The sequence below is a fragment of the Streptomyces sp. NPDC033177 genome (genome assembly GCF_055577715.1).
This window is the reverse complement of sequence record NZ_JBVIPS010000003.1, coordinates 517803-573690: the sequence shown is the minus strand read 5'-3', so window position 1 is coordinate 573690 and position 55888 is coordinate 517803. Positions and strand designations below refer to the sequence as shown.

50 protein-coding genes and 2 pseudogenes (2 of these 52 only partly in view) are annotated in these 55888 nt (G+C 70.5%); 19 read left to right on the top strand and 33 right to left on the bottom strand.

Annotated features, from left to right (window positions below; genetic code table 11):
* A protein-coding gene (locus tag ACZ5U5_RS13815; protein WP_469020409.1) for a LacI family DNA-binding transcriptional regulator crosses the window boundary here: on the bottom strand, positions 1–295 show its 5' end (the start). The gene continues 716 nt to the left of window position 1, outside the view; only the first 295 of its 1011 coding nucleotides appear in the window; the start codon lies at positions 293–295; its stop codon lies off the left edge, out of view.
* A gap of 264 nt (positions 296–559) precedes the next feature.
* On the opposite strand from ACZ5U5_RS13815, the gene ACZ5U5_RS13810 reads away from it, so the two are divergent.
* On the top strand, positions 560–907 hold the full coding sequence (locus ACZ5U5_RS13810) for a hypothetical protein (RefSeq protein WP_469020406.1): 348 nt from the start codon (positions 560–562) through the stop codon (positions 905–907).
* Positions 908–960: 53 nt separating this feature from the next.
* Here the strand turns inward: ACZ5U5_RS13810 and ACZ5U5_RS13805 are convergent, their stop codons facing one another.
* The 3 genes from ACZ5U5_RS13805 to ACZ5U5_RS13795 form a co-directional block, all read right to left on the bottom strand.
* Entirely contained in the window at positions 961–1746 is a 786-nt protein-coding gene (locus tag ACZ5U5_RS13805) for an SAM-dependent methyltransferase (RefSeq protein WP_469020404.1), read from the bottom strand.
* A 126-nt stretch (positions 1747–1872) separates the two neighbouring features.
* The gene (locus tag ACZ5U5_RS13800) at positions 1873–2799 is read right to left on the bottom strand and encodes a serine hydrolase (protein ID WP_469020402.1); all 927 of its coding nucleotides are present in this window, start codon (positions 2797–2799) and stop codon (positions 1873–1875) included.
* 37 nt (positions 2800–2836) lie between these two features.
* Complete coding sequence (locus tag ACZ5U5_RS13795) at positions 2837–3739, bottom strand: LysR family transcriptional regulator (RefSeq protein ID WP_469020399.1); 903 nt, start codon at positions 3737–3739, stop codon at positions 2837–2839.
* A 189-nt stretch (positions 3740–3928) separates the two neighbouring features.
* On the opposite strand from ACZ5U5_RS13795, the gene bla reads away from it, so the two are divergent.
* Complete coding sequence (bla, locus tag ACZ5U5_RS13790; RefSeq protein WP_469020876.1) at positions 3929–4891, top strand: class A beta-lactamase; 963 nt, start codon at positions 3929–3931, stop codon at positions 4889–4891.
* A 184-nt stretch (positions 4892–5075) separates the two neighbouring features.
* A complete protein-coding gene (locus ACZ5U5_RS13785) occupies positions 5076–6707 on the top strand; it encodes a penicillin-binding transpeptidase domain-containing protein (RefSeq protein ID WP_469020397.1) in 1632 nt (543 codons plus the stop codon).
* 39 nt (positions 6708–6746) lie between these two features.
* Here ACZ5U5_RS13785 and ACZ5U5_RS13780 read toward each other — a convergent pair whose 3' ends face one another.
* On the bottom strand, positions 6747–7451 hold the full coding sequence (locus ACZ5U5_RS13780; protein ID WP_469020394.1) for a ribonuclease H family protein: 705 nt from the start codon (positions 7449–7451) through the stop codon (positions 6747–6749).
* A gap of 70 nt (positions 7452–7521) precedes the next feature.
* The gene (locus ACZ5U5_RS13775; protein WP_469020874.1) at positions 7522–8130 is read right to left on the bottom strand and encodes a TetR family transcriptional regulator; all 609 of its coding nucleotides are present in this window, start codon (positions 8128–8130) and stop codon (positions 7522–7524) included.
* A 106-nt stretch (positions 8131–8236) separates the two neighbouring features.
* Between ACZ5U5_RS13775 and ACZ5U5_RS13770 the strand changes: the two genes are divergently transcribed.
* The gene (locus ACZ5U5_RS13770) at positions 8237–9175 is read left to right on the top strand and encodes an oxidoreductase (protein WP_469020392.1); all 939 of its coding nucleotides are present in this window, start codon (positions 8237–8239) and stop codon (positions 9173–9175) included.
* A gap of 129 nt (positions 9176–9304) precedes the next feature.
* Here the strand turns inward: ACZ5U5_RS13770 and ACZ5U5_RS13765 are convergent.
* The 3 genes and pseudogenes from ACZ5U5_RS13765 to ACZ5U5_RS13755 all read right to left on the bottom strand — a co-directional run.
* Positions 9305–9457 (bottom strand): annotated as a pseudogene (locus tag ACZ5U5_RS13765) (GNAT family N-acetyltransferase); the annotation flags it as partial.
* Positions 9458–9590: 133 nt separating this feature from the next.
* The gene (locus ACZ5U5_RS13760) at positions 9591–10112 is read right to left on the bottom strand and encodes a GNAT family N-acetyltransferase (protein WP_469020389.1); all 522 of its coding nucleotides are present in this window, start codon (positions 10110–10112) and stop codon (positions 9591–9593) included.
* Between the two features lie 319 nt (positions 10113–10431).
* The gene (locus ACZ5U5_RS13755) at positions 10432–10731 is read right to left on the bottom strand and encodes a DUF6506 family protein (protein WP_469020387.1); all 300 of its coding nucleotides are present in this window, start codon (positions 10729–10731) and stop codon (positions 10432–10434) included.
* A 196-nt stretch (positions 10732–10927) separates the two neighbouring features.
* On the opposite strand from ACZ5U5_RS13755, the gene ACZ5U5_RS13750 reads away from it, so the two are divergent.
* The 5 genes from ACZ5U5_RS13750 (at position 10928) to ACZ5U5_RS13730 (ending at position 16222) form a co-directional block, all read left to right on the top strand.
* Positions 10928–11599 (top strand): enoyl-CoA hydratase-related protein, encoded by a 672-nt coding sequence (locus ACZ5U5_RS13750; protein ID WP_469020384.1) that lies wholly within the window; start codon positions 10928–10930, stop codon positions 11597–11599.
* A 30-nt stretch (positions 11600–11629) separates the two neighbouring features.
* On the top strand, positions 11630–12133 hold the full coding sequence (locus tag ACZ5U5_RS13745; RefSeq protein ID WP_469020382.1) for a hypothetical protein: 504 nt from the start codon (positions 11630–11632) through the stop codon (positions 12131–12133).
* Positions 12130–12381, top strand: a complete 252-nt coding sequence (locus tag ACZ5U5_RS13740) for a hypothetical protein (protein WP_469020379.1) — start codon at positions 12130–12132, stop codon at positions 12379–12381. Before ACZ5U5_RS13745 ends, ACZ5U5_RS13740 begins: the two co-directional genes overlap by 4 nt.
* 117 nt (positions 12382–12498) lie before the next feature.
* The gene (locus ACZ5U5_RS13735; RefSeq protein WP_469020377.1) at positions 12499–12939 is read left to right on the top strand and encodes an STAS domain-containing protein; all 441 of its coding nucleotides are present in this window, start codon (positions 12499–12501) and stop codon (positions 12937–12939) included.
* Between the two features lie 154 nt (positions 12940–13093).
* Positions 13094–16222 carry a discoidin domain-containing protein gene (locus ACZ5U5_RS13730; protein WP_469020375.1) on the top strand — a complete coding sequence of 1043 codons (3129 nt, stop codon included), beginning with the start codon at positions 13094–13096 and terminating at the stop codon, positions 16220–16222.
* An 18-nt stretch (positions 16223–16240) separates the two neighbouring features.
* On the opposite strand, the gene ACZ5U5_RS13725 is transcribed toward ACZ5U5_RS13730, so the two are convergent.
* The 7 genes from ACZ5U5_RS13725 to ACZ5U5_RS13695 form a co-directional block, all read right to left on the bottom strand.
* The gene (locus tag ACZ5U5_RS13725) at positions 16241–17281 is read right to left on the bottom strand and encodes a hypothetical protein (RefSeq protein WP_469020373.1); all 1041 of its coding nucleotides are present in this window, start codon (positions 17279–17281) and stop codon (positions 16241–16243) included.
* 47 nt (positions 17282–17328) lie between these two features.
* Positions 17329–18609 carry a TRAP transporter large permease subunit gene (locus tag ACZ5U5_RS13720; protein WP_469020371.1) on the bottom strand — a complete coding sequence of 427 codons (1281 nt, stop codon included), beginning with the start codon at positions 18607–18609 and terminating at the stop codon, positions 17329–17331.
* A 4-nt stretch (positions 18610–18613) separates the two neighbouring features.
* Positions 18614–19189: a hypothetical protein gene (locus ACZ5U5_RS13715; RefSeq protein ID WP_469020369.1), complete on the bottom strand. Its 576-nt coding sequence runs from the start codon at positions 19187–19189 to the stop codon at positions 18614–18616.
* Positions 19186–21315: a hydantoinase/oxoprolinase family protein gene (locus tag ACZ5U5_RS13710; protein ID WP_469020367.1), complete on the bottom strand. Its 2130-nt coding sequence runs from the start codon at positions 21313–21315 to the stop codon at positions 19186–19188. The genes ACZ5U5_RS13715 and ACZ5U5_RS13710 overlap by 4 nt, the downstream gene beginning before the upstream one ends.
* A 117-nt stretch (positions 21316–21432) precedes the next feature.
* Positions 21433–23043 (bottom strand): FAD-dependent oxidoreductase, encoded by a 1611-nt coding sequence (locus ACZ5U5_RS13705; protein ID WP_469020366.1) that lies wholly within the window; start codon positions 23041–23043, stop codon positions 21433–21435.
* A 151-nt stretch (positions 23044–23194) separates the two neighbouring features.
* Positions 23195–24307, bottom strand: coding sequence for a LacI family DNA-binding transcriptional regulator (locus tag ACZ5U5_RS13700; RefSeq protein ID WP_469020363.1), 1113 nt, complete (start codon positions 24305–24307; stop codon positions 23195–23197).
* A gap of 189 nt (positions 24308–24496) precedes the next feature.
* Entirely contained in the window at positions 24497–25390 is an 894-nt protein-coding gene (locus tag ACZ5U5_RS13695; protein WP_469020362.1) for an NADP-dependent oxidoreductase, read from the bottom strand.
* Positions 25391–25477: 87 nt separating this feature from the next.
* Here ACZ5U5_RS13695 and ACZ5U5_RS13690 point away from each other — a divergent pair, with 87 nt between their 5' ends.
* Positions 25478–26047 (top strand): TetR/AcrR family transcriptional regulator, encoded by a 570-nt coding sequence (locus tag ACZ5U5_RS13690; RefSeq protein WP_469020359.1) that lies wholly within the window; start codon positions 25478–25480, stop codon positions 26045–26047.
* A 286-nt stretch (positions 26048–26333) separates the two neighbouring features.
* Complete coding sequence (locus ACZ5U5_RS13685; RefSeq protein ID WP_469020357.1) at positions 26334–26897, top strand: GNAT family N-acetyltransferase; 564 nt, start codon at positions 26334–26336, stop codon at positions 26895–26897.
* 17 nt (positions 26898–26914) lie between these two features.
* Here the strand turns inward: ACZ5U5_RS13685 and ACZ5U5_RS13680 are convergent, their stop codons facing one another.
* Together ACZ5U5_RS13680 and ACZ5U5_RS13675 are read right to left on the bottom strand one after the other, a co-directional pair.
* Entirely contained in the window at positions 26915–27856 is a 942-nt protein-coding gene (locus ACZ5U5_RS13680) for a hypothetical protein (protein ID WP_469020356.1), read from the bottom strand.
* 118 nt (positions 27857–27974) lie between these two features.
* Complete coding sequence (locus tag ACZ5U5_RS13675) at positions 27975–29243, bottom strand: aspartate aminotransferase type Ic (RefSeq protein WP_469020354.1); 1269 nt, start codon at positions 29241–29243, stop codon at positions 27975–27977.
* Between the two features lie 276 nt (positions 29244–29519).
* On the opposite strand from ACZ5U5_RS13675, the gene ACZ5U5_RS13670 reads away from it, so the two are divergent.
* The 4 genes from ACZ5U5_RS13670 (at position 29520) to ACZ5U5_RS13655 (ending at position 32901) form a co-directional block, all read left to right on the top strand.
* A complete protein-coding gene (locus ACZ5U5_RS13670) occupies positions 29520–31070 on the top strand; it encodes an alpha/beta hydrolase (protein ID WP_469020352.1) in 1551 nt (516 codons plus the stop codon).
* Between the two features lie 85 nt (positions 31071–31155).
* Positions 31156–31572, top strand: a complete 417-nt coding sequence (locus ACZ5U5_RS13665; RefSeq protein WP_469020351.1) for a hypothetical protein — start codon at positions 31156–31158, stop codon at positions 31570–31572.
* 83 nt (positions 31573–31655) lie between these two features.
* Positions 31656–32216, top strand: coding sequence for a DoxX family protein (locus ACZ5U5_RS13660; protein WP_469020348.1), 561 nt, complete (start codon positions 31656–31658; stop codon positions 32214–32216).
* A 175-nt stretch (positions 32217–32391) separates the two neighbouring features.
* Positions 32392–32901, top strand: a complete 510-nt coding sequence (locus tag ACZ5U5_RS13655) for an RDD family protein (protein ID WP_469020346.1) — start codon at positions 32392–32394, stop codon at positions 32899–32901.
* Positions 32902–32915: 14 nt separating this feature from the next.
* Here the strand turns inward: ACZ5U5_RS13655 and ACZ5U5_RS13650 are convergent, their stop codons facing one another.
* Together ACZ5U5_RS13650 and ACZ5U5_RS13645 are read right to left on the bottom strand one after the other, a co-directional pair.
* Positions 32916–34598, bottom strand: a complete 1683-nt coding sequence (locus ACZ5U5_RS13650; protein ID WP_469020345.1) for an ABC-F family ATP-binding cassette domain-containing protein — start codon at positions 34596–34598, stop codon at positions 32916–32918.
* 324 nt (positions 34599–34922) lie between these two features.
* Positions 34923–36092 carry a damage-control phosphatase ARMT1 family protein gene (locus tag ACZ5U5_RS13645; RefSeq protein WP_469020342.1) on the bottom strand — a complete coding sequence of 390 codons (1170 nt, stop codon included), beginning with the start codon at positions 36090–36092 and terminating at the stop codon, positions 34923–34925.
* 101 nt (positions 36093–36193) lie between these two features.
* On the opposite strand from ACZ5U5_RS13645, the gene ACZ5U5_RS13640 reads away from it, so the two are divergent.
* A complete protein-coding gene (locus ACZ5U5_RS13640; protein WP_469020340.1) occupies positions 36194–38251 on the top strand; it encodes a phosphocholine-specific phospholipase C in 2058 nt (685 codons plus the stop codon).
* Positions 38252–38269: 18 nt separating this feature from the next.
* Here the strand turns inward: ACZ5U5_RS13640 and ACZ5U5_RS13635 are convergent, their stop codons facing one another.
* A complete protein-coding gene (locus ACZ5U5_RS13635; RefSeq protein ID WP_469020337.1) occupies positions 38270–38890 on the bottom strand; it encodes a helix-turn-helix domain-containing protein in 621 nt (206 codons plus the stop codon).
* Positions 38891–38974: 84 nt separating this feature from the next.
* Here ACZ5U5_RS13635 and ACZ5U5_RS13630 point away from each other — a divergent pair, with 84 nt between their 5' ends.
* Complete coding sequence (locus ACZ5U5_RS13630; RefSeq protein WP_469020336.1) at positions 38975–39682, top strand: class I SAM-dependent methyltransferase; 708 nt, start codon at positions 38975–38977, stop codon at positions 39680–39682.
* Positions 39683–39709: 27 nt separating this feature from the next.
* Here ACZ5U5_RS13630 and ACZ5U5_RS13625 read toward each other — a convergent pair whose 3' ends face one another.
* The 5 genes from ACZ5U5_RS13625 to ACZ5U5_RS13605 all read right to left on the bottom strand — a co-directional run bounded on the left by ACZ5U5_RS13625 (position 39710) and on the right by ACZ5U5_RS13605 (position 43485).
* The gene (locus tag ACZ5U5_RS13625; RefSeq protein WP_469020333.1) at positions 39710–40138 is read right to left on the bottom strand and encodes an ATP-binding protein; all 429 of its coding nucleotides are present in this window, start codon (positions 40136–40138) and stop codon (positions 39710–39712) included.
* Complete coding sequence (locus ACZ5U5_RS13620) at positions 40138–41019, bottom strand: MEDS domain-containing protein (RefSeq protein WP_469020332.1); 882 nt, start codon at positions 41017–41019, stop codon at positions 40138–40140. The genes ACZ5U5_RS13625 and ACZ5U5_RS13620 overlap by 1 nt, the downstream gene beginning before the upstream one ends.
* Positions 41020–41274: 255 nt before the next feature.
* Positions 41275–41835, bottom strand: a complete 561-nt coding sequence (locus tag ACZ5U5_RS13615) for a TetR/AcrR family transcriptional regulator (protein WP_469020329.1) — start codon at positions 41833–41835, stop codon at positions 41275–41277.
* Positions 41836–41888: 53 nt separating this feature from the next.
* Complete coding sequence (locus ACZ5U5_RS13610) at positions 41889–43289, bottom strand: amidase (protein ID WP_469020327.1); 1401 nt, start codon at positions 43287–43289, stop codon at positions 41889–41891.
* Positions 43276–43485, bottom strand: a complete 210-nt coding sequence (locus ACZ5U5_RS13605) for a hypothetical protein (protein ID WP_469020325.1) — start codon at positions 43483–43485, stop codon at positions 43276–43278. Before ACZ5U5_RS13605 ends, ACZ5U5_RS13610 begins: the two co-directional genes overlap by 14 nt.
* Before the next feature lie 172 nt (positions 43486–43657).
* Between ACZ5U5_RS13605 and ACZ5U5_RS13600 the strand changes: the two genes are divergently transcribed.
* Positions 43658–44569, top strand: coding sequence for an MBL fold metallo-hydrolase (locus ACZ5U5_RS13600; protein WP_469020871.1), 912 nt, complete (start codon positions 43658–43660; stop codon positions 44567–44569).
* A gap of 278 nt (positions 44570–44847) precedes the next feature.
* Positions 44848–44985, top strand: coding sequence for a hypothetical protein (locus ACZ5U5_RS13595; RefSeq protein ID WP_469020323.1), 138 nt, complete (start codon positions 44848–44850; stop codon positions 44983–44985).
* Between the two features lie 305 nt (positions 44986–45290).
* On the opposite strand, the gene pulA is transcribed toward ACZ5U5_RS13595, so the two are convergent.
* From pulA to ACZ5U5_RS13560, 7 genes and pseudogenes are all read right to left on the bottom strand, one after another.
* On the bottom strand, positions 45291–47996 hold the full coding sequence (pulA, locus tag ACZ5U5_RS13590; protein WP_469020321.1) for a pullulanase-type alpha-1,6-glucosidase: 2706 nt from the start codon (positions 47994–47996) through the stop codon (positions 45291–45293).
* Between the two features lie 184 nt (positions 47997–48180).
* Positions 48181–49590, bottom strand: a pseudogene (locus tag ACZ5U5_RS13585) (alpha-amylase); the annotation flags it as partial.
* Positions 49591–49986: 396 nt separating this feature from the next.
* Positions 49987–51072, bottom strand: a complete 1086-nt coding sequence (locus tag ACZ5U5_RS13580) for a LacI family DNA-binding transcriptional regulator (RefSeq protein ID WP_469020320.1) — start codon at positions 51070–51072, stop codon at positions 49987–49989.
* Positions 51060–52709, bottom strand: coding sequence for a glycoside hydrolase family 13 protein (locus ACZ5U5_RS13575; protein ID WP_469020317.1), 1650 nt, complete (start codon positions 52707–52709; stop codon positions 51060–51062). The genes ACZ5U5_RS13580 and ACZ5U5_RS13575 overlap by 13 nt, the downstream gene beginning before the upstream one ends.
* A 61-nt stretch (positions 52710–52770) precedes the next feature.
* Positions 52771–53649 carry a sugar ABC transporter permease gene (locus tag ACZ5U5_RS13570; RefSeq protein ID WP_469020868.1) on the bottom strand — a complete coding sequence of 293 codons (879 nt, stop codon included), beginning with the start codon at positions 53647–53649 and terminating at the stop codon, positions 52771–52773.
* Positions 53650–53654: 5 nt separating this feature from the next.
* Positions 53655–54674, bottom strand: a complete 1020-nt coding sequence (locus tag ACZ5U5_RS13565) for a carbohydrate ABC transporter permease (RefSeq protein ID WP_363206946.1) — start codon at positions 54672–54674, stop codon at positions 53655–53657.
* A protein-coding gene (locus ACZ5U5_RS13560) for an extracellular solute-binding protein (RefSeq protein ID WP_469020315.1) crosses the window boundary here: on the bottom strand, positions 54675–55888 show its 3' portion. It continues 58 nt past the right edge of the window; 1214 of the gene's 1272 nt are visible here — the last part of the coding sequence; its start codon lies off the right edge, out of view — the gene reads right to left on this strand; the stop codon is at positions 54675–54677.

Here is a 55888-nt window from a genome sequence, read left to right as displayed (position 1 = left end):
CGCCCTTGGTCTGCGTGCACAGCACGGGGGTCAGCCCCTGCTGGGCGAGCGCGCCGCCGATCACCTCCGCGAACGCCGGGAAGATCGGGTTCTGCAGCTCGGGCAGCACCAGGCCCACGAGCCGGGCCCGCTCGCCGCGCAGCTGAGTGGGACGCTCGTACCCCATGACGTCCAGGGCCGAGAGCACGGACTGCCGGGTCGCGTCGGAGACTCCCGGCTTGTTGTTGAGCACCCGGCTGACCGTGGCCTCGCTGACCCCGACCTTCCGCGCCACCTGAGCAAGTCGTCGCGTCATGGCCGCAAGAATACTGCAATTCTTGCGTCCTGTTTGCGTGCTCGCTAAATCCGTTTCGGAGGGCGCACCTGACGCGCGCCGAACCTCGGACGGGACCGAACGGGTGAGGGCGGATCGTTTCGGCGGCTCATCTTTGCCGATTCAGGTATCACTGCTGGTCGGCTCGGGAATGCCGGGATGCGTTCACGTGCCGGTCGCCGTTCCGGCACGTCCAGCAGTTCAACAAGCACGTCCAACAAGCACGTCCAGCAAAGGAAACGACCCATGCGTCTTCGTCACTCACTGGCCGCCGCGGCCGGTGCCGCCGCCTTGCTCCTGACCGTACCCGGCTCCGCCCACGCCACCGAGGGCGACTTCATTTACACGTACGTCGACAGCACCGGCCAGGAGGGGCAGGCCACACTCCACGACCCGAGCAGCGGCGAGTGCGTCACGTTCGACGAGGCGGCCCGGGAGTACGACCAGCCGCCGGCCCACTCCCCCAGGAACCGCACCGCTTCGTACGCGATCGCCTTCACGAACGCCGACTGCACCGGCGAACAGTTCACCCTGCGTCCCCACACCGGCGGCGCGAGCGAGCGGCTGCAGATGCGGTCGGTGTTGTTCTCCTGACCTGACCTGACCTGACCTGGCCCGACCTGACCTGATCGGTCCGCACTCCGAACTCAGGGCACGCGGGCGACCGCGACGTAGAAACCGCTCAACTCGGCCTTCGGTGCCGGCGATCCCTTGTACCAGTGCGTCGCCGTCACCAGGCCGGGCTCGACCAGTTCCAGCCCCTCGAAGAAACGCTCGACCTCCGCGCGGCGCCGCATCCGCAGCGGCACCTGACCCTTCTTGTAGGTGTCGGAGACGGAGTCCGCGAGCTTGGGGTGTTCGTCGGTGGTGCCGTGGGACAGCACCAGATAACTCCCGGACGGCAGAGCGCTCACGAGGGTGCGCGTGAGGCCGTAGGGGTCCTCCTCGTCGGTGATGAAGTGCATCAGGGCGATGAGGGAAAGCGCGATGGGCTGCTCGAAATCCAGGAGTTCGCGAGCATGGTCGAGGATCGCCTCGGGCCGGCGCACATCCGCCTGGACATAGTCCGTGGCGCCTTCCGGGCTGCTGACCAGCAGGGCCTCGGCATGTCGCAGCACGATGGGGTCGTTGTCCGCGTACACGACCCGGGAGCTGGGCGCGATCGTCTGCACGATCTGGTGGAGGTTCGGCGCGGTGGGAATGCCGGTGCCGATGTCGAGGAACTGCCTGACACCGTTGTCAGCGAGCCAGGCCGCGGCGCGCTGCATGAACGCCCTGTTCCGCGCCGCGTTCGCACGTGCCTCGGGCGGCAGCTTCTCCCCCATCTCCTGATCGACCAGGTAGTTGTCCTTGCCGCCCAGCAGCCAGTCGTAGACACGCGCGGGGTGCGGCCTGCTGGTGTCGATGGGGGCGTTGGTGTCGTCTGTGGTCATCCGTGACTCCCCTACGTGTCTGACCCGTTCGGCAAGGATCTTCCGACCCTACAGGTCACGAGGTCAACTGTATTGGCTGGTAGGAGAGTTACTCGCGGCTGCTGAGGGAGTCACGCGCGGTGGCGGTCAGAGCTGCCGGAGGTGGTCGCGCAGGCTGCGCGCGACCTGTGCCATGAGGGCATCGGCGCCGGGTTGCGCGCCGGCCGGCACGAGGGACTCGGTCAGGGCCGCGACGGCGAAGGTCTGGCCGTCGGAGTGCTCGACGACGCCGATCTCGTGACGCAGGTTGAGGAGACTGCCGGTCTTGGAGGACCACGTGCTCGCGTCGGAGCTGAAGTCCGGGGTGAGCCGGTGCCTCAGTACGTTGTGGGCCATGAGGTCGCGCAGCCGCTGGGCCACGTCGGGGTGGACCTTCGACGGCGTCCACAGGGCCTGCAGCAGATCGACGAAGGTGCGGGCGCTGCCCGTGTTGGCCCGGGTGGTGTCGAGTTGCGGCACCCGGTGGCCACGGCCACTGGTGCCCGCGTCGATGGCGAGGGCGTGGGCGAGGTGGACCTGATCGGCGTCGAAGCGCTCCACCGGGGTGTCGGACAGCTCGTCCACGCTGTGCCGCACGGCGATGCCACGGATGTCGAACTCGTGCAGCATGGCGGTGACTTGGGCGGGCGGGGTGAGCTCGAACAACGCTTCGGCTGCCATCCCGTCGCTGAGGCAGGTGCTCAGGTAGAGCAGGTCGTCGATCGCGATCCGGGCGGGGTGACGGAAACGGCTCAGCCCGGTGGGGCCGGGCGTGGTGACCCGCCCCGGCTGCACTTCAAGGATCGTTCCCCCGTCGAGCTCGCCCCGCCGGATCCGCTCGAGCGTCGCGAGCGCGAGCGGGACCTTGACCAGGGAAGCCGACGGCAGGTGGGTGTCCGCATCGATGCCCAGCTCATCCCCCGTGTGCAGGTCCCGCACGAGCAGACAGCCGCGCAGGCCGCCGTCGAGCAATTGCCCGCGCAGTTCACGCAGCAAGGCCTCGGTGCTCGCACCATCGCGCAAATATCCGTTCATGCCGCCCCCACCTCCGTGCCGAGATCGTCGCCCCTGATCATCGCGCCGCTCCGGCCAAGGCCCCGGTTCGGGAGCTCGCACCCAGGCAGCGGGCGATGGCCTCGCCAAGGCGCGCTTCGATGTGCTGCGGATTACCGTCCGCCGCGGCGGCCAGGGCGAACCCCCGGCCGAGCGCGACCTCCCCGATGGGCCGCCAGGTGAGGGCGAGTTCCTCGGCCTGTGCGAGGGAGCACAGCAACAGGTCGTCCGAGCAGAGGACTTCGGCCGCGGCGCTCGTCAGGTCGGGCGCGGCGACGAGCTGCGCGGGCCGCAGGCCGAGCGCGTCGCGCAGGCGTGTCAGGGGGTCGCGGATGCGCGGCACGTCGTCCTCCGGCTGGATCCAGACACGCCGGGCCGGGCCCGTAGAGGCGCGGCCGACCCGCAGCGTCTCGAGGTAGACGCGCCGCACGCCGGGGTCCCGGGCAGCGGCGAGCCCCAGCGGCACGGACCACGTCGCCTCGTCCGCGGGCACCGCGAGCAGCGCGGCGCGCACCTGCTGTGCGTGCAGGAGCTCTCTGCGCTGCGTCGGCGCGGCCACCCGCAGGTCGAGCGTGATGCCGTGGTCACGCGCCTCGGCGACGAGGCGGGCGAGACCGATCGTGGAGCAGATGCCGGGCACCGCGAGCCGCCAGGGCTTGCGCTTGACGGCCTCGGCCTCGTCGATGAGCACGTCCGCCGCCTGCACCAGCTGGCGGGCCGTGGGCAGCATGTCCCGGCCGAAGGGGGTGAGGACGGCGCGCCGTGAGGTGCGCTCGAACAACGGCTCGCCGAAGCGTTCCTCCAGCGCGGCGACGCGACGGCTGGCCACCGACTGGGACATCCGCGCCGCGGCCGCTCCGTCGGTGAAACTGCCGTACTCGCTGACGCTGACGAACGCGCGACACGCTCCCACCAGATCCACGCCCCGGATCCTATGCCAGATCAGCATGGAACCACGCATGAGCGTATTGGACCGCATACGCACCCGACGGCGAGGGTGGCTGCGGCACTCACGACCACGTACCGGGACGGAGCCGTGCCGCCCCGTCCCCTATGCGCCCTGCCCTCGGGGCGCCCGGAGGTTTGGCCCATGCAGCACACCCGAGCCCGTCTGCGGCGCACCCGCGCCCGTCGCTCCGTTCTCGGAGCACTCGCCACGCTCTTCGTCGTCCCGCTCGTGGCCTGCGCGGACGGCGAATCCTCGGCGTCTTCGTCATCGTCATCGTCGTCGTCACCGTCCGCGGCGACCACGAAGCCCGCTGGCACGACCGAACCCGCTGGGGCCTCGAAGTCGGCCACCCGCGAGTTCAAGGCGCTTGAGCGTAAGTTCGACGCGCGACTCGGTGTCTACGCCGTGGACACCGGCACCGGACGCGAGGTGATCCACAACGCCGGGGAGCGTTTCGCCTTCAACTCCACGTTCAAGGCGCTGGAGGCCGGAGCCGTGCTGCGCAAGTACTCGCTGAGCGGCCTCGACCAGAAGATCAGGTACTCCGAGGACGACCTGGTCGCCAACTCGCCCGTGACCGAGAAGCACGTCGACACCGGGATGACGCTGGGCGAACTGTGCGACGCCGCCGTCCGCTACAGCGACAACACCGCGGCCAACCTGTTGTTCGAGCGGCTCGGCGGCCCCAAGGGTCTGGACGCCGTACTGGAGAAGATGGGCGACGACGTCACGCGGATGGACCGTATCGAGCCTGACTTGAGCACCTGGGTCCCCGGCGAGAAGCGGGACACCTCCACACCGCGGGCGCTGGCCAAGGACCTGCGGGCGTTCGTGCTCGGGGACGTCCTGCGCAAGGGCGAACGCGCGCAGCTCACCAAGTGGCTGAAGACCAACACCACCGGCGACCACACCATCAAGGCCGGGGTGCCCGAGAACTGGGTGGTGGGCGACAAGACGGGGACCGGCAGCTACTACGGCGCACGCAACGACATCGCCGTGGTGTGGCCCCCCGACGGCGCCCCCATCGTGATGGCGATCCTGTCGAACCGCGGCGAAAAGAACGCCGAGCCCTCCGACAAGCTGATCGCGGAAGCAGCCTCGACGACCGTCGACGCGCTGCGGTAGCGGGTCGAACGCCTCGCGCCGTAAGCGCAGGCACAACGCCTCGCGGTTTCAGCAGAGGTACGTCGTCGGTGCGTGACCCGGTACCGGACAGTCGGGCGCGGCGGATCCTGCCGCCCGCCGCACCCCGGCCCCGCCCTCTTCCTATCCGCTGCCCGCAGCGGAAAGCCATGTCAAGGAGCCCTCGATGACGGATGTCGCACCCCTCACCGACCACGGCCGCGGCCCCGCCGGGAAGGCCACCCGCGTGGTGGTCGTGGCGGGCCTGACGCTCGCACTGGCCGCAGGCATCGGGTACGCCGCGGAGCTCGGCCCGTTCGATCCTGGGCCCGCGATACCCGACCCGGAGGCGACCAGGCAGGCGCATGCGTTCCTCGCCGGCTGGGAGGCGGGCCGCATGTCACGGGCGGCGGCGCTGACCTCGCGCCCGGAGCAGGCGGAGCGCGTCCTGAACAGCTTCACCGCCGGACTCGACATCAGCGAGCCGGACCTGACACCGGGTGCGGCCAAGGCCGGTGAGGACGGCACCGTGACCGTGGCCTTCACCGCGAAGATGCCCGTCACCGGCCTCGGCACCTGGCGTTACGCCTCCGCTGTGCCCCTGCGCAAGCAGGACGACGGCACGTGGAAGGTGGAGTGGGCGCTGTCCCTCGTGCACCCGAAACTGAGCAGCACGGAGAAGTTCCGTCTGGAGCGGGAGGACACCCCCGGGCCCGAGATCAACGACCGGGGCGGGAACGCCTTGTCGAGCAAGCCGCACCCCTCCCTCGGTCCGCTCCTCCCCCAGATCGCCGGGAGCGGCGGCGCGGGCCCGCGCGGTGCGGTGCGGCTCGTCGACCGGGCCACCGGTGAGGTCAAGGGCACGGAAGCCTCCTTCGGCAAGAAGTCCGACCGTCCCGCCGACCGTCCCGTGTCCACCACCCTCGACGCCACCTGGCAGTCCGCCGCGGAGAAGGCCCTCGCCACCAAGGCCGACGGCAAGGACGCCGCGCTCGTCGCCCTGCGGATCGACGACGGCGAGATCCTGGCCGTCGCCAACTCCCCCTCGTCCGGGTTCAACCGCGCCGTCTCGGGCACCTACGCGCCGGGCTCCACCTGGAAGATCGTCACCACCAGCGCCCTGCTCCTCAAGGACGCGGTCGCGCCCGACGACATCGTGGACTGCCCGAAGTACCTCACCGTCGGCAAGCGGTTCCAGAACGTGGAGACCTCGGAACACCGGGGCGCCACCTTCCGCAAGGACTTCACCACCTCGTGCAACACCGCCTTCATCAGCCTGCGCGACAAGGTCGGCGACCAGGAACTCGGCGACGTCGCCGGAAAGTACTTCGGGGTCGGGCAGAAGTGGGGCGTCGGGATCCCCTCGTACGACGGGTCGGTCCCGGCCCCGCGGGATCAGACCGAGAAGGCCGCCTCGATGATCGGGCAGGGCAGAGTGCAGGCCAACCCGCTGATCATGGCGTCCGTCACCGCGACGGCGGTGTCCGGCACCTTCCACCAGCCCAGCCTGACGGGCGCCGCCAAGGACACGACAAGTACCACCCCGCTGCCGCAGGAAGTCGTCACGCAGCTGCGGGAGTTGATGCGCACCACGGTCACCGACGGCACGGCCTCGGTCCTTGCCGACCTCCCCGGCAAGGTGGGAGCGAAGACGGGTACGGCCGAGGTCTCCGACGACGCCCCCAACAACGGCTGGTTCGTCGCGTATCGCGGCAATGTCGCCGTGGCCTGCGTCGTCGAGAAGGGCGTCACCGGCGGCGCGTCGGCCGGGCCCGTCGTACGCAGCCTCCTCGGTGCCGTACCCGACGATCCGTCCTGACGAGCGGCGCGCCCCTGGCCTCTGCGGGTGCCGTGGGCCTCAGGAGTCCCGGCACTCCACGTGACCCCAGCCGTGTGCGTTCTTCGCGATCTTCTCACCGGTGGCGTAGGGCTTCTGGCAGTGGCAGCGGCCGGGGAACTTGGCCTTGATGACGCCGCTCGCGCCGCCCTTGCCCGTCTTCGCGCCGGAGGCCTTTCCCGCACCGGAGCTCTTGCGCGGCCGGGCGGCGGGTGAGGCCGTCATGCGCTCGGGCCGCGGCTCCGGGATCGTGACCGCTCCGTGGACGGTTCCCGCGGGCTGCTGTGTCGTGGCGGCGTCGCTGGCCGCGACGTCGGCGATCGCGTTGAGGTGGTCGCCGTCCGCCTGGTGGGCCGCGACGTGCCGGAAGGTGACCGCGCGGCCCTGCAGGAGTGCGTCGATGCGCACGACGAGCTCCTTGTTGGCGACCGGCTTCTTCGCGGCGGTCAGCCAGCCGTTGCGCTTCCAGGACGCGATCCACTTGGTGACGGCGTTCATCGCGTACTGGCTGTCCATGCGGACCTCCAGCGGCACGGCCGGGTCCGTGGACTCCAACAGCTCGGCCAGCGCGGTCAGTTCAGCCACGTTGTTGGTCGTGTCGCCGAGCGGCCCCGCCTCCCACCGCTGCGGGCGCTCGTCGGAGTCGGCGACCACCCAGGCCCAGGCGGCGGGCCCGGGATTCTTCTTCGCGGCTCCGTCACAGGCGGCGATGATCAAGTCAGACATCCCTCGATGATGCCAGCCCCGGAGACACGCGAAGGCCACCGCCCCTCCGGCATCGGACGGCGCCGGACCCTCAGGCCCCTTCTGACGGACCCTGGACCTCGGGGGCATCCAGCGCCGGGGCGATGACGGCGAACGCCCGGTCGGTCAGCTCGGCCGGGTCCTCGACGCCGTCGCTGTCGCTCCAGCGTTGCAGCACGGCGTCGAAGGCGGACAGCGCCATGCTCGCGGCCAGCCGCGGGTAAAGGTCCACGCCCGCGTCACGCCTCACTCGCCGCGCCACTTCTCCCGTCAGGTCGTCGCCCCATTGCGCCTGGTGCTCCAGGAAGCGGGCGCGCAGCGCCGGCGTACGCAGGATCAGCCGCACCACGGGCAGCACCCGCTCGGAGTGATCACCGCAGGCGGCCAGCGGAACCCACACCGCGTGCCGCAGCGCCACCGAAGGCCGCTCATCGGCGGGACGGGCCGCCAGCTCCGCGTGGATGCCGACGCCCATGTCGGCCAGGAACTGGACGACCACGTCCTCCTTGGACGCGAAGTACCGGAAGAACGTCCGCCGGGAGACCCCCGCGGTGGTCACGATCTCGTCGATGGTGACCGCGTCGAACCCCTTCCGCGCGAGGAGTTGCAGCGCCGCTTCGGTCAACTCGTTCGAGACGAGCTGCCGTTTGCGCTCGGCCATGGTCACTTCGGGGCGGGAACTCACCGGGCCATGGTACACGCCATGCCTTGCATGACACTCAGAATCACTCTTGACACTGAGTGCCACGACCGACAACATGTGCCGCATGACGCAGCAACAGCGCTGGACAGCCGACCAGATCCCCGACCAGACCAAGCGGGTGTTCGTCGTCACCGGGGCCAACAGCGGCCTCGGTCTGGCGACCACCCGGGGGCTCGCCCGGCGGGGCGGGCACGTGATCCTCGCGGTGCGCGACGAGGAGAAGGGCCGCCGAGCGGCCGCGGAGATCACCGCCGCGCAGCCGGACGCGAGCCTGGAGATACGCCGCCTCGACCTGGCCGATCTCGACTCGGTCCGTGGCTTCGCCGACGGGCTGCGCGCCGACCATCCACGCCTCGATGTGCTCATCAACAACGCGGGGGTGATGGCGCCGCCTCGTACGCTCAGCAAGCAGGGCCACGAGCTGCAGTTCGCCTGCAACCACCTCGGCCACTTCGCGCTCACCGGCCTGCTGCTCGACCTGTTGACAGCCGGGAGCAACCCCCGCGTGGTGACGGTGAGTTCGATCAACCACCGCCAGGCGCGCCTCCGATTCGACGACCTGCACGGCGAGCGCAGTTACAAGCCCATGGGCAACTACAACCAGTCGAAGCTCGCCAACGCCGTCTTCGGCAAGGAACTCCACCGCCGCCTCTCCGCGTCCCGCAGCCCGGTGCGCAGCGTGCTCGCCCACCCCGGCTACACCGCCACCCACCTCCAGACGGGCACGCCGACCGGACTGTGGCGGGTGCTGCTCGGGCGCATCGGCAACCCACTGTTCGCCCAGCGCCCGGCCGAAGGCGCGCTGCCCCAGCTGTACGCGGCGACCGAACCGGGCGTGGAGAGCGGCCAGTTCATCGGCCCCGGCGGCCTGGCCGAGCTGCGCGGCGCGCCGACCCGGGTGCGGCTGGCCCCCGTGGCGGCGGACGAGGAGACCGGGCGGCGCCTGTGGGAGCTGTCGGAGCAACTCACCGACGTACGTTTCACGTTCCCGGCCGCCGTATAGACGTCCGGAGCCGACCTCCGGGTTTCCGTGCGACCTCTCAGCGGTGGCTGGGGAGGATCAACCCCCAGGCCTGGAGGGCGAAGTCGAGGGTCATGCCGTGGCGCTCGTACAGGGTGAGGGCGCCGCTTGCTTCAAGTCGGCCTGCACCTCGGCGAGTTCGGTGTCGGCACGACCGATCTCCAGCAGGTCGATCTTATTGAGCAGCGCGCACACCGCCGCCGCGTCATCGAACGTCGCGGGGCGGACGGTCACGCCGGGCGGGAGGGTGGCGGATGTGGTCATGGAGCCACTCTCCGATGCCCGGGAGCGGGCCCGCAACGGACTTTCGGCGCCGTCCGGGCCACTGCCGTGCCGGAGCAACCTGCCGTGCCGGGACCGTGATGGCCCCGGCACAGCGGGCTTCGGCTGGAGGACCCTAGATGCCGAACGGCGCGGCGTAGCGCACCATGCCGCCGGGCAGCGGGTGACCGGCGTCGAGGGCGAGGGCCATCATGGCCTCGTCCGGGACGTCGATGCTGATGCCGATGCCGTGTGTCGAGGCACGGGTGAAGCCGAACCGCGGGTAGTACGCCGGGTGCCCGAGGACGGTGACGAAGCGCTCGCCCCGGTCCTTGGCCGCGTCGAGCGCGGCACGGATCACGGCGGAACCCGCACCCGTCTTCTGGTACTCGGGAAGTACGGCGACGGGGGCCAGGCACAGCGCCGGGGTGTCCCCGATGTGACAGCGGGTCAGGAGCGCGTGGCCGACGACCCTGCCGTCCTGGCCGGTGGTCACGACAGACAGTCCGTCGATCCACGCGGGGTCGGCGCGCAGTGCGTCGACGAGGTCGGCTTCCGCGGGGGTGTCGAACGCGGCGACGACGACGGCGCGAACGGCGGGGATGTCAGCGCTGGTCTCGGCGCGCGTGATCCAGGTGTTGCTCAGGTTGTTGCTCATGATGGATGAGGATCCATTTCATGGTGGGTTCGTGTGGGTGGGTGCCCCGCGAGCTCACGCTCCCGGCGAGGCGAATCCGGCTGGGATCAGGCCACGACCCGGGACGTGAGGGCGGTCCGGGCGGTGCGCATGGCAGTGGCCTCGAGCGCGGTCATCAGCCCCAACTCCCTACATCCTCGATCTGGAACACACGAACGCCGACGATCCTATCATCCGGCCGCTTTCGGCCACCTGGCGCGTGGGGCGCGGGGGGGGGGGGGGGGGGGGGGGGGGGGGGGCCCCCCCCCCCCCCCCCCCCCCCCGCCCCGGTTCCACGTACTCAGGAGAAGATCGCGTGGACCTGGTCGACCGCTTCGGGTCCGTAGCCGACGACGCCCACGGGGACCGCGCCGTCGATGGCCTCGATGATGCGCCCGGCCCACACCGGCCCGAAGCCTCCGCAGAGCTCGATCAGCTGCACCCCCTCGTCGACCAGGCGGCGCGCGGCCGCCACGCCGTCCTCGGGCTTGGCCACCCCCACAAGGACCGTGCGGCACTGCCCCGTGTCGACGACGTTCACGTCGCCCTTCGCGTCGCTGCCTGCCGCGGTGTAGATGAAGCCCCAGCTGGTGAGCGCCATGAGCGCTGCCCCCTCACTTCCGGTCGCCCGGATCCGGTCATCGACGTCGAGGCCGCTCGAACCCCGCGACCTCTTGAATGTTCTATGCCATGACCCATAAGTTACCGAGCAGTATCGGCAGTCGTCCTGTCCGTGGCCGTGCCTTCGCCGCCTCAAGAGCGGCGCTCGTCGGCCCAATCGACCCGAGGGAGCCACCATGCCCACACTCGACCGCCAGGACGACGTCTTCATCCTCGACCTCGGGGACGGCGAGAACCGCTTCCACCCTGACTGGCTCGACTCCGTCGACGCCGCGCTCGACGAGGTGGAGAAGGCGGACGGGCCCCGCGCCCTGGTGACCGCAGCGACGGGGAAGTTCTTCTCCAACGGCCTCGACCTGGACTGGCTCCTCGCCCATGCCGACCAGCACCAGGAGTACGTCACCACCGTCCAAGCCCTGCTGGCGCGTGTGCTGTCCCTTCCGGTCGTCACCGTGGCAGCGCTGCAGGGGCACACCTTCGCCGCCGGGGCGATGCTCTCCCTGGCCCACGACTTCCGCGTGATGCGCGCCGACCGCGGCTTCTGGTGCCTGCCGGAGGCCGACATCAACATCCCCTTCACCCCGGGGATGTCCGCGCTCATCCAGGCCAGGCTGACCCCGCAGACCGCGCACGAGGCCATGACGACAGCCCGACGGTACGGCGGCCACGACGCCCTGGCCACCGCGCTGGTCGACCGGGCGGTGGAGGAGGACGCCGTACGCGGGACGGCCATGGAGATGGCGCGGACCCTGGTCGGCAAGGCCGGACCCACGCTCGGCACGATCAAGACCCGTATGTACGCGCCCGCCCTGACCGCCCTGCGCGACAAGGACAACCCTCTCGGCTGACTCAGGCAGCCGCTGCGCGAAGATGCGTAAATGAACCTCGACCCCGCAGGCGTAGGTCACGCACGCGCCGGCCACTCCCTCGTCGGCCACTCCCTCGTCGGCCACTGGAGCAGCCTCCCGTTCTCCTACGGCGTCATGGAGGCCTCCGAACTGGGGCTGCTCGGCGACGGCCGGGGCTGGAGCTCGTGGTTCAACTTCGAGGCGCTGTGTGTCACTCGCCTCGTCTGGAGATGCCCCGAGCCGGGAGTCGTCGAGCTGCACGCGAAGTGGATCGTGGAGGGAACACTCGCCGACGGCCCCGGCCCTCCGGCGTTCTCCCTGGTGGAGTCGACCACACAGGTGGACGACGTCACCCACTGCCGTTTCGTCATCGGACCGGCCGCACCCCTGCCGGGAGCGGATGCCGTGACGGCGCTCCACTTCGACGACGCGGTCGAGTTCTGCCACCAGTACGCCAAGAAACCCGGACAGATCCGGCCCGAGGACGACCCCTCTCACCACGTACTGCCGTATCAGCGGGCCGGCACCTCGTGATCGACGCCACCGGCCTGCTCCACCTGATCGCCGCCGAGCCGACCCTGCTCGCCGCCGCCCCGCCCGGCTCCCCCGACGAGATCCTGCTGCACCGTGCCCGCGACGAACACCACCCCTGCCTGGCCTGCGGCCGGCCGGCGAACTGCGCCGTCATCGTCCACTCCCCGGCGGGCGACCGCGTACTCGACGTGTGCTCGCCCTGCTGGGACACGGTCCGTCAGGCCAATGAGGCGAGCAGCCAGGCGTAGAGAGGGATGGACGGGGGACTCGGGACCGAGGCAGATTGTGTGCCGCTCGGGACCGAGGCAGATTGCGTGCCGGCATGCACAGCACACGGGCTTCCGCGACGACCACAGGGAGGCGCGATGTCGACGCAGACCCATCGCCTCATCATCCACGAGCTCGCACGGTGCGAAGAGTGTGCTGTGCTGCGTGTGAGCGGTGAACTCGACCAGAGCGGCGAGAAGTTCTTCCTGCGCACCCTCGGCGCCTCCGTGATGGCGGGTCATCGACATCTCGTGCTCGATGTGACGGCCCTGGTGTTCTGCGATTCCCGTGGGCTCAACTGCCTGCTCGGGGTGCGGTGGCTGCTGCGGCGCCGCGAAGGGCAGCTGCTGCTGGCCGGAGCGGGGCGGCATCTCGCCGAACTGCTGAAGGCCACCGGCAGCACGGATATCTTCCCCCGCTACCTCACGGTGGGCCAGGCCCTGTTGACCCTGCCGCCCGCACACCGCCCGACGTGGCCGCCCACGCCCGCACCCCGCTCGGACGGTGCGCCGAGCGATTCCCCGCCGCTCGGTTCCTGAGCACCTCGGTTCCTGAGCATCTCGGTTCCTGAGCATCTCGGTTCCTGAGCATCTCGGTGCCTGAGCAGCCCGCAGCACAACCCTTGACGTGCCCGCTGAGCCGCCGAAGAATGATCGCACTTTGACAACGTTGTCGACGGGAAGGTCGCGCACGATGCCGCAGCACGCCTGGGGAACCACACGCCGTCAAGCTCTGCAGCTGCTCGGGGTGTCCGGTGCCGCGGCGGCCTTCCCGCTCACCCTCGGCACGGGACCGGCCGCGGCTGCCACGGGGACGCGAGCGGACGTGGAGGCGGAGGCGGACGTCGTCGCGGACACGTACTACCGTGTCCTGCTCTCCCACACGCGCTGGTCCGAGACCCAGTGGGACGCCTCCCAAGGCCACTACACCAGCAAGGACTTCGGCTTCGCCGTCGTGCTCGGCAACGCGGTGCTGCTGACCCGCGGCGCCTACGACGCCGAGCGCGCCGGAGTCGCCAAGGACACGCTGCGCACCCGTACGCTCGCGACGCTGAAGCACTTCGCGGCGTCGAACCGGCTGACGGGCGGCACCCAGTGGGGCCGCAAGCTGTTCTTCGACACCACCTTCCAGTCCTACTTCGTCCTGGCGGCACGTCTGCTCTGGGACGACCTCGACGAGGCGACGCGGCGACACGTCGACACCATCGTCCGCGAACAGGCCCAGTACACCGAGGCGTTGGGCACGGGCGATGACCCGGACTCCGGCGACTGGTCCCCGCACGGGCTCACCGGCGGCCACAAGGACGACACCAAGCTCGAGGAGATGGGCATCTACGCCCAAGCGCTCGCCCCGGCCCTGGCCTGGGCGAGCGACGACCAGCGGCAGGACGCGTGGCGTGCCGCCTTCGGCCGGTGGAGCCGCAACGAGGCGGGGCTGCCCGCGGCCGACCTCGCGAACCCCGCCCGGGTGGACGGCGTCGCCGTCAGCGAGAACACCGCGCAGAACCTGTACGACACCTTCATCGTCGAGAACCACGGGTCCTTCGGCCCGCACTACCAGGAAGAGCTCTGGCGCACGTCCGGCCGCAACTCAGCCCACTTCCTCGCGGCCGGTCAAGCCCTGCCCGAAGTGCTGACCGCCCAGCCCAACGCCGCCCCGCTGTGGCGCACGCTGCTCGGCGTGATGAGCGATGCGGGCGAACCCCTGATGCCGATGGTCGCGGACCGCGAACACCTCTACGGCCGCGACATCATCCCCCTCGCCTTCCTGGCCCAGGTCGTCGGCGACCGGGCCGCGGCCGCCTGCGAACGCGCGCTCGCCGAACGCCTCGAGGGGTATCAGCAGTATCCGCCGCAGTACCGCATAGCGAAGTTCTCCGGTGAGCCCAAGTACGAGCCGGAGGCGCGTGCCGAGCTGGCCATCAGCTACCTCCTGCACGAGTGGCGTGACCGGTCCGGGCAGCGACGCGTCCGTCCCCTTTCCCCGGGCGAACTCTTCGAGCAGGCCGCCGGGGTCACCGACCACGGCGCGGGCCCCGGCCTCGTCTCGCACCAGTCCCCCGGCGCCTGGGCCGGTGCCGTCACCAAGCCGGGCTTCGTGAAGTTCGCCTGGCAACCGGCCCACGACGACTGGCTGTTCGCTCTCAGCGGCCCGACGCCCATGTTCCTGCCGAGCACGCGGGCGAAGGTCGTCGAGCGGTCCGCGGTCACCTACACGCGACCGCGGGACGGCTTCGACGGGAGCGCGAGCCTGCTGACCCTTGACCACGGCTTCGCGGGGTTCACCACGCTGCCGTCGGGCGCCGTGGTCTACGCGACGTCCGGCACGGCGGACGGCGAGGGCCACCTGGAGGTGCGCAACCTGTCCATGGACGGCGTACCGGGTCTTGACGGCAGCCGTACCTATCGCGCCGCCGAGGGAAGTACCACCGTCAAGGCGAAGACCGGGGACCACTCGCCGGCCGGGGCGCGCACCGACGAACTCAACTTCCCGCGCGGCCAGTTCCAGCACCTGCGCATGCTGGGGGTGCGCCCTGACCCGGCGTACGGCTACTCGCTGTACGCCTTCGAGATACGTGACGGCGCCTCGGGCGATGACCTGGCCCGCAGTGGTGGGGCGAAGGCCTCCGCCTCCTCCTTCGAGCCGGGCATGGAGCCCGCGCTCACGATCGACGGCAATGGTTCGAGCCGCTGGGCGGTGTCGCGCGCGGACCGGCCACGGGCCGACAGCTGGATCGCCGTCGACCTCGGTTCCTCCCGGTCCGTGGACCGCGTGACGCTGCGCTGGGAAGCCGCGGCGGGGCGCGCCTACCGGCTCCAGGGGTCGGCCGACGGACAGGAGTGGAGCGACCTGGTCACCTGGCCGCGACCGGATCTGACCAGCCGCGGGCAGTGGCTGGACATCGACGGCCGCGCCGGTCTCGTCGTGCGCGGCGGAGCCCATCCGATCGCGGTCTACGGCGACACGGTCGTCCTCTCCGATGGCCCGGCCGAGAGCCTGCTGATCGAAGGGCTCCCGGGCGCGACGACGGGCGAACTGCGCGCGGCGGCCGCCCGCAAGTCGCCCTCGACGGACTCCGGGAGCGTCAAGGCCGCCCTCACCGAGCACCACCTGAGCCTCTTCAACCTCTCCGCCGAGGCCGTGACGACGACGGTGATGATCCCTCGCGCATCCTCCTCCCGCGAGGTCCGGCTCTATGAGGGCACGCAGACCCTCACGGAGTCCGGCACGGCCCTGCGCATCGAACTCCCCGCCGCCTCGGCCGTGTTGGCGCCGCCCCGCATCACCCTGTCCGCGCACCGCCTGCCCGTGGGCCTGCGGGCCGAGGTCGTCGACGGCGGCACCGTGCGGGTGAGCGGTCCCGCCTGCCGGGTCACGGTCTCGGCGCAGGGCAGACGGGTCGGCGCCACGGTGCACGTCGGCCGCACGACCACGGTCACCGTGCCTCGCGCCACGCCGTACCCCCTCTCCGACCTGGCGCTGGGCCGCAACACCTTCCCGACCTCGCCGCTGCCGCCCGGCATGACGGACCCGCGGGCCGCCGTGGACGGCGACGAGACCACCGCGTGGAAGGCCCGGCAGGACGACCGCATGGTCGTCGACCTCGGCAGCGAGCAGCACATCAGCGAGGTCCGCGCCCGGTGGCGCGGAGGCCACGCCCCGTCCTCCCAGGCGGAGTTCAGCCTGGACGGCCGTACGTACGACGGCTCCGCCCGGCTGTCGACGCGCGGCACCCTGCGCGTCGACCGCACGGCACGTTATGTGGCCCTGCGGGTCACCGCCCGCTCCGGGGGTTCCCTGACGGCGTTGACGGTCACCTGACCTCCCGTGTACGCGGCGCTACTTCGCCCTGGCCAGGGCTATGGCTCCCTGCAGCCGCTCCCCCGCCTCGTACATCATGTAGGGCACGCCGTTCTCCGTGCCGAAACTCGGTGACGCGGTGCGCCCGTTGTCCGGGGCGCCGTTCATCGAGTCGTGGAAGATCCCGAGGTGGTCGCGGCGGGAGAAGTCCTTGCCGACCTCGGTGATCAGGATGTTGCCACCACTGCCCTTGTCCGTGTTGTAGACGACGAAGGCGCTGTCACCGCGGGTCAGCAGGTGGGGGCCGCCCACGTTCTGCGCTCCCACGTCGGCGTGCCGGATCAGCGGGGTCTGGTCGAAGGTCCAGTTGCGTCCGTCGGGTGACCAACCCCAGGCGATGTCGCGGTGGTTGGTGGTGTTGTTCAGCATGAAGAGCAGCACGTAGCGGGCGCCCCGGGAGGGCAGGTCGTGACGGAACACGCGGGCGTAGGACGTCTCGGTCGTTCCGCTGGGCAGCATCGAGGTGGAGAGCACCACCTTGTCGTAGGTGAAGTGGATGCCGTCCTTGGAGCGGGCGAGGCGGGTGGTGGTGTTCTCGCCGTGGAAGTACAGCCACATCTCCTTGGCGTCCTCGTTCCACAGCACGTGGGGCGAGGAGACGTGACTGACCTTGTAGTGCGGCTGCCAGTTGTTGGTGACGATCGGGTTGCCCTCGTACTCGGTGAAGGGCCCCTCGATCGAGTCTCCGTAGGCCAGGCAGATGCCGCCGGGCGCGTCGTGCGGCGCGTAGTAGAGGTAGTAGCGGCCGAGGGCTCCGGTGACCCGGCCGGCGGTGCCGCGCAGGCAGGGGAAGATGATCTCGCCCGTGGGGTTGTAGGCGAGGTCCGAGGGCTTCAGGACCGTCTTCACGTAGGCGTAGTCGGGGAACCCGCCGGGTGCCGCCGTGGCCGTGCCCGCCGTCGTGACGCCGGTCGCCAGGGCCGCGCCGGTGACGGCCGCCCCGCGAAGGAAGACGCGGCGCGGGAAGGGGTGGGGGTGCCGAGGGGTGTGCTGCGAGGTGTCGTGTTGCGGCTCGTTCATTTCTGTTCTCCGTCCCGGGAGTTGAATGTCAGAGGTGAGCGGCAAGGTCAGAGGTAGGTGGCGGCGGTGACGCAGAATCCGCCGAGGGCGACGGCCCACACGTAGGGCAGGGTGCGCACCATGACCTGCTGCGGGCCGACGCCCGCGTACTGCGCGCTCCACACGGTCTGGGTGCTGGTGGGGTCCGAGACGCCGAAGACCTGGTTGTAGGAGGCGGCGAGGCCGAGCACGGCGACGGCGGGGTAGATGCCGGCCGCGATGAGCACGCCCGCGATGCCCGCGCCGAGGCCGTAGACGTTCAGCGGCCCCCTGTAGAGGCACAGCGGCACCAGCAGGGTGAAGACCAGGACGAACAGCACCGGGTTCTGCGGGCTGACGGCCTTGACCAGGGGTTCCAGGGCCTCGATGGCGCCGGGGAGTTTCACCGCGGCGAGCAGGATGCCGATGGCGATGAACAGGGCGATCGGAGGTGCGGCGACCTCGAAGCCGCCGTAGAGGGTGCGCAGCAGGCGCTTGTTCATCTCGCGCGGCCGGGTCGTGGTGACCAGGGCGTAGAGCACGCCGGCCAACAGCGAGGGAATGATCGCGAGCTCGAAGCCGAGGGCCAGGACCAGGGGCACGACGGGGGTGAGCAGCGCGTACCAGGGCGCGTCACCCAGCCGTTCGCGGCGCGAACGGCGCTTGTCGACCGTCGTTTTCAGCGCCCAGGTGTGTTCGACTCCGCGGCGGCGGGACTCGACGAGGACGAAGGCGACGGCCGCGACCAGGGCCAGTGGGAACAGCTTCACCATGAAGCCGCGCACCGTGGGGATCGGCAGGTCGAGGGCCGTGGAGAAGAACTGCCAGATGGGGAGTTCGAACGGCACACCGACGGCGATGCCCATCAGGATGGTGCCCGCGGCGGTGACCTTGGGGATGCCCACGGCGACCATCGCGGGGATGCCGATTATGCCGGCCAGCATGGCGGCGGGAGCCGAGCCGGTGACGGTGCCGATCAGCGCGGAGACGGCGAGCACGCCGAGCGCCACGACCGTGGGCCGGTCGCCGCCGAACTCCACGATCTTGCGGACGATGGTCCCTGCGATGCCGGTCTCGTCGAGGAGTTTGCCGAGCCAGGAGCCGAGCAGCACCGCGATCATCGTCGAGGCGAGCATCGGGGCGCCCTCCTGGAGGACGGTGTCGAAGACGCTCTCCTTGCCGGTGAGCGGCGCGCCCGCGACGAGGGCGATGACGACGCCGAGCAGGACCAGGGCAAAGGCGGTGGGGAGCTTGCGGGTGAGCATCGCGGCGACACCCGCCGCCATGACGATCAGGATGACAACGCCCATGGCGCTACTTCTCTCTGTGGGTCACGGCGTCGCCGAGCGCGGCCGTGAGAAGAAGGGGGCTGCGGCCGAGCTTGCAGACGGTCCGGGCGTGGGCGTGGGCGGCGATCTCCTCCGCGCCCGCGACATGCCCGTACAGCCGGAACCGTCCCGCGCGCAGGACGACGTGGCCCAGGGCCCGCTTCAGCGCGTCCTTCGCCGGGCCGTGGTGGAGGTGTTCGTGCACGGATTCGTGGGCGAGGGCTGCCGCGCGCACCGAGCCGGGCGGGTACCAGTGCCGCCAGCCCCGTTCGTCGATGAGCGCCTCGGCTGCCGCGAGGGTGTCGGTGTAGAGCTCCACCGTGGGTGTCGGCCGCGAGGTGTAGCGGGCGAGGAGGCCGCGTTCGAGGCCGTCGGAGCGTTCGACGACCCTGGCCCGGCAGGGCACGGGCGCCAGCGCGGCGCCGAACTCCTCGGCGGTGCATGCCCATTGGCGCAGTAGCTGCGGGTCGCGGCCTTCGTGGGTGGCGGTCGCGGCGAGGAACTGGGCCGCGAGGTCCAGGTCGTCGAGGGTCTCTGGCGGAGGCGCGGTAGGCGTGCTCATGTGCGCACCTCCAGGACGGCTATGACCGGCTCGTCGGCGGCGCGCGCCTGCAGTTCGCTGCGGGCCAGCGCGAGCAGCGGCCCGGGGTCGAGCACGCCTGACAGGTCCGCGATCCGGGAGCCGAGCAGCAGCCGTACGGCGGGGGCGCGGACACCGCCGTCGCCGTACGAGGTGGTCTCGCGCACCAGCTTCGCCAGTACGTCGGGGGCATCGGCGACCCGGGTGGTCTCCACGCGGGCGTCGGGGACGTGCAGGCGTATGACCCCGTCGGCATCGACGATGCGTACGGGATGCCGGGTGGTGCGCAGGGTGCGTCGTACCTCCGTGCCGTACACGGTGTGGGCGGAGGTCTTGGCGAGGACAGTGACCTGGGACTCGTCGGTCTTGAGGCTGGCAGCGGCCGTCCGCAGCCGCTCCTCCTCGTCCGCCCGGTGCGCCCGGTCCTGGGTGCGCAGTTCGGTGGCGCCGGTGGCCACCGCGCGCACGGTGCTGGTCTGCGGGTCGACGGTCACCTCGACCTCGACTCCGTCTGCCGCGGCGCCCTGGGCGACGACGGCTGCCTCGGCCTCGGCACGTACGGCGAGGATCTGTTCCTGTCCGGCGCCGGGGATGGTCCGCTCGATCTGCTCGCGCACCAGCGCGAGGGCGACCCCGATCGGGCTGATCACCTCGCTGTGGCGGGCGATGCGCCCCTCAAGACCGCAGACGTCGGCCAGGTGCGGGGTGACGGAGGCCGCGCCGCCGCCTCCGCCGACGAGCAGCGCGGTGTCCTTGTCGAGCCGGTAGTCGCGGATCATCGTGTCGACGACCCTTTTGACCTGGGCCGTGCCCGCGTCGAGAAGCCGGTGGGCCGCGGTGGCCACGTCCACGCCGAGTGCCGCGGCGAGCGGGGCGATCGCCGCGGCGGCCACTTCCTGGTCGCTGCGGGCGAAGTCGCCCTCGGGCACGCGTCCTGCCGCGTTGGCCGCGCAGGTCATGGTGAGGGCGAAGCGGCCGCCCGCCGCATCGAGGACGGCGTAGTCCTCGGGGTCGCCGGGCATCGGGCTGAGCGTGGTGAGCCGGGCGTCGCGCAGGTCGTCCAGGGTCGCGAAGCACGCATAGGGCAGCCCGGCGATGTGCGCGCTGCGTGGCCCGACGCCGGTCACCTTCCCGCCGCCGATCCGCACCATGGAACCGCCGCCGACGCCGACGGTGCGTACGTCCAGGGCGTTGAGGTACGACTTCTTGCCGAGGATCGTGGCGTGCTGGACGGCCACCTTGCCGCGCCGCACGACGCTGATGTCGGTGGAGGTGCCGCCGGTCTCCAGGAAGACGCCCTCGCTGATCCGTTCCTGCATCAGCGCGCCCGCGACGCCCGCCGCGGGCCCCGAGAGGACCGTCAGCAAGGGCCTGCGCCGCATCTCGTCGAGGGACATCACGCCGCCGTCGCAGCGCATCACCATCAGCGGGGAGTCGACGCCTGCCTTGGTGATGGAGCTGTCGACGAGATCGGCGGTGGCCAGCATGCGCGGCAGGATCGCCGCGTTGACCACGGCCGTACGGGTGCGCTTGTGCAGCCCGTACAGGGAGGTGATCTCGTGCGCGGCGGTGAGCGGAAGCCCGGCGGTTCGTGCCGCCGCCACGACGGCCTGTTCGCCCTCGGGGCGGTCCACGCTGAACGGCTCGGTGGCCACGAGGACTTGGGCGCCCTCCTGCGCCAGCGAGTCGGCGGCGCGCCGGGCGGCGGCCGCGTCGTCGGGGTCCGCGACATGGGCGTAGACGAGCGGAAGGCTCTTGCCCGGGGTGAGTTGGAGCTTGCCGAACGCGGCGAGCCGGCGGGTGAGGGCAGCGGCGGGTCCTGCCCCGATGCCGATCAGGCCGACGGTGGCGACATCGCCCTCCAGCAGGGCGTTGGTAGCCTGGGTCGTGCCGTGCGCGAGAAAAGCGACGTCCTCGGGAGCGCGGCCGGTCTCTTCCAGCAGACGGTCGAGGGCTTCCACGATGCCGTGGGCCACGCCGTCCTCGTGATGGTGGCTGGTGGGGACCTTCACCTGTCCCAGGAGTTCCAGGGTCGTGGCGTCGACTGCCACGGCGTCGGTGAAGGTTCCGCCCACGTCGATGCCGACGCGGATGCGGTGGGTGGTCATGGTTGGGCACCTCCTTGTGCGGGTTGGCGGTGCGCGGGCGGGCCGGGTGGGACAGGTGGAGCTGTCCCGCCCGGCACTTTCCGCGTGGTGCGTGTACCGGCCCTGAGTGATCCGCTCTCAGTAGCCGCGTACGTCGGGCCAGTGGCGCTGCACACCGTCACGGTCGAGCAGCCGGGCGAACTCGTCGAACCGCTTGTCCTCGCCCTGGACCTGGTGCGGTTCGACGCCTTCGGACACACAGTGCGCGGCGAGGGCGCCCGCCACCTCGCCGATGTTCCACTCCACGGGGTGGAGGCGATAGCAGCCGTTGGTGATGTGGGTGGTGCCGATGTTCTTGCCCGCGGGCAGGAGATTGCGGACCCGGCGGGGCACGAGGGCGCCGAGCGGTATCTCGAAGGGCACCGAACCGATGTCGATGTAGTTGTCACCGCCGGTGGAGGGGTGCAGGTCGATGCGGTAGTTGCCGACGCCCACGGAGTCCCGGTACCTGGTACGCCCGTAGGGGCCGACGGCGTCGATCGCGACGTCCTGCTCGGTGACGGTGGTGACGGCCTTGATCCGCCGCGACTCCCGCACGTAGGGGGCCTTGGCGAGGCCGTCCGCCGTGCCCGTGATGTCGGGGCGCAGCCGCAGGCCGGGGAAGCCGGTGCCGCCGTCCTCGCGGGGAGCCTCGGTCTGGAGCCAGTAGAGGACCGACAGCGACAACTGCCGCGCCTCCGCCAGAGCTTGCGCCGAGGTCTGCTCGCCGCCTCCGATCAACGGCTTCAGCCAGTAGTCGTTGAGCGGCCAGTTGACCAGGGTGATGTCGGAGTCGAAGGCGCCCGGCCGGTGCAGCTTGCGGGCGAGGATGCGGCGGAAGCCCCACAGCTCCTTGTCGCCCGCGTCGGCGCTCTGGTCGGCGTTGACGGCGAGCGGGTCGATCTCCGGGTTCGGCACGAACGTACGGGGGACGGCTTCGAGCGAACGCGGGTCCGGGGCGAGGAAACCGAGGAGTGGTCCGGGCCAGAAGTCGGGCTGGTAGGAACGCCAGAAGTCGTAGTCGACGGGGCGCTCGATGACATGGTTCTCGCCCTCGTGGTGGGAGAGGGCGAAGCAGACGGTGATGCCCTGCTGGTTGAGGGGCTGTGCTTCCTCGGGTGCGTGCGGCTCGCCGAACTCGGCGCGCGACTCGGCTCCGACGGCGTGCTCGACGCTTCCCAGTTCCAGCAGTTCGCCGGTCTCGGTGGCGTCGATGACGTAGCGGGCGTGCAGCGTGGTGCGGTCGCCGTCGCGCAGGTTCTCCAGGGTCACCGAGGCGATGACATCGTTGTCCGACTCGGCGGCCACGGGCCGGTGCTCGGTGAGAAGCGTCAGCCGTCCCGCCGCGAGGTGGGGCGCCAGCATGCCCTCCATGACGGCGAGGGCGACGCGCGGCTCGTGACAGAGCTTGCTGACCCGGCCCGCCCCCGGATTGAGGCCGGTCAGGGACAGCGCCTCCGAACGCAGGGGGTACCACTGGCGGTAGTAGTCCCGGATGGACTCGCGCAGGGTGCGGTACGAGGCGGTCGTGCCGAACTGCTCCACCCACGGGTGCTCGTCCGGCGGAACGGCCTGGGAGGTCAACTGGCCGCCGATCCAGTCGGTCTCCTCGGTGAGGACGACGGTCCGGCCGGCCCGGCAGGCGGCGAGCGCGGCGGCCACGCCGCCAAGACCGCCGCCGACGATGAGGATGTCCGGTTCAGGGATCACGGTTCTCCTAGTGCTGCTGTGCTGTCCTGTGCGTTCTGTGGGGTACGTGGTCGTGCCGCGGGGTCCGGCACGCGGTGGGGCGCGGCTGCTCGTCGCGGCGGTCACGCGGTGGCTGCCGTCACGGGTTGTCCGCCCTCATGAGGTGTCCGCGTCACGGGTTGTCCGCGAGCGGCTCGGGCGGCGGTCCCGTGCTGGCGCCGGGCCGGAACGTGCAGGCCACCAGCGGGTCGGGGGCGTCCTCACCGGCGACGAGCGTGGCGAGCAGGCGTACGGCTGCCGCGCCCAGCTGTGCGCGGGGGATGTCGAATCCGGTGGGCTGCGGGCCGTCCGCCAGGTCCGGGGGCGGGCTGCCCAGGAGGGCGAGTGAGATGTCGCCGGGGCAGTTCAGACCGGCCTCGCGGGCGGCCGCGCTCAGCGCTCGCCAGGCGGCTCCGCTGTCGGTCTCTTCGGCCACGAAGGCGGTGACGCCCTCTGCCGCCCACTGCCGCAGGTGCTCCGGCCGCAGCTCGCGTGCGGGGTCGGCACTGCGGAAGACGGCGGCGGGCCCACCGGGCAGCCCTGCCTCCTCCAAGCCCTTCAGGAAGCCGTGTTCACGGTCGGTGGAGGCAGGCGCGTCGTCGTCCTCGCGTACGAGGATGATGCGGCGATGCCCGAGGTCGGCGAGGCGCCGGACGACTTCGCTGCTGGCCTTGATGTAGTCGGCACCGACCCAGGCCAGCCCCTCCGGTTCGTCCCTGCGGCCCAGGTGCACCACGGGGAACCCGTCGTCGACGAGCCTGCGCAGTTCGTCGACCGGGGCGTGGCGGCCCAGGAACAGACACCCGTCGGCGAGGCGTGCCCTGTTGAGCGCGTGCGGCCCGGTGGCTCCCGCGCCGCCGGTGCTCGACCCGGTGAAGAGCACCAAGTCGTAGCCCTGCGCGGCGGCTTCCTGCTCCACGCCCACGAGGAACGGGTAGTACGAGTGCTGCACGTCCGTGGGAAAGGTGGCCGTGAAGCTGAACACCCCGAGCAGGCCGTTGCGTGCCGCCGCGAGGCGCCGGGCGGCCGGGTCGGGCACGTAGCCCAGGCTCGCGGCCGCGTCGAGCACCTTCTGCCGGGTCTCATCAGAGATGGCGATGCCCTGCTTCTTGCCGGCGAGCACCAGCGAGACGGTGGCCTGCGACACTCCCGCGAGCCTGGCGACCTCGGCCTGACGCGGCCGTCCGGTGCGCCCCACCGGGGCGGAAACCCGCCCTCGTCCGGCTCGCTTCTTGGGTTCTTCCACCGCTGCCCCTCATTCGTTAATGCGTATTAGTGATGCGCATTAACGAGTACTGTGCGGGGCGCGGGACCCGCGGTCAAGGGAGGGGAGCGAACTTTCTTGCCTGACACCCGGGGGCCCCGCGACCCGCCCCTAGGGCTCAAGGGCAGGGGTCACGGAGTCCGAGAGTCACGGAGTCACGAAGTCGAAGGGTCAGATCACGATGACCCGCCGCCCCCGCGAATGCCCCGTACGGCTGTCGATGTGCGCCGTCGCGGCTTCGGCGAGCGTGTACGACTTCTCGACCGGGATGTGCAGCTTGCCTCCCGAGATGAGGGCGGCGGCCTCGGCCAGCGCTTGCGGCACGCTGCCGGCCACGCCGGAGAACCGGACACCGAACGCGGGCGCACCGAGATCCGCGATGGAGATCACTTTGCCCGGGTCCCCGGTCAGCTCGACGAGCTCCCGGAGCACACCGGATCCCGCCAGATCGAGGGCCGCGTCGACCTGGCCGAGCTGCCGCACCCGCTCGACCCAGCCGTCGCCGTACGTCGTGGCGTGCGCACCCAGGCCACGCAGATAGTCCTGGTTCGCGGCCCCGGCCGTGCCGATCACCGTGATGCCGCGCTCGCGGGCGATCTGCAGGACCGCCGATCCGACTCCCCCGGACGCACCGCTGACCAGCAGCGTCTGTCCGGAGCGCACGCCGACCTCACTGAGGACGCGCAGCGCGGTTTCCACGACGGAGGGGTACCCGGCCGCTTCCTCGAACGTCAGGTCCGCGGGCATGCGGGCCCAGGCGGAAAGGACCGCGAACTCGGCATACGTACTCGCTCCTTCGCCGAACACGTGGTCGCCGACCGCGACGCCTTCGGCTCCCTCGCCGACCTCGTCCACCACTCCCGCCGCGTCCAGCCCGACGCCGGAGGGCAACTCGGTCGGATGCGCCCCCAGGACCTGGCCTTCGCGGATCCTCCAGTCGACGGGGTTCACCCCCGCCGCCCGCACGGCGATGCGTATCTGGCCGGGGCCCGCGTGGGGCTCCTCGGCATCCAGGAGTTGCAGGACCTCGGGACCGCCGAACTCGGCGAAGCTCACTTTCTTCATGCGGCAGACCGTAACACTAACGGTTAGTGTTACGGAACGGTTAGCTTTTAGGAGCGATTGCAGCTTTGTATTTGATAGCGTCAGGCCATGACCGAGCCGTCCGGACGCCGTGAGCGCAAGAAAGCAGCGACCCGCCAGAAGATCGCTGACGCCGCCCTGCGGCTCTTCACGGAGCGGGGGTACGACGCGGTGGGCATCCGTGACGTGGCCGCCGAGGCCGACGTGGCCGTCACCACGCTCTTCTCCCACTTCGCCTCGAAAGAGGCCCTGGTGTTCGAGCAGGACGAGGACTTCGAGCAGCGCCTCACGCGCGCGGTCACCGACCGGGCCCCGCAGGACCCGCTCATCCCCGCGCTGCGCCGCGAGATCCTGGCCCTGGTGCGGCATTGCACGGCGCACGGCTCCGCCCCGATGTGGCGCATGATCGAGGCATCGCCCGCGCTGCGGGAGTACGAGGAGTCGATGAGGCTGCGCCACGCGGAGTCCCTGGCAGCGGCCATCGCCGCGGATCCCGGCCTGTCACGGACCACGACGGCGTGCCGGGCGATCGCGAGGTTCGTGATCGACGCTCATGCGGTGGCCCGCGAGGCGGCCGAGCCGGAGGCCGCGGTGGAGGAGATCTTCCTGATGATCGAGGCAGCCTGGAAGGTCACCTGACCGAGGGTCAGTTCATCAACGGGCGTCGGGCGGGCCGCGCTCCAGAAGGCGGGCGGGCCGCGCCTCAGGGTTGCGAGATGGCGACCTTGACCCCGAGACCGATGAGGTACTGGCACGGCGACGACACCCCTGAGACCCAGTGGGCCGGACCCGTCACCGACGAGCAGTACAGCGGTCCTCGCAGCTCCGACAGGTAGCGACGAACCGTGTTCGTACGGCGCCCGCGGAGCGGTGACCTGGGAAAATGCGGGGCGATCTCGAGCAGGGCCGCGTAAGGTGCGGCGACATGAATCAGGTTTCTGGTGACGCCGTCCGTCCGATCCGCGCCGACGAGTGGGCCAAGGTCAAGGAGTTGCGGCTCCGTGCGCTCAAGGACCCGGTGGCTCCGATCGCCTTTCTCGACACGTACGAACAGGCCGCCGCCGAACCTGACTCCTACTGGCAGAAGCGGGCCGAGGGCGCGGCCGACGGGACGCGCCTGCGCCAGTTCGTGGCCGAGGGCGGGGACGGGACGTGGAGCGGCACGGTGACCGTGCTCATCGAGGACGCGGACACCGAGGACGTGTTCGGCGGTGCGATCGAGCAGCGTCAGGCGCATGTCATCGGTGTCTTCGTCCGCCCCGAGCACCGCGGAAGCGGAGTGATCGACGCGCTCTTCGCGACGGCGATCAAGTGGGCATGGTCGGTGCCGGACGTGGCGCGGGTGCGCCTGTACGTGCACGAGGACAACGCGCGGGCCGAACGCTTCTACCGGCGCCACGGATTCGTGCCCTCCGGGGCGACCGTCCCGATGAAGGGCGATCCCTCCAAGAGGGAGCACGAGATGGTCCTCCACCCGGCCGACCGCTAGGCCCCTTCTGACGGACCTCAGTGGCGGATGCGCACGCCGTGGCGGACGCGCATGCGGCGCAGTTCCCACAGGGCCACCGCGGTCACAGTGACGGGGCCGCCGAGGACCGCGCACCACTGCGCGGCCGGCGGTCCGTGCGGCAGGCCGCCGTCGAGCGCGACGCTGAAGAGCATCAGCTCCCAGACGAGTACGACGGTGAGCGCGGCCGGCAGCGCGGCGTGCACGTTGGACGTGTTGAAGGCATAGCGTGCGGCGTACGCGGAGGCGAAGAGCAGGAACGGCAGCAGCCAGACGAGGCCGATGAGCAGCGCGAGCGCGATGAGGCCGTTCACGAGCGTGCCGTGATTCTGCTTGAGCACCAGGGTGCTGCCCGCCAGTACGAGGCCGACCCCCACCAGGGTGCCGACGTACCAGGCGACGGTCTTGAGCGGCGCACGCAGCCGGGAGCGGAGCACACGTCGCCGCTCGGCGGGCGCGTAGCGGATGAAGCCGAGGATGACCAGCGGACCGGTGAAGATCAGCAGCAGCGGCGCGAGGATCAGCTTCACGACGCCGTCGTTGGCGACGCCGCTCCAGCCGTCGTCAGCGCCGTAGGCGTAGATCAGGCCGAAGCTGGCGGCCGCACCGACGATCGCGCGCCCCAGCTGCACCTTCGACACGAGCGGGTCCGCGACATGGCCGGCGCCGGGCTGGTTGAAGATCGCCTCGGCGCGGCGGCGGGCCGAGCGGATGAACGGGATGAGCGGCGAGACGAAGAAGAGCGCGCACCCGGAACGCCGCCGCCGGACGGGCTGCGGCGGGAGCGGGTACGGATACGGCTGCGGGGGCAGGTACGGCCCGGGTTGCGGCGGCCCGTACGGATTCGGGCCGCCGCCTCCTTGCGGGTCGTACGGATAGGGGCCGCCGCCCTGCGGACGGCCGTTCCCCGGGCCCCAGCCCTGATATCCCCCGTGTGCCACGGTTCCCCCTAGCCTCCTGCGACGCATCTGAGCGCGCGCAGTTTACTGGCCGGAACCGGTCGGGCGTGACCAGGACCGAGGACCGGGAACGGGCCCATGGACCCCCGCGTCCTCGGAGCTAGGCGACCTGCTGCTCGTAGCCGACGAGCCGTACGCACACGGCGAGCCCGGCGATGGCCTGCTCCAGCTCCGCCAGACTCGGGTAACTCGGCGCGATGCGGATGGTGGCGTCACGCGGGTCGTCGCCGTACGGGTGGGTGGCGCCGGCCGGGGTCAGCACGATGCCCGCCTCGGCGGCACGGCGTACGACCTCCTTGGCGCAGCCGTCGGTCACTTCGAGCGTGACGAAGTAGCCGCCCTTGGGGTCGGTCCAGCTGGCGAGACCGGTCCCGCCGAGCTCTGTCTCCAGGATCCGGGCCACGGCCTCGAACTTCGGCTGGAGCAGGGCGCGCTGGCGCTCCATGTGCGCGCGCACCCCATCGGCGTCCCGCAGGAACATGACGTGCCGCAGCTGGTTGATCTTGTCCGGACCGATCGACCGCTTGGCGTTGTTGGCGAGCAGCCACTTCAGGTTCGCGGGCGACGAGCCGAAGAAGGCGACACCCGCGCCCGCCGCGGTGATCTTCGAGGTGGAGCCGAAGACGAAGACACGGTCCGCGTTCCCGGCAGCCGCGGCGGCGGCGAGCAGGTCGGCGATCTCGACGGGCTCCGCGGTGAGGTGGTGGGCGGCGTACGCGTTGTCCCAGAAGATCCGGAAATCGGGCGCGGCGGCCTGCATCGAGGCGAGCCGGGCGACGGTCTCGTCGCTGTAGCAGACGCCGTCGGGGTTGCTGTACTTCGGGACGCACCAGATGCCCTTGACCGACGGGTCCTCGGCGACGAGCCGCTCCACGACGTCCATGTCCGGGCCCTCGGCGGTCATCGGCACGGGGATCATGTCGATCCCGAACCGCTCACAGAGGGCGAAATGCCGGTCGTAGCCCGGAGTCGGGCACAGGAAGGCGATCCGCTCCTGGTCCACCCAGCGCGACTCGGCACCCGGCACCACGCTCAGCAGCGCGTGCACCAGGCAGTCGTGCATCAGCTCGAGGCTGGAGTTACCGAGGGCAAGGAGCTGGCCTGCCGGCACCTGGAGCACGTCGGCGAAGATCTCCCGGAGCTCCACCAGACCCTGCAGACCGCCGTAATTGCGTACGTCCGTGCCGTCGGCGGAGGTGTGCCGCCCGCCCGGCAGGCTCAGCAGGTCCTCGGAGAGGTCGAGCTGCTCCGGCGACGGCTTGCCGCGCGTGAGGTCGAGCGAGAGCCCGCGTCCTGCGAGGTCCTGGTAGTCCTGGCGGGCCCGCTCAAGGAGCCCGGTCACGGCGTCGGGGCTCAGCTCGGTGGTCATCATGTGTCCTTACGTTGTCGGCACTGCCCGGGCCTGTGAGCTGCACGGGCGCGCGCCGGGGGCATCGGCACTGCCCGCCGAGGATACAAAGCAATGCCCCTCCCATGCCCAGCCAGGTGGCGCGCGTCACTCTCCGGGGGCGCGCGCCGGGCCTCGCGCGGGGCGGGGGCTAACCCCCGCAGGCATCGGCCGGGTGACCAGATGTTCCGTCGCGTTCCGTGCTCATAGCGTCGGCCCCGTCCCTGTTTCTCGCGCCAGTTGATCTCTAGGAGCACGATGCGCCGCCCCACCCCCTTACTCGCGGTCGGTCTTGGCCTGGCCGGGTTGCTTGCCGGAGCGGTGCCTTCGGTGGCGCAGTCTCCCCTTGGAACCCGCCCCCTCTCCACGCACCACCAGCAGCGGCTCAGCTGGGGGCCGTGCTCGAAGGCGCAGGAGGAGCTGAACGCCGCCGGGGCGCAGTGCGCCGAGGTGACCGTCCCCCTCGACTACTCCGCTCCCGGCGGGCGCACCCTGCAGATCGCGGTCTCGCGCATCAAGGCCAAGGCCTCCTCGCAGCGTCGCGGCATCCTGCTGTCCAATCCCGGCGGGCCCGGTGGCAGCGGGATCGCCAACACCCTCGCGTTGCGACCCGCGTTGAAGGGGTCGGCGGACGGCTACGACCTCATCGGGTTCGACCCGCGGTTCCTCGGCGAGAGTTCCCCGATCACCTGCGCACCGGCCCTGCCGCCGGCCCCGCCCGGGCACTCGACCTCACCACGCGCGGATTTCGACGCGTCGGTGCGCGGCGCGCGGGACTCGGCGCGGCGTTGCCACGAGCACGGGGACAACGCGGAGCTGCTGCCCCACGCGTCCACCCGGAACGTGGCCCGGGACATGGATGTCATCAGGGCAGCCCTCGGCGAGCGGAAGCTCTCGTACTACGGCATCTCCTACGGCGCCGATCTGGGCGCCGTCTACACCCAGATGTTCCCCCGCCGCACCGACCGCATGGTCATCGACTCCTCGACGGACCCGGCGGCCACCCAGTACGAACTGTTCCAGAGCTCCGGCGAACCGGCCGAGGAAGCGCTGGACGAATGGGCCGCCTGGACCGCCCGGCGCCACGACACCTACGGGCTCGGCCGCACGGCCTCTCAGGTGCGGACGCGCGTCGAGCGACTCCTCGTACAGGCCGAGCGCCGGCCGATCGATGTCGACGGGCACCGCCTCAACGCGCCCATCCTGCGGCTGCTGTTGAAGCAGCCCGTTCAGCACGAGGAGAACGACCCGACGCTGGCCGCGATGGTGCGTGACCTGGTCGACGCCGCGGCGGGCAAGCCCATCGAGCCGGGCCCGGAGCTCGCCGCGTGGCTGGAGCTGCTCGCTTCGCCCGACCTGGCGGACAGCATGGTGGGCGGCGCGCTCTTCATGTGCGGCGACGGCGGCTGGCCCGCGGGCGGCTGGCCCGAGGACCCGGAGACGTACTGGCGGAACAGCGAGCGCAGCCGCAGCACCCAGCCCGTGTTCGGCCCCTACGTCAACGGCATGATCGCCCCCTGTGCGTTCTGGCCCGCCGCGCCACGCGAACCGGGCACGGCCATCGCCAACGACGTACCCGTACTGATGCTGCAGGCCCGTCGCGACAACAACACCCCTTATGACGGGGCTCTGGCCCTGCACCGCAAGCTGACCGGCTCCCGCCTGATCACCGCGGACATCCGCTCCCACGGCGTCTACGGCCGCGGGCTCGAAGGCCTTCGTCCCGTCCCCTGCGCCGACCGCGCGGTCAACGACTACCTGCGCACCGGCGCCCTGCCCGCTCAGGACATCGACTGCGCCCGACGGTAGAGGCAACGGGCACGACCCTGTTCACGGCAAGTGCCTCATCTCCCTCCTGTGCCCGCCGCCGACTCTGGCCTACCATCACTCGGACATGGCCACACGGGAGACGCGACCTCAGGGCGGTGCGGTGCGCACGGCCCTGTTCGCCATGGCCTTCCTCTTCCTCGTCCCCTTGCTCGGGATCGACGGACCGTCGGGCACCGCGGTCGCGTCCGTCACCGAGGACCGCGGCACGACCGCCGTCGCCTTCGGCCCGTATGCCGAGCGCGCGGCCGACAGCCGTGACAGCGGCCGTGACCGGTCCCGCGACGGTGGCCGTGGCTGTCACGAGGGCGAGAACAGGACTCCGCGCGGGGCGTTGCCCGCTCCCGAGCGGACCAGTTCGCCCGCCTTCGAGACAGCGCCCGCGCCGTACGAGCCGCCGGACGAGGCCCCGGCCCTGCCCGGCGCAGCTCCACCGGACGCGACGTCCGTCGACCTCTACAGAACCCAGGTCATCAGAACGTAGACGGGATCTCTCCGCCCGCACCCCCGCCGACAGGACCGGTCGGCAGCACCACATCGCCTTCATCGACACCAGGAGAGATCCGCATGCCCCTTTCCGCTTCCACCCGCACCTACACCGCCACTCCGGGCGGTCCCAATTCCCCGCTCGCCTCCGCGCACTCCGGCGGTGACATTGGTCTGCTCCTGCTGCGCTGCGCGGTCGGTCTGACCATGGCCGTGCACGGCAGCCAGAAGCTCTTCGGCTGGTTCAACGGCGCGGGCCTCGACAGCACCGCGGGCTTCTTCGCGAGCGACGGCTACTCCGCCCCCAAGGCCATGGCCACGGTCGCCGGTCTGACGGAGACACTCTGCGGCCTCGGTCTGGCCATCGGCCTGCTCACCCCGCTCGCCGGGGCGGGCATCGTCGGCATCATGCTCAACGCCATCGCCATGAAGTGGGGCAACGGCTTCTTCAACCCGTCCGGCATCGAGTACGACCTGATCCTGCTCACCGCGGCCGTGAGCCTGGCCCTCGCCGGCCCCGGCAGGTTCGCCGTCGACCACGTCCTGCCGGTCCCGCGCACCCACCGCCTCTCCCACGGCATCGCCGCGGTGGCCCTCGGCGCCGTCTCGGCCGCCGTGGTCCTGGTGGCCCTGCACGACTGACCAGGAAGAAGCCCGTGACGTCCCCGCCGGGACGGGCCTTCGGCCCGGACCGGTGGGGGCCGGGGGAGCACCCCGCTCAACAGTCGCGCGGTCTCGGACAGTAGCGTGCGGGCCAGGCGGGGGCAGGTGCCGGCCCGTTCGGACACTGGACAGCGAAGAGACCGGAATCAGAGCCGTGGTCAATCAGCAGCACACCCCCGCCCATAACCGCACCCCCACCCACGCCCCCACCCGTGTCGAGCTCCCCTCGCAGGCGCGCAGAGTCACGGCAGCGGTCATCGACGCGCTGTTCGCCCTGGTGTGTGGCATCGCGGCAGGCGCGGCGACCGGTGTGAAAGTGAGTGACGGAGTGGTCGAACTGCGGCCGCAGACCCCCGCGGTGTGGGGGCTGGCCCTCGGCGTGGCCGCCGGAGTGTCCTTCGTCAACCACGTCCTGCTCACGCAAGCGGCCAGGGTCAGTCTCGGCAAGCTGATCACGGGACTGCGTGTCGTACGCGCCTCCGACGGCCGGCGCCCCGGCCTCGTCCGGCTCACCGGCCGTTGGCTGTTCGGCTTCTACTGGATGATCGTCTTCGTCCCTCTGCACGTGGCGACGGACAGCGATGTGGAGCAGCAGGACGCGGTGGGAGTGCGCGTGCGGCGTCGGACGGTTCGTTCCGAAGCCGGCACGCGCACCGGCCGCTGATCCGCTGCCCCGGCCTACGGCGAGGCTTCCCCCGCGTCACCCTGGCCCGGCGCCGCCAGAAGGTCGCGTACCTCCTCCGCGGTGGTCTCCACCAGGTCCTCCCCGACCAGCACCCAGCGGGTGACACCGACCGACTCCAGGAACGTCAGGTCGTGGCTGGCGATCAGGAGCGCACCCTCGTACGACTCCAAGGCACCGGTCAGCTGGCGCACGCTGGCCAGGTCCAGGTTGTTGGTCGGCTCGTCAAGCATCAGCAGTTGAGGGGCCGGCGCGGCGAGCATCATCGCGGCGAGCGCGGCACGAAAGCGCTCGCCGCCCGAGAGAGTGCCCGCCAGTTGCTCGGCGCGTGCCCCCTTGAAGAGGAAGCGCGCCAGCTGCGAGCGGATGTGGTTGTCGGTGAGCCCGGGAGCCAGGCGGGCAACGTTCGCCGCGACACTCAGACCGTCGTCCAGGACGTCCAGGCGCTGCGGCAGGAACCTCAGCGGCACCGATGTCCTGACCTCGCCCGACAGGGGAGCCAGCTCCCCGGTGAGGGTGCGCAGCAGCGTCGTCTTGCCGGCGCCGTTGCGGCCCACCAGGGCGATCCGTTCGGGCCCCTGCACATGCAGGTCGCCTTCCTTCAACTTGCCGAATCTGGGGCGCAGTTCGGTCACGCTCAGTACCGTGCGGCCCGCCGGGACAGCGGTGTGCGGCAGGCTGACGCGGATCTCGGCGTCGTTGCGGATCGCGTCCGCGGCCTCCTCGCGCCGCTCGCGCGCCTCGTTGAGCCGCTCCTCGTGCAGGCCCCGGAGCTTGTCCCCCGACTCCTGCGCGGAGCGCTTCTTCTCCCCCGCCACGATGCGCGGGGCACGCCGCTGGGCGTCCATCTTCTTGCTGTGCCGCTGGCGGCGGGCCACCTTGACCTGGGTTTCCTCCAGTTCGCGTTTCTGGCGGCGTACGTCGGCCTCGGCGGCCCGCAACATCCGCCCCGCCGCTTCCTGTTCGATGGCCAGCGCTTCCTCGTAGGCGGACCAGCCGCCGCCGTACCAGTTCACCGATCCGGCGCGCAGTTCGGCGATGCGGTCCACGCGTTCGAGCAGGTCGAGGTCGTGGCTGACCACCACCAGGATGCCGGAGCGCCAGGAGTCGACGGCTTCGTAGAGTCTGCGGCGCGCGAACAGGTCGAGGTTGTTGGTCGGTTCGTCGAGGAGAAGCACGTCCGGGCGTTCCAGGAGCAGCGCCGCCAGGCGCAGGAGCACGGTCTCCCCGCCCGACATCTCACCCACGGTCCGGTCAAGTCCGATGTCGCCGAGGCCGAGGGTCCCCAACTGGGCCAGGGCCCGCTCCTCGACGTCCCAGTCGTCGCCGATCGTCTCGAAGTGCTCCTCGCGCACGTCTCCGGATTCGATGGCGCGCAGGGCGTCACGCCGCTCGGCGATGCCCAGGGCCTGGTCGACGCGCAGGCTCGTGTCGAGGGTGATGTTCTGCGGCAGGTAGGCGAGGCTGCCGCCGACGGTCACCGACCCCTGGGTCGGGCGCAGTTGTCCGGCCAGCAGGCGCAACAGAGTTGATTTTCCGGTGCCGTTGGTGCCGACGAGCCCGGTGCGGCCCCGGCCGATGCTGACGGACAGGCCGTCGAAGACGCTCGTGCCGTCCGGCCACTGGAACGACAGGGCGGAGCACGTCAGGGAGACGCTGGGGGTGGTGGGTACAGACATGATGGATCTCGCAGTCGCAGGCGCGGGCGGGGGGCGTCGTATGCGAGCACCACGCGGCGACCGACCGGCAGAAAAGGGGTGCGGCGGTCCGGGAGACAGAGGGACAGCTCATGCACCGAGGTCGCATCCACGCGGGGTCACGGGCAGGGCGGCAAGGCCGGCTGCGGCGTGACGGGCGTACGGCGAAGGCCGTACGGCGCGATGATCGCGAACCTCAGATGCGCAACGTCCACCTCTATCGGAGACAACAGGACGCTGGAAACGATAACGACCGCGCGAGGGAATGGCAAAGCTTTGAGATCACCGCCGTGCTCACCGCCGTGCTCACCGCCGCGCCTGGATGAGGGCGCGGGTGCCGCTGGTGCGCCAGCCCTGACCGTGTGCCGCGTTCAGCTCCGCCTCGGTCCGCCCGTCGAGTCCGACGATCACGTCGGACTTCAGCGTCCGCAGGGCCGCCACCGGTCCGGGGAAGTACGCGGTGGGCTCCTCGAAGGGTGTCGTGGCGGGCCAGAGCCGGTCGCCGACCAGGCGCCGGTAGTTCAGGTCGCCCTTCATGACGGTCACGTCGGCCTCGGCGAACTCCTGGCGCAGGTCGTCGGGCATCCGCTCGTACGGCAGCGGGGCGCAGGAGAAGACGTGGCTGCGGACGGTGAGCCGGCCGGTGCCCATGGCCGACCACAGGCGGTCACCCACCTCTGCCGCGGCGCCCCGCGCGCCGGTCAGGCGGCGCAGGCAGTCGATGACGTCGGCGGTCATGGCGTCCGAGACGTAGTACGGGTACGGCTTGACGTGCAGCACGACCTGCTCGGCGCGGCGATGGCGCAGGAGGTGGTCGGTGAGGATGAGGTCGGGCAGCAGCTCACGTCCCGCGTTGTCCGCGACCAGGCACAGCGTGGCCGCGCCGCCCTCGGGCAGCAGGGACCACAGCACCTCGGAGTCGTCGGCGACGAGGCGTGAGTCGGCGGCACCGGCCCCGCCGCCGCCCACGGCGAAGCCCAGGTCGGCGCGGTTGCCCCACAGCGAGCCCAGGAGCAGGGCCTGTCGCTGCTCGTCGAGGGGCCGCGGGGCCAGCCGGTCGAGCGCGGCCAGTTCCTGGTCGGCCTCATCGGTGTGGAGTTCCGCCTGCTTGAACGGACGGAACGGGTCGATCCCCTGCCAGGTACCGTCCCCGAAGTACCCGACAGCTGCGAGGAGTTGGCGGTAGAAGTAACTCTCGGCCCACAGGAAGGGGGCGTCGAACCAGGACAGACCGACGTACTCACGCCCCCATTCCTCCCACAGGTGACGGTCGTGCGCCTCGGGTCCCGGCGGCTCGATCACGCCTTCCGTGGCCTGGGCGAGGAGGGCGTCGAGGGCGCGATGCTGCCGCGGCCCGTAGGGGAAGGCGTCGCGCACCTTCTTGATGAGCGCGGGGTGGCGCTCGGCGAGCACGCTCCTTGAGAAGGAACCGGGTACGTCGCTCAGGATGACGGGGGCTTCGACTGCGTCTGGCATGAGTACTCCTTCACCTTTTCTTCTCACTATTTGACGGCTTGTGGGCACGCGGGTCTACGGTGACCCGCCCTCTATCCCCCACGTTCCAGAGGTTCAGCTCCATGCCCGCATTCAACCGTCGACGCTTCCTCCAGGCAGCGGGTGGCACCGCCGGCGTCGCGGCTCTGTCCGCCAGCATCATGCGCGCCGTCGACATCCCCGCCTCCACCCGGTCGGGATCGATCGACGACGTCGAGCACATCGTGGTCCTCATGCAGGAGAACCGCTCCTTCGACCACTACTTCGGCACGCTGGGCGGCGTTCGGGGATTCGGCGACCCCCGCCCAATGGTCCTGGAGAGCGGAAAGCCCGTATGGCATCAGTCCGGTGGCGGCGAGGAGGTCCTGCCCTACCATCCCGAGGCCGACGACCTGGGAATGCAGTTCATCGCCGGGCTGAGCCATGACTGGGAAACCGGCCATCAGGCGTGGAACAAGGGCAAGTACGACGACTGGATCGCGGCCAAGACCTCCGGCACGATGGCCCACCTGACCAGGGCCGACATACCGTTCCACTACGCGCTGGCCGACGCTTTCACGGTCTGCGACGCCTACCACTCCTCGTTCATCGGCGCGACCGACCCCAACCGCTATTACCTCTACTCCGGTCACACCGGAAATGACGGCAAGGGCGGCGGCCCGGTCCTCGGCAACGAGGAAGTCGGCTACGACTGGACCACCTATCCCGAGCGCCTGGAAAAGGCCGGGGTGTCCTGGAAGATCTACCAGGACACCGGCGACGGACTCACCGAGGACGGACTGTGGGGCGTCCTGGAGGACGCCTACCGCGGAAACTACGGCGACAACTCGCTGATGTTCTTCAACAAGTACCGGAACTCGAAGCCCGGTGACCCCCTTTACGAAAAGGCGCGCAAGGGAACGAACATCAAGAAGAGCGGCCACCTCCTCGACGACCTCCGCGCGGACGTCAAGTCCGGGAAACTCCCGAAGATATCCTGGATCGCGGCTCCGGAAGCGTTCAGCGAGCACCCCAACTGGCCCGCGAATTACGGCGCCTGGTACATCTCGCAGGTCCTGGACGCACTGACGTCCGACCCCGAGGTGTGGAGCAGGACCGCCCTGTTCATCACCTACGACGAGAACGACGGCTACTTCGACCACGTGCCGCCGCCCTACCCCCCTGCCGACTCCTCCTGGGGCGCTTCCACGGTCGACACCGAGCTCGATTTCTTCCCGGGCGACAGCGAGTACAGCTCGGGCCCCTACGGGCTCGGCATGCGGGTCCCCACCCTCGTCGTCTCCCCGTGGTCCACCGGCGGCTACGTCTGCTCCGAGGTCTTCGACCACACCTCCGTCATCCAGTTCATGGAGCGCCGCTTCGGCGTCCACGAGCCGCACATCTCCCCCTGGCGCCGGGCCATCTGCGGCGACCTCACCTCGGCCTTCGACTTCGGCCTCAAACACACCGGGCGCGCGGACCTGCCGAGCACCGACGGCTATGAGCCACCGGACCAGGAACGGCACGACAGCTACACACCCTCGCCACCCGCGTCCCCCGCCCTGCCCAAGCAGGAGAAGGGCGCGAGGCCCACCCGCCCCCTGCCATACACCCCGCTGGTCACCGCAGCCGTGAAGCCCTCCGACGGCACCATCGAGCTCACCTTCACACCGGGCGACGAAACCGGCGCCTGCTTCCTCGTCACCTCGGGCAACCGCGACGACGGGCCCTGGACCTACACCGCCGCGGCCGGCAAGAAGATCTCCGACACCTGGAGCACGGACCCTTCCGACGGGGCGTACGAGCTGAGCGTGCACGGCCCCAACGGCTACCTGCGGACGTACGAGGGCACCGCCGCCACCCCGAGCCCGGAGATCACCTGCCGCCACGACCAGGACACCGGGCGCGTGAAGCTCACCGTCACCAACCCGGCCAAGACGGCCTGCCGCCTCACCATCACCAACGCCTACGGCGGCAAGAGCACCGAACTCACCGTCGCGGCAGGCGGCCGGCAGTCCCGCTCGGTCGATCTCGGCCACAGCAAGCGCTGGTACGACCTGCGTGTCCGGTCCGACAGCGACAGCGCCTACCTGCGCAGGTTCGCGGGGCACGTCGAGACGGGCAAGCCCGGCACCAGCGACCCCGCGCTCCGCACCGGCTGACCGGGCCGCGGAAGCGCGCTAGACCCCGCCCGCTTCCTCGTCGCCGCCCGGCCTGACGCGTACGTGCATGCGCTCACCCTGGGCCCCGTACAGGGCGAGGAACTCGACGGGAATGTCACCGGCGTTGGCGAAGCCGTGCGGGGTGCGGGTGTCGAACTCCGCGGCCTCGCCCGCGGTGAGCACCAGGTCATGCTCACCCAGGGCGAGCAGCAGCCGCCCGGAGAGGACGTAGATCCATTCGTAGCCCTCGTGCATGCCCTGCTCGGGACGTGCGGCCTGCCGCGAGCCGTTCCTGGGGACCGGCATGACCTGCTTGTACGCGTGCATTCCGCCGAGGTAGCGGGTGAGGGGTACCCACGTGTTGCCGTGGCGCGTGAACGGCCGCGGGTGGATGCGCGGATCGCCCGTCTGCGGCGCGCCGACCAGCTCGTCGAGCGGTACGCCGTACGCCTTGGCCAGCGGCAGCAGGAGCTTCAGGGTGGGCTCCCGCTGTCCGGCCTCGAGGCGCGAGAGCGTGCTCAGGGAAATCCCCGTCTCCTCGCTCAGCCGGGCCAGGGTGGCGCCGCGTGCCTTCCGCAGCGCCCGCAGCCGCGGCCCGACGGCGGTCAGCACATCCGTGAGTCGGGCGTCGTCGCTCATCTCTCCATTTGCCAGCTCAGCAAACAACTTTGTCAAGCCGCCCCCGCCGCGCGCAGGGTTGCCGCAGAGCAGAAGGAGCCCCGCATGAGCGACCACACCGCTGACCACGCCACCGTCTCCGCCGACGGCGCCCGTACCGACGGCGCCGGCATCCCACCCGCCGCGGATTCGGCCGCCGCGTTCTGGGACGAGCGCTACAACCAGAGCGGCCGCCTGTGGAGCGGCGAGCCCAATGCCGCACTCGTCCGCGAGACCGAAGGGCTCGCCCCGGGCAGCGCCCTGGACCTGGGCTGCGGAGAGGGCGGCGACGCGATCTGGCTCGCACGGCAGGGCTGGCGCGTCACCGCCACCGACATCTCCCGCGTCGCCCTCGGCCGTGCCGCCGAGCACGCGGACCGTGCCCAGGTCGCCGACCGCGTCGACTGGGTCCACCACGACCTGGGCGTCTCCTTCCCGGCCGGCAGCTACGACCTGGTCTCCGCGCAGTTCCTGCACTCCCTCCACGAGATGCCGCGCGAGCAGATCCTGCGCGCCGCCGCCGCGGCCGTCACCGAGGGCGGCACCCTCCTGATCGTCGGCCACATGGGCTTCCCCGCCTGGGAGACCACGTCGCCCCCGGGTGTGGATTTCCCCAGCCCCCAGAAGGTCCTGGCCTCGCTCGACCTGCCGACCGGGCAGTGGGACGTGCTCGTCTGCGACACCCATGAGCACTCCCTGACGGACCCCGACGGAAAGCCCTCCACGCGGACCAACTACACCGTCAAGCTGCGGCGCCGCCGGCCCAACGGGTGACGGTCAACCCGCCGACGGACAGGGGGTCTACCCGTGTTGGGGCAGGCGCACGGTCAGGGTCACCTTGCTGCCGGTGGGGCCCGCCGAGATCGTGAGTTCGTCGGTCAGCAGGCCTGCGAGCCACAGTCCCCGGCCGCCCGGGTGACCGTCCAGGCCGGGAGCCAGCTCGGGGATGACGTCGGCGCTGAAGCCGGGGCCCCCGTCGTGGATGTGGCAGGCCAGATGGCCGTTGCTGCGTTGCAGGATCAGCATGCCGCCGCCGCCCGCGTGCTCGACCGCGTTCACCGCGACCGCGTCCAGGGCCACGATGAAATCGCTGCGCCGCGGTTCGGTCAGTCCCTGGTGGTCGGCGTACTGGTCCACGAGCATCCGCAGCCGGGGCAGATCGTCCTGGGTGAAGCGCGATTCCAGGAGGGTGACAGGGGGGATCTCGCGTGGGTCCGAGGTGCTCGTCATCAGCGGTCCACCTCGCTGATCACCATGTGGGGCACCTGGTCGGCACCTGCTCGGCGCAGTATGCGGGCCGGTGTCGGCGGACAGGTGACCTGGACCGGGCCGTGCGGGTGTTCCAGGACCAGCCGCAGCAGGTCCACGGCGCAGGCGACGCCGAGGAACACGAGTCCGTTCAGGTCCACGACGAGCGGCCGGCGGGAATCCGCGCCGTCCCTGAGCCCCTGGCGCACGGCGGCGATGAACTCCTCCCGGGTGGCGACGTCCGCCTCGCCGACCAACCGCACAAGGCCGTCCGCCTGTTCCGCGTGCAGAGCCCCCAGGCGGGGCAGCAGCCGACAGGGGTGCGCCTCGTACATCGCGGTCAGGACGTTCGGGGCGAACCAGCGGCGGTCGTAGGCACAGATCTCGGTGTAGGGGCGGTCGGTGAACAGATGCTGGGCGTGCGATTCGCGGTGCATCATCACCTCGACATCGGCGCCCAGGTGCCCCACCCAGTGCATGTCGATATAGGTGCGCAGCCCGCTGTAGCCCTCGGCCAAGGCCCGGTCGGTCTCCTCCGTGATGCGCTCCCACTGCCGCAGGGGAGTGAACGCGTCCTGGGGGTGGATGAGGGCGCGCATGCTGCTGAGCACCAACTGCCCGTCTTTCCGGGCGGATCCCAGCAGGGCGCCCGGAGCATCGAGGCGGCCCCACACCTCCTCGTCGTCCATGTGCGGAGCGGCGAAGACCATCACCTTCTCCCGCTTGACCAGACCCGCCCACGCGAAGGCAGACACCACGTCGCGGCCCGCATCGTCGTCGTCGTAGCTGACGAACGCGTGGTCGCCCGCCCGTAGATGCTGGACCGGGATTGTTCCGCCCGACGCCGAAGCGGCATCCGCCATCTCTCACCTCCGGGGCCGAGACGACGACCCGACGGGAACAACTGCGGGCCACACGCTAGCGGTCCGTACCTCACGGCGGCATATTCCCAAGGAGGGCGACAGTTAGCCGACGAGGCGCACTCTCTTGACGACCGGGAGTGCGCCCGGACGATCCCTTGGGTGCGGGTTTTGTTCGTCGGATGCCGTCATGTTTTTGCCTGCCGTCGACCGCCGTCGGGTACGGGTGCGCATGCGGATGCGGGTGGGGATGCGGGCTCAGGATGTCGCGAGGGACCGGTCGACGAGTGCGCGCGCGTAGGCGGCGTCCAGTTGGCTGGGGCGGAAGAGGATGCGGTACATCATCGGCGCCACGACCTGGTCGATGACCCGCTCCGTGTCCGGTACGGCCTCGCCCCTCTCCGCCGCGCGCGCCAGGACGATGTCGATCTGTTCGGCGGCGTAGGCGGAGCACTGGCCGGCGTTGCTCCCGTCCGGGTCTCCGAGCAGAGCGTCCCTGATGTACGCGCGCCCGGGCGGGGAGGCCATCTCGTCGAGGAACTGCTCGGCCCACGCCCCGAGGTCCGCCCGCAGGGCGCCGAGGTCGGCCGGGGGCGCCTCGGGGCGCAGGTGCTCCACCGCGACGTCGGACAGGAGTTCCTGGAGGTCGCCCCACCGGCGGTAGACCGTCGACGGCGTCACCCCGGCGCGCGCCGCGACGAGGGGGACGGTCAGCGCCTCGCGCCCCAGCTCGGTCTGCAGCTCGCGGACCGCCGCGTGGACTGACTCCTGGACGCGGGCGCTGCGCCCTCCGGGCCGAACCATGGGCTTGGGACTCATGGCTCCACCCTAACGCCTTAACGCGAATTCGTTGCTTCTAGCTGGGGTCACGCTCACGCCACGATGGGGGCCAGCCGGCCCGCCCCGACACCGGTGGCGGCACCGGAGTCAGCCACCTCGTAGGCGCGGCCGACCCGCAGCACGGTCGCCTCGTCGTGCGGGCGCCCCATCACCTGCATGCCGATCGGCAGGCCCGCGCCGTCCTGGCCCACGGGCAGCGTCAGCGCCGGCATCCCCGTGATGTTGGCGGGCGCGGAGAGACGGACGTAGCTGTCGGAGACGGTCTCGGCCGTGCCGTCCGCCCACTCCACGCTCTCCTGGTCGGCCTTGGCAGCCGTCATCGGCACCGCCGGAGCCGCGATCACGTCGACGCGGCCGAGCAGCCGCGTCCATGCCTCGCGCATCAGCGTCCGCGCGCGCTGGGCTCGCAGGTAGTCACCGGCGGACACGAATTCGCCCGCCTCCAGCAGTACGCGGACCTCCGCCGTATACAGATCGGGTACCGAGCGAAGCGTCCGCTCGTGGTTCGCGGTCGCCTCGGGGACCATCAGGCCCCACTGGGTGGCCTGGATGTAGCGCGCCAGGGGGATCTCGACCTCGACGAGTTCGGCCCCGAGTTCCTGGAGCTGCCCGATGGCCCGGCGCACGCTTTCCTCGACCTCCGGGCTGATCCGCTCGAAGTAGTAGTTACGGGGCACGCCCACCCGCAGCCCCGTCAGGTCGCCCTCCGGGAGGGCTTCACCCCCCGGGGCGGCGGAGGCGGGACGCTCCCGCCCCGTCAAGGCGGCGAGCACGAGCGCGGCGTCCTGCACCGTGCGGGTGAGGGGGCCTACATGGTCCAGGGACCAGGACAGGGAGGTCACCCCCTGACGGGAGATCAGGTCGTACGTCGGCTTGAGGCCGACCACGCCGTTCAGTGCCGCGGGCACGCGGATCGAGCCGCCGGTGTCGGTGCCCAGCGCGAAGGTGGCCTCCCCCGCCGCGACGGCGACGGCCGAGCCCCCGCTCGATCCGCCCGCGACGCGGCCGTGGTCCCAGGCGTTGCTCGTCTGGGGGGTGGTCAGTCCGTAGGCGAACTCGTGGGTGTGGGTCTTGCCCAGCAATACGGCGCCTGCCTCGGACAGGCGTGCGGCGACAGCACTGTCGCGTGCGGCGACGTGGCCCGCCCTGACGCGCGAACTGGCCGTCGTGGCAACGCCCTTGGTGTCGATCAGGTCTTTCAGGCCCATGGGTATGCCGTGCAGGGGGCCGCGCGACTCCCCCTCGGCCATCTCGCGCTCGGCCCGGACCGCCGCCGCGCGGGCGGAGTCCGCCACGACGGTGACGTACGCCTGGAGGCGTTCCTCCACGGCTCCGATGCGATCGAGGACGGAATCGGTGAGCTCCACCGGGGAGAGATCCCCCGCGGTCATGGCACGGGCGGCATCCGCCAGGGACAGCTCAAACGGCTGCATCGGTGCCCTCCTGTCCTGCCGTGTAGGAGATCGCGGGCGGGGTGTCGCCGAAGTCCAGTTCGCGCAGCGTGGCGATCACGGACTGGATGTACGTGGCGGTCGCCGCCACCACCTCGTGACGGTCGCTCCCCAGTGGCAGGCCCGCTCGGAGCGCGCCCCGGGCGGCCTCCTCGGGGGTGAGTTCGGCGGTATTCATGTGCGGCCTCTCGACTCGTGGCGCTGTGCCGGGAGGGGGGCCCGCCCCGGCGAAACTCAAACGCAAACGGTTTGCTTTAACGAGACGATAGGACCTACGCTGCGTTAACGCAAACCCGTTGCTTTTAGCTCCGGGCCCGCCACTCGGCCGACCAAAGGATCACCGCATGGCCATGACCGCCGCACACCACGCCACGTCCAGCCCCCACCCCGGCGCCCCGGCCTGGACGGTCGGAGACCTCACCGTGCACCGCATCGACGAGGTGTCCCTCCCCTCACAGACGGGACCGTGGCTGCTGCCGGGAGCGACCCCGGAGATCGTCGCCCGGTCCCCCTGGCTGCAACCGGATTTCGCGAACGAACAACGCGTCCTGCGGCTGGCGAGCCACAGCTTCGCGGTCGAGGTCAACGGGCTGCGTGTGCTCGTGGACACCGGCATCGGCAACGGCAAGCAGCGGGCCAACCCCGCCTGGGACAACCTGAACAGCGACTACCTCACGCGCCTGACGCAGGCCGGCTTCACCCCCGAAACGGTGGATCTCGTCGTCCTCACCCATCTGCACACCGACCATGTCGGCTGGAACACCCGCTCCGACGGGACGAGTTGGGTGCCCACCTTCCCCAACGCCCGCTACCTCACGGCCCGCACAGAGTGGGACTACTGGTCCGGCGTCGACATGGACGAGCCCCGACGCCAGATGTTCCGGGACTCCGTGCACCCCATCAGGGAAGCCGGCCTGCTCGACCTCGTCGACGTCCCTGCCGGGGGCACCGACATCGCCCAGGGTGTGCGCCTGCGCCCCACCCCGGGCCACACACCTGGCCAGGTGGCGGTGGAACTGCGCAGCCACGGCGAGAGCGCGCTCATCACCGGCGACTGCATCCACCACCCCGTCCAACTGGTCCACCCGGACCTGGGCAGCTGCGTCGACATCGACCCCGCGGCAGCGACCAGAACCCGCCACCAGCTCCTGAGCGAACTCGCCGGCACCCCAACTCTCCTCCTGGGCAGCCACTTCCCGCCCCCCACAGCAGGCCACGTGATCACCGACGGCGACTCCTACCGGCTCGTGCCCTCGTCCTAGGGGCGGCGGCTCGCTAGGACGCAGGACCCGTGCCCCTCCGGGTCGGCAAGGCTTTCAGGTGGCCCCAACGTCAAGACCCTTGCGATTTGGCCCTTTCGACCGGGGAGGATGTTGCTGACGACGGTGACGTACTCCGTGCGCGTGAAGGCGCCACACTCCTGTCCGCCGTAGGCGTCGTGCACGGTGTCGGCGCCGTAGTGTGCTGCGCCCGGGATGTACCGGTGCCAGATGTACTCAATCCGTGCCGGCCAAGCTGACGCCAAGGAGCTGTGGCGCCCATGACTCTCGTCGCCTACCTCCCCGACGCGGGGACCATCCCGCCGTGGATGCGGATCACGTTCGGCGTGGTGGTGCTGGTGCTGATCGCCACCCGCATCTGGCTGAGCCACCGGTCTCACCGCCGCCGTAGGCGGTAGAACTTCGCCCGGTTCACGCCCTACGGCGACGATCCGCTTGACGAGGCAGCCGACGGCCGCGATCGGTCCGGTTGAACACCGCAGAGGTGGAGCGCCGGGCAAGGCAGGACGTGGGTCCGCTGCTGGACCTGACCGTGCTCACCGGGCTGATGCAGCTGCCAGCTGACCTGCCGGTGCCTGAGACATCGTTGACGTCGAAAGAGCGGTGGCACCTGCGGAACTGGCGTCGTAGCGGGGGTACGTGGGAGGGGCGACGCGCCGTCAGCCCGGGCCGGATGATTCGCGGGGCCGTGTCAGGCCCTGATTCAGCCCCGTTCGAAGACGGCGACCGTGCGGGCGGGGACACTGAACGTGCCTGAACCGCGCTCGTACGAAGCCGCCTTGACCACCGGGTCGGCGCCTTGCGCCTGGATGGGGTGCAGCCCGTACGCGGTGTCCTTGAGGCCCGTCATCCGCTGGTCCTGTGCCTGCGGGGTCGCGTTGAAGACGATCACGAGGTTCCCGAGCTGCATGGTGATGACGCCGGGGGTCTCGGCGGATGTGCCCGAGAGCGGGAACGAGAGCCGAGACTGGACCTGGTCGGCCGTGGCCAGGGAGAAGGCGGGCTCGGTCGCGCGCAGCTTCACCAGGTCCTGGTACGCGGCCGAGGTCCCGTTGATCTCGGCACAGCCCGGGGTCAGGTTCGGAGACGTCAACAGGGGCTTTCCGTAAGCCCACTTGTCCTTGTTGTCGGCGGCCGGGGGCAGGCCGCGTCCGAAGCCGTTGCCGTCCTCGCAGTCCCAGTGCAGGGCGTTGAACCAGTCGCCGCTGTCGTAGGAGTTGCGGTCCAGGGACTTCGAGCGCAGCAGGTCGCTGCCGGCCTGGGACAGGGAAGGGCCCTGGGCCAGGGTCGAGGTCGCCATCGCGAGCACCTGCATGCGGGAGCGCTCGGCGGCCGTGGTGTCCGCGGGCAGCTTGAAGGCGAGTGCGTCGTAGAGGGATTCGTTGTCGTGCGCGTCGGAGTAGGACAGCGCGTCGCCGGGGGCGTCCGCGTATCCGGCCGGTGCGCCGTTGTAGTCGACCTCGGAGCCCTTGACCCTGCGGCCGGAGGAGTCCGTGAAGGTGTACGCGGAGAGGTTGCCCGTGAGCGCCACCTTCAGCAGGTCCTGGTAGTGCAGCAGCCTCGTCTTCTGCTCGGCCACAGTGCCGTTCGCCTTGGAGGCGTTGGGGTCGGTGAACAGGCCGCTGGCGAAGCCCTGGACGCCGGGGTCCTCGTCGAAGGGGCCGCCGCCGCGCAGCGCGTCGCGGCCGCGGTCGGAGAAGGTGGCGATGCCCGTGCCCGCCATGTTCTTCTGCGTGGCCTGGACGAAGCGGGCATCGTCGGCTATCTCGCCGAAGTTCCAGCCCTCTCCGTAGAGGACGATCTTCTTTCCGTCGACGCCGTCCTTCTTGAGGGTCAGCGCGTCGAGCGCCTTGCGGACGGCCAGGATGTTGGCCTTGGGGTGGTGGCCCATCAGGTCGAAGCGGAAGCCGTCGACCTTGTACTCCTTGGCCCAGGTGACCAGCGAGTCGACGACGAGCTTGCCCATCATGGCGTTCTCGGGCGCGGTGTTGGCACAGCAGGTGGAGGTGGCGACCGTGCCGTCCGCCATCAGCCGCTGGTAGTAACCCGGCACGATCTTGTCGAGAACCGACTTGTCGGCCTGGCCGCTCGCCACGGTGTGGTTGTAGACGACGTCCATCACGGTCCGCAGGCCGGAGCCGTTGAGGCCCTGGACCATCTGCCGGAACTCGACCGTGCGCCGGGTCCCGTCGGGGTCGCTCGCGTAGCTGCCCTCCGGCACCGTGTAGTGCAGCGGGTCGTAGCCCCAGTTGTAGGCGTCCTTGGCGGCGGTCTTGGCGACGCAGGCCTGCTGCTCGTCGGAGTCCGGGGCGGGCGCCGTCAGGTCGCAGCCGGGCGTGGCCTGGTCGGCTTCGCGCTCGGGGATGGTGCCGATGTCGAAGGCCGGCAGCAGGTGGACGTAGGAGGTGCCTGCCTTGGCCAGTTTGCGCAGGTGCTGCACGCCGTCGGACTTCGTGTCGGTGAAGGCCAGGTACTTGCCGGGGTGGCGCGCTGTGCGGTCCTCAATGGAGAAGTCACGGATGTGCAGCTCCTGGATCTGCGCGTCGCGCAGGGGCTCGGCCTTCGGCTTCCTCAGCTGCTCCCAGCCCTTGGGGGCGAGCTTCGGGTCGCCGAGGTCGACGGCGATGCTGCGGCGCGAGTCGGCCGTGAGCGCCGTGGAGTAGGGGTCGGTGACCTTGTTGGTGACGACCTTCTGGACGCTGGGCGCCCACACCTTCACGACGTACCGGTACTGCTTGCCCGTCCAGCTCCTCGCGCCGGCGACGGACCACACGCCGCTGGCGTCGTCGCGCCGCATCGCCACGCGCTTGCCGTCGAGTTCGAGGCTCACGGACTGGGCGGTGGGGGCCCACAGGGCGAGTGTGGGGCGGCCGTCGCGGAACTGCGGACCGAGGGCGGCCTTGGTGGCGTTGGCGCTGTAGAGGTCGTCGAGGATGCCCTGCGTCTGGACGCCGGTGGCAGTCAGCAGGGTGCCGTCGGCGCTGCTGCGGGTGGCGATGAGCTGGCCGATGAGGGCGTGGCGGATGCGGTCGCGGTCGCGAGGGTCGACGGTGAAGGCGGCGTAGCTCTTCAGGTGCGGGTATTTCTTGCGCTGGGCGTCGGTGAGGCCGCCTTCGGCCGGGGTGAGGCGGATCCGCCTCACCCCGCCGGTGAGTTCACCGTCCTTGACGGCGAGTTGCCCGTCGCGGGCGTACACCAGCTCCTGCGAGGCGGCGTCGCCCTGGACCTCCCAGGCGAGTGTGTTCTTGTCGATCCACTGGGCCCGGGAGGCGGACAGGTCGAGTGCGGCGGGCGCGTCGGCGGCGGCCGATGCCCGGGGAGCCGCGACGGCCGAGGGCGTCAGGGGTGCGACCGCGGCGAGCAGGGCGAGGGCCGTGGTGACGAGGGTGCGGCGGGGGGAGCCGGTCAAGGGGAACTTCTCCTTGTGCGTTGCGGGGTGCGGAAAGTGAGCGCTGGGGGCAGATATCAGCCCCTCCGGCGTTTGAGGAGCGGGGTCCGGGGCGGAGCCCCGAGTCGGGGGTGGGCCGCCCGGCGGCGGGGAAGCGGATGCCGGGCGGCCTGCCTCGGTGGGTACGACAGTCAGGCGGGGCTCAGCAGCTCCTGGCCCCGGTGTGCAGGGCCAGGGCGGTGTTCGGCGCCACGGTGGCCGTGAACTGGCCCGAGCCGTTGACGGTGACGCTCCTGCCGCTCTGGATGTCGCAGTAGCTGCCCGCGGCGAGGGACGTCTGGAAGGTCCGGCCGACCGAGGAGCCCTCGTGGTTGATGACCACGTACGCCTTGTCGCCGCGGCCGAACGCGATGGCGTCGTTGCCGTTGTCCCACCAGTTGGTCATGCCGGTCCCGCGGGCGGTGTTGCGGAACTTGACCATGCTCTTGATCTCGGGCCAGGCGTGCTGGCACTTCCAGCCGTCGCTGTAACAGGCGTTCACGTGGCCGCCGTTGGGCGATCCCGCGTCGTTGCTGCTGAACTCGTAGCCGGAGTGCACGTCCGGTGAGCCGTAGGGCAGTGCCAGCATGAAGACGTGCGCGAGGGTGTAGTTGGCACCGTCCTTGTAGTTGAGGGTCTGGCCGTGCCGTTCGGTGTCGTGGTTGGCGACGAAGACGGCGGCTGAACCGCCGGGCATGTAGCCCCAGCCCTCGCCGAAGTTCTTCAGGTAGGCGAGCTTCTCGTTGTTGAAGACCCGCTTCAGGTCCCAGCCGTAGCGGAACTCCTGGGCGTCGCCGGTGGCGGTGTACTCGCCCGGGGAGACCGCCTCGCCCGCCCCGTAGATCGTCTCCTGCTTGAAGTAGGCCCCGGGGTTGCTGAGCCGCGACTTGATGTTCTTCAAGTCGTCTACGGGTATGTGCTTGGCCGCGTCGACCCGGAAGCCGTCGACGCCCAGGGACAGCAGGTCGTTCAGGTAGGCCGCGACCCGCCCCCGGACGTAGTCCTCACCGGTGTCGAGGTCGGCGAGGCCGCCCAGCTCGCAGTTCTGGACGTTCCAGCGGTCCTGGTAGTTGCTGATGTTTGAGCGGCAGTTGTCCATGTCGGCGCCGGAGTATGTGCCCGGGTAGTCGTACTTGGTGAAGGACGATCCCGCCGAGCCGGTTCCGTTGGCGTTCGTCATGTGGTTGATCACCGCGTCGGCGACGACCTTGACCCCGGCGTTGTGGCAGGTGTCGACCATGTTCTTGAACGCGGCCCGGTCGCCGAGCCTGGTGCCGATCTTGTAGCTGACGGGCTGGTAGGCGGCCCACCACGCCTCGCCCTGGATGCGCTCCTGGGGCGGCGAGACCTGGACGTAGCCGTAGCCGTCGGGGCCGAGCTGCTGGGTGCACGCCTTGGCCACCGAGTCGAATTTCCACTCGAAGAGTACTGCGGTGACGTCCTTGCCTCCGGGCGGGGCGGCCTGTGCCTGCGGTGCTCCGGCGACGATGCTGCCCGCGGCTCCCGCGACCAGGGCGAGAGCGGCGGCGAGGGGTCTGCGGGCGGGTCTGCGGACTCTGGACTTCCGGCCAGCCATGAGGGCCTCCTGCATGAGTGAGGTGTGACCTTTGCCTGAGTGAGGTGTGACCTTGTCCGGCAACGCGCCGTGCCCGTAAGGCCGTTGAAGGATGTTGCAGAAACATTTCAACGCCGTTTTCGGTCGAGACCGTACGACCCTCAAGAACCCCGGTCAACCCTCGGCGCACACTCTGGCGTCAGATGCGTGATCCCGGGAGTTCACGCCCCGCAAAACCTTTCGCAAGACATTGCGACGGTGTTACGTTCAACCACGACTCCGGTCCGGACGGCCGGGGGACCCGGCAACGGGCCCCACGCGCCCGGCCGTCCGGACCGGAGTCGTGGGACGGAGAGGCCCCGGCGCCACGTCATCACCCCGCTGCCCCGTCCGGGGCCGGCACCGGGGACCTCCCTTTCAGCGCCGCGCCTGCGCTGTCGAGCCACGCACCACGAGCTCGGGCTGGAAGACGAACTCCGTGTGCTGTACGGGGTTTCCGTGCAGCTCCTCAAGGAGAGCGCCCACCGCGGCGCTCGCCATCGCCTGCACCGGCTGGCGCACCGTGGTGAGCGGCGGGTCCGTGAAGGCGATCAGGGGCGAGTCGTCGAAGCCGACGACGGAGACGTCGTCGGGCACCGACAGGCCACGCTCACGCGCCGCCCTGACAGCCCCGAGCGCCATCATGTCGCTGCCGCAGACGATCGCCGTACACCCCTGGTCGAGCAGGACACTGGCCGCCGCGTGCCCGCCCTCGACCGTGAACAGCGTGCGCTGCACGAGCTGTTCGGCCTCCCCCTGTTCCAGGCCGAGCAGCGCGTGGAGTGCCGCCGTGAACCCCTCCGCCTTGCGCAGCGAGGGGACGTAGCGGGTCGGGCCGATGGCGAGTCCGATCCGCCGGTGCCCCAGGTCCACGAGGTGTCGCACCGCCATCCGCGCGGCCGCGCGGTCGTCGGGCGAGACGAAGGACACCGGGATGTGCTCGTTGTAGCCGTTGATCAGGACGAACGGCACACCGCGGGCGTGCAGTTCGAGATACCGGGTGGGGTCGGCCGTGGTATCGGCGTGCAGCCCGGACAGGAAGACGATGCCGCTGACCCGGCGCTCCTCCAGCTGCTCGACCAGCTCGTCCTCGCTGGCCCCGTCCGGCATCTGCGTGCACAGCATCGGTGTGTAGCCGTGCCCGGACAGGACCTGTTCGACGACCTGCGCGAAGGCGGGGAAGATCGGGTTGCTGAGCTCGGGGATGACCAGACCGACTAGACCGGCACTGTGCCGCTTGAGTCGCATCGGCCGCTCGTAGCCAAGGACGTCCAGGGCGGCGAGCACCCGGCGCCGGGTGCCGGCAGCCACCCCTGGCCTGCCGTTGAGCACCCGGCTCGCGGTGGCCTCGCTGACACCGGACTGGGCCGCGATGTCCGCGAGCCGCGGGACGCCCCGGTCCGACCGGTCTCCCCCGTCTCCCCGATCGGCGGACCGCGGCAGGGAAAGGGTCACACCGCCCACCAGACGGTGGTGTCGGCGGGCAGCTCGACCTTGCCGTCCGCCGTCTCCACCTCGGCGTTGGCAAGGAGGATCCGGCCGGGAGCCGGGATCCGCACCGCTTCGCCGGTGGTGTTGGCCGTGCACACGAAGCCCTCGCGCCGGAAGGCGAGCACGCCCTCGGGGGCATCGAGCCATTCCAGCGAATCGCCCGCGCCGAGCCCCGGCACCTCACGGCGTACGGCGAGCGCCCTGCGGTACAGCTCCAGGGTGGACGCCGGGTCGCCGGTCTGCGCCTCGACGCTGAGCTCGCCCCATCCCTCGGGCTGCGGCAGCCAGCTGCCGCCCGCGCCGAAGCCGTGACTGGAGCCGTCGATGGTCCACGGGATCGGCACCCGGCAGCCGTCGCGGAACCCGTCCTGCCCGTTCGCGCGGATGAAGGAGGGGTCCTGGCGCACCTCGTCCGGCAGCTCCGTGACGTCCGGAAGGCCCAGCTCCTCACCCTGGTAGACGTACGCCGAACCGGGCAGCGCCAGCATCAGGAGCGAGGCCGCGCGGGCACGGCGCAGGCCGAGCTCGCGGTCGCCCGCGGTGCTCAGCTGCGTGCCGAGCCCCGGCGGGTTGGCGAACCGCGTGGCGTGTCGGGTGACGTCGTGGTTGGAGAGCACCCAGGTCGCCGGGGCGCCGACGGGACGCATCGCGGCCAGGGACACGTCGATGACCTCACGCAGCTCCGCTGCGTCCCAATGGGTGCCCAGGTACTGGAAGTTGAAGGCCTGGTGCATCTCGTCCGGGCGCACGTAAGCGGCGGCACGCTCGACGGTGGGCGTCCACGCCTCGGCGACGAGAATCCTCTCGCCCGCGTACTCAGTGAGGACCTTGCGCCAGCTGCGGTAGATCTCGTGCACGCCGTCCTGGTCGAAGAACGGCATGACATCGTTGCCCAGCAGCTTGAGCTGGTCGCTGCGGCCGATGTCGGGCAGCCCCTCGGCCTTGACCAGGCCGTGGGCGACGTCCACGCGGAAGCCGTCGACGCCCATGTCGAGCCAGAAGCGCAGGATCGAGCGGAACTCGTCGTGGACGGCGGGGTGTTCCCAGTTGAAGTCGGGCTGCTCGGGGGCGAAGAGGTGGAGGTACCACTCCCCGTCCGGTGTCCGCGTCCAGGCGGGGCCGCCGAAGACGGACTCCCAGTCATTGGGCGGCAGTTCACCGTTCTCGCCCTTGCCCGGCCGGAAGTGGTAGCGCTCGCGCAGCGGGGAACCGGGGCCCTCGCGCAGGGCGCGCCGGAACCAGTCGTGCCGGTCGGACGAGTGGTTGGGCACCAGGTCGACGATGACGCGCAGGCCCAGGCCGTGGGCGTCCCGCAGCAGGGCGTCGGCGTCCAGGAGGCTGCCGAACATCGGGTCGATCGCGCGGTAGTCGGCGACGTCGTAACCGGCGTCGGCCTGCGGCGAGGAGTAGAAGGGGCTGAGCCAGACGGCGTCGACGCCGAGGTCCCTGAGGTAGGGCAGACGGGCACGGATGCCGTCGAGGTCACCCATTCCGTCACCGTTGCCGTCGGCGAAACTGCGCGGGTAGACCTGGTAGATCACCGCGCCACGCCACCAGTCCGTGTGGGTGCCGGAGGCGGGGGCTGCAGGGGCAGCGAGATGCTGGGTCATGTCTTCCCTGAGATCGAGAGGTCGAGTGCGAGGGGGGTGTGTGCCGTAGGAGAACTTCGTGTCAGGACTTCGTCGCGCCGGCCGTGAGACCGGAGACGAGGTGGCGCTGCACGAAGCCGAAGATCACCGCGGCGGGCACGGCGACGATCACGGCCGCGGCCGTCAGCGAGCCCCAGTCGCTGGTGTACTGGTTGACGAAGGTCTGCAGGCCGCCCGCCAGGGTGAGGTTCTCCTCGCCGGTCATGAAGGCGGAGGCGTAGGCGACCTCGGCCCAGCCGGTGATGAAGCTGTAGAAGCCGGTCACGGCGAGGCCGGGCTTGGCCAGCGGCACGATGAGCCGCCAGAACGTGCCGAACGGATTGAGTCCGTCCACCCGGCCGGCCTCGTCGATCTCCACCGGGATGGTGTCGAAGTACCCCTTCATCATCCAGGCACAGAAGGGCACGGCGATCGTCAGATAGGTGACGACGAGTCCGATGGGCTGGTTGAGCAGGCCCAGGCTCGCCAGGAGGTTGTAGAGCGGCACGATGAGCACCGCGACGGGGAACATCTGGGTGATCAGCAGCAGCCACATCAGCGGCCGCATGCCGGGGAACTTGAAGCGGCTGACGGCGTATCCGGTGGTCGCCGAGATGAAGACGCCGATCACCGTGGTGAGGCCCACGACGAGCAGGGAGTTGGCGAGCCAGCTCAGGAACTCGGTGTCGTTGACGACGTGGTCGTAGTTGCGGAACGTGAAGTCCTTGACCAGGTCGGTGGAGAACGCCTCGCTGGTCGGCTTGAACGAGGTGACGAGCAGCCACAGCGGCGGCAGGATCGCGGTGGCGGAGGCGATCAGGAGGCCCACGTGGAGCGCGACCGAGGCCAGCGGCCCGCGTTCGCCGCGCTCCCTGACCTTGGCCTTGGGCCGGCGCGTAGTCGACGTCTTCTTGTCGGTCACGGTGGTCACCACACTTCTCCCTGCTTGCGGAGCGCGCGGCGGTAAACGACCGCGAAGAGCGAAAGGAGCAGCAGAATGATGACGCCCCAGGCCGCGGATCCCGCGAAGTCGCGCGGACTGACGACGAACGAGAGCCGGTAGGCGTACGTCACCAGGATCTCGGTGGCGTCTCCCGGACCGCCCCGGGTGAGCAGGAAGATCACCGGGAACATGTTGAAGGTCCAGATGCCGCTGATCAGGATCACGGTGCTGCTGACGGTCCGCAGGCCCGGCAGCGTGATGTGCCGGAAGCGCTGCCAGGCGTTCGCGCCGTCCATCTCCGCGGCCTCGTAGAGCTCTCCGGGGATGGACTGGAGTCCGCCGAGCATGGCGACCAGCATGAAAGGGACGCCGAGCCAGACGTTGACCGTGATCACCGAGAGCTTGGCCCAGGTGGGGTCGTTCAGCCACGGGATCGCGTCGATGCCGCCGCCGGCGAGGATCTTGTTGAGGATGCCGTTCTTCTCGTTGAAGAGCAGCCGCCAGGTGAACACGGAGACGAAGGCAGGCACCGCCCACGGCAGGATCAGCGCCATCCGGTAGAGGGAGCGCCCCGCCAGCTTGCGGTTGAGCATGTTCGCGAGGACCAGACCGAGCGCGAAGGAGATCGCGACGCAGGAGACGGTCCAGATGATGGTCCACGTCAGCCGGTCCCAGAAGACGCCGTCCTGGAGGACCGCGGTGTAGTTGTCCAGGCCGACGGACTTGTAGGTCGCCGGGATGTGGTTCATGCCGATGGTGCGCTCGACGTTCGCCTCGTTGGCGTCGGTCGTCGACAGGTACAGGCCCCGCACCAGCGGGTATCCGATGATCACGCCGATGACGGCCACCACGGGGGCGACCATGGCCCAGGCGTACCAGTGCGTGGACAGCGACCTGCGCAGCCGTCCTGGAGTCTTGCCGGTGTCGCCGGTCCGCCGGCCGCGGCCGCGGGCGCCCTGGGCGTCCGCGGCCTTGGCCAGAGACTGGCTGCTGTCAACAGCCATCTACTTGTAGTCCTTCAGCAGCTTGCGGTAGGCGTCGCCGACACTCTTCGCCCCGTTCTCGGGCGAGGTCTTGCCGCTGAGCACCTTCTCCATCTGCAGGCGGATCGGCTCGAACAAGGCGTTGGCCTGCGGGATCCACGGCCGCTCCACGGACTTGTCCACGGCCGGCTTGAAGAACTGCACCATCTGGTTGTCCTTGACGGACTGCACGTCGTACACCGAGGTGCGGGTGGGCAGCAGGCTCAGCTTCTCGGTGGTCTGCTGCTGCACCTTGGCCGAGCTCATGTACTTGATGAACTCGTAGCTCGCGTCGAGGTTCTTGGAGCCCGCGTAGGCCGCGAGGTTCCAGCCGCCCTGCGGTGAGGCCTGACGGTCGCTGCCGCCGGGCACCGGGGCGATGCCGAGGTTGCCCTTGTCGCCCTTGAACGACTTGCCCTGCAGCGCGCCTTCGATGGACCAGGGTCCGTCGAGGGCCATCGCGACGTCGCCGTCCTTGAAGGCGTTGAGCTGGTTGTTGTAGCCGTCGCTCGCGTCGGTGGTGGCGGCCTTGGAGTCGACCAGGTCCTTCATGACCTTGAAGGCCGCGGCGCCCTGCGGGTCGTCGACGGTGATCTTCTTGCTCTTCGTGTCGAGGAGGTCGCCGCCCTCGCCGTAGAGGTACGGGAGGTAGTAGTACGGGTCGTCGCCACGCAGGTAGAGGCCGGTCTTGCCGGACTTCGACTTGATCTTCTTGGCGGCGGACTTCACCTCGTCGAAGGTCTTGGGGGCCTCGACGCCGGCTTCCTTGAGCATCTTCTTGTTGTAGAAGAGCGCCAGGGTGTCGATGGTCTGCGGGGCGGCGTAGGTCTTGCCCTTGAACTTGGTGCTGGCCGCGGCCTGCGGGAGGTAGTCGTCCGCCTTGTCGAGGGCGGGGGTGCCCTCCAGCGGGGCGAGGTAGCCGAGGTTGGCGAAGTCCGCGACCCAGGCGACCTCGGTGCGCATCACGTCGGGGGCGCCGGAGTTGCCGCCCGCGGCGTTCTTGAACTTGGCGTTGGCCTCGCCGAACGCGACGCTCACATAGTTGACCTTGACGTCCGGGTGGAGCTTCTCGAAGCCCTTGGCGAGCTTCTCGTAGGTCCCCTTCTCGGCGTCGTTCGAGGTGTCCCAGAAAGTGACGGTTCCGGACAGCTTGCCCGAACCCTTGCTGCCGCTGTCACTGTCATCGCCACCGCACG

What these genes read in the sequence shown, in the direction of transcription:
- ACZ5U5_RS13600 (WP_469020871.1), top strand. Translation starts at nt 43,658, where the DNA reads ATGACCGCCGCACACCACGCCACGTCCAGCCCCCACCCCGGCGCCCCG.
- ACZ5U5_RS13720 (WP_469020371.1), bottom strand. Translation starts at nt 18,609, where the DNA reads ATGGGCGTTGTCATCCTGATCGTCATGGCGGCGGGTGTCGCCGCGATG.
- ACZ5U5_RS13770 (WP_469020392.1), top strand. Translation starts at nt 8,237, where the DNA reads ATGACGCAGCAACAGCGCTGGACAGCCGACCAGATCCCCGACCAGACC.
- ACZ5U5_RS13605 (WP_469020325.1), bottom strand. Translation starts at nt 43,485, where the DNA reads ATGAATACCGCCGAACTCACCCCCGAGGAGGCCGCCCGGGGCGCGCTC.
- ACZ5U5_RS13635 (WP_469020337.1), bottom strand. Translation starts at nt 38,890, where the DNA reads ATGAGCGACGACGCCCGACTCACGGATGTGCTGACCGCCGTCGGGCCG.
- ACZ5U5_RS13800 (WP_469020402.1), bottom strand. Translation starts at nt 2,799, where the DNA reads ATGAACGGATATTTGCGCGATGGTGCGAGCACCGAGGCCTTGCTGCGT.
- ACZ5U5_RS13745 (WP_469020382.1), top strand. Translation starts at nt 11,630, where the DNA reads ATGAACCTCGACCCCGCAGGCGTAGGTCACGCACGCGCCGGCCACTCC.
- ACZ5U5_RS13595 (WP_469020323.1), top strand. Translation starts at nt 44,848, where the DNA reads ATGACTCTCGTCGCCTACCTCCCCGACGCGGGGACCATCCCGCCGTGG.
- ACZ5U5_RS13810 (WP_469020406.1), top strand. Translation starts at nt 560, where the DNA reads ATGCGTCTTCGTCACTCACTGGCCGCCGCGGCCGGTGCCGCCGCCTTG.
- ACZ5U5_RS13780 (WP_469020394.1), bottom strand. Translation starts at nt 7,451, where the DNA reads ATGTCTGACTTGATCATCGCCGCCTGTGACGGAGCCGCGAAGAAGAAT.
- ACZ5U5_RS13665 (WP_469020351.1), top strand. Translation starts at nt 31,156, where the DNA reads ATGGCCACACGGGAGACGCGACCTCAGGGCGGTGCGGTGCGCACGGCC.
- ACZ5U5_RS13615 (WP_469020329.1), bottom strand. Translation starts at nt 41,835, where the DNA reads ATGAGTCCCAAGCCCATGGTTCGGCCCGGAGGGCGCAGCGCCCGCGTC.
- ACZ5U5_RS13735 (WP_469020377.1), top strand. Translation starts at nt 12,499, where the DNA reads ATGTCGACGCAGACCCATCGCCTCATCATCCACGAGCTCGCACGGTGC.
- ACZ5U5_RS13645 (WP_469020342.1), bottom strand. Translation starts at nt 36,092, where the DNA reads ATGCCAGACGCAGTCGAAGCCCCCGTCATCCTGAGCGACGTACCCGGT.
- ACZ5U5_RS13660 (WP_469020348.1), top strand. Translation starts at nt 31,656, where the DNA reads ATGCCCCTTTCCGCTTCCACCCGCACCTACACCGCCACTCCGGGCGGT.
- ACZ5U5_RS13695 (WP_469020362.1), bottom strand. Translation starts at nt 25,390, where the DNA reads ATGAAGAAAGTGAGCTTCGCCGAGTTCGGCGGTCCCGAGGTCCTGCAA.
- ACZ5U5_RS13575 (WP_469020317.1), bottom strand. Translation starts at nt 52,709, where the DNA reads ATGACCCAGCATCTCGCTGCCCCTGCAGCCCCCGCCTCCGGCACCCAC.
- ACZ5U5_RS13565 (WP_363206946.1), bottom strand. Translation starts at nt 54,674, where the DNA reads ATGGCTGTTGACAGCAGCCAGTCTCTGGCCAAGGCCGCGGACGCCCAG.
- ACZ5U5_RS13640 (WP_469020340.1), top strand. Translation starts at nt 36,194, where the DNA reads ATGCCCGCATTCAACCGTCGACGCTTCCTCCAGGCAGCGGGTGGCACC.
- ACZ5U5_RS13675 (WP_469020354.1), bottom strand. Translation starts at nt 29,243, where the DNA reads ATGACCACCGAGCTGAGCCCCGACGCCGTGACCGGGCTCCTTGAGCGG.
- ACZ5U5_RS13755 (WP_469020387.1), bottom strand. Translation starts at nt 10,731, where the DNA reads ATGGCGCTCACCAGCTGGGGCTTCATCTACACCGCGGCAGGCAGCGAC.
- ACZ5U5_RS13715 (WP_469020369.1), bottom strand. Translation starts at nt 19,189, where the DNA reads ATGAGCACGCCTACCGCGCCTCCGCCAGAGACCCTCGACGACCTGGAC.
- ACZ5U5_RS13690 (WP_469020359.1), top strand. Translation starts at nt 25,478, where the DNA reads ATGACCGAGCCGTCCGGACGCCGTGAGCGCAAGAAAGCAGCGACCCGC.
- ACZ5U5_RS13805 (WP_469020404.1), bottom strand. Translation starts at nt 1,746, where the DNA reads ATGACCACAGACGACACCAACGCCCCCATCGACACCAGCAGGCCGCAC.
- ACZ5U5_RS13670 (WP_469020352.1), top strand. Translation starts at nt 29,520, where the DNA reads ATGCGCCGCCCCACCCCCTTACTCGCGGTCGGTCTTGGCCTGGCCGGG.
- ACZ5U5_RS13710 (WP_469020367.1), bottom strand. Translation starts at nt 21,315, where the DNA reads ATGACCACCCACCGCATCCGCGTCGGCATCGACGTGGGCGGAACCTTC.
- ACZ5U5_RS13750 (WP_469020384.1), top strand. Translation starts at nt 10,928, where the DNA reads ATGCCCACACTCGACCGCCAGGACGACGTCTTCATCCTCGACCTCGGG.
- ACZ5U5_RS13610 (WP_469020327.1), bottom strand. Translation starts at nt 43,289, where the DNA reads ATGCAGCCGTTTGAGCTGTCCCTGGCGGATGCCGCCCGTGCCATGACC.
- ACZ5U5_RS13775 (WP_469020874.1), bottom strand. Translation starts at nt 8,130, where the DNA reads ATGGCCGAGCGCAAACGGCAGCTCGTCTCGAACGAGTTGACCGAAGCG.
- ACZ5U5_RS13630 (WP_469020336.1), top strand. Translation starts at nt 38,975, where the DNA reads ATGAGCGACCACACCGCTGACCACGCCACCGTCTCCGCCGACGGCGCC.
- ACZ5U5_RS13730 (WP_469020375.1), top strand. Translation starts at nt 13,094, where the DNA reads ATGCCGCAGCACGCCTGGGGAACCACACGCCGTCAAGCTCTGCAGCTG.
- ACZ5U5_RS13620 (WP_469020332.1), bottom strand. Translation starts at nt 41,019, where the DNA reads ATGGCGGATGCCGCTTCGGCGTCGGGCGGAACAATCCCGGTCCAGCAT.
- ACZ5U5_RS13785 (WP_469020397.1), top strand. Translation starts at nt 5,076, where the DNA reads ATGACGGATGTCGCACCCCTCACCGACCACGGCCGCGGCCCCGCCGGG.
- ACZ5U5_RS13725 (WP_469020373.1), bottom strand. Translation starts at nt 17,281, where the DNA reads ATGAACGAGCCGCAACACGACACCTCGCAGCACACCCCTCGGCACCCC.
- ACZ5U5_RS13625 (WP_469020333.1), bottom strand. Translation starts at nt 40,138, where the DNA reads ATGACGAGCACCTCGGACCCACGCGAGATCCCCCCTGTCACCCTCCTG.
- ACZ5U5_RS13685 (WP_469020357.1), top strand. Translation starts at nt 26,334, where the DNA reads ATGAATCAGGTTTCTGGTGACGCCGTCCGTCCGATCCGCGCCGACGAG.
- ACZ5U5_RS13760 (WP_469020389.1), bottom strand. Translation starts at nt 10,112, where the DNA reads ATGAGCAACAACCTGAGCAACACCTGGATCACGCGCGCCGAGACCAGC.
- ACZ5U5_RS13650 (WP_469020345.1), bottom strand. Translation starts at nt 34,598, where the DNA reads ATGTCTGTACCCACCACCCCCAGCGTCTCCCTGACGTGCTCCGCCCTG.